46 protein-coding genes, 1 tRNA gene, 1 other RNA gene and 3 pseudogenes (1 of these 51 cut by a window edge) are annotated in these 57,671 nt (G+C 70.7%); 39 read left to right on the top strand and 12 right to left on the bottom strand.

Going from position 1 to position 57,671, the window contains the following annotated elements:
* Positions 1 to 110 precede the first annotated feature (110 nt).
* A complete protein-coding gene (locus tag ACQEWB_RS19370; protein WP_432832615.1) occupies positions 111 to 884 on the top strand; it encodes a hypothetical protein in 774 nt (257 codons plus the stop codon).
* 104 nt (positions 885 to 988) lie between these two features.
* Here the strand turns inward: ACQEWB_RS19370 and ACQEWB_RS19365 are convergent, their stop codons facing one another.
* Positions 989 to 1,180 carry a hypothetical protein gene (locus ACQEWB_RS19365; protein ID WP_432832613.1) on the bottom strand — a complete coding sequence of 64 codons (192 nt, stop codon included), beginning with the start codon at positions 1,178 to 1,180 and terminating at the stop codon, positions 989 to 991.
* A 227-nt stretch (positions 1,181 to 1,407) separates the two neighbouring features.
* On the opposite strand from ACQEWB_RS19365, the gene ftsE reads away from it, so the two are divergent.
* The 5 genes from ftsE to ssrA all read left to right on the top strand — a co-directional run bounded on the left by ftsE (position 1,408) and on the right by ssrA (position 5,410).
* Positions 1,408 to 2,097: a cell division ATP-binding protein FtsE gene (ftsE, locus tag ACQEWB_RS19360; RefSeq protein ID WP_432832611.1), complete on the top strand. Its 690-nt coding sequence runs from the start codon at positions 1,408 to 1,410 to the stop codon at positions 2,095 to 2,097.
* A gap of 55 nt (positions 2,098 to 2,152) precedes the next feature.
* Positions 2,153 to 3,070: a permease-like cell division protein FtsX gene (ftsX, locus tag ACQEWB_RS19355; RefSeq protein ID WP_432832609.1), complete on the top strand. Its 918-nt coding sequence runs from the start codon at positions 2,153 to 2,155 to the stop codon at positions 3,068 to 3,070.
* A gap of 67 nt (positions 3,071 to 3,137) precedes the next feature.
* Positions 3,138 to 4,319 (top strand): S41 family peptidase, encoded by a 1,182-nt coding sequence (locus ACQEWB_RS19350; protein ID WP_432832607.1) that lies wholly within the window; start codon positions 3,138 to 3,140, stop codon positions 4,317 to 4,319.
* A 76-nt stretch (positions 4,320 to 4,395) separates the two neighbouring features.
* Complete coding sequence (gene smpB / locus ACQEWB_RS19345; RefSeq protein WP_432843887.1) at positions 4,396 to 4,938, top strand: SsrA-binding protein SmpB; 543 nt, start codon at positions 4,396 to 4,398, stop codon at positions 4,936 to 4,938.
* A gap of 85 nt (positions 4,939 to 5,023) precedes the next feature.
* Positions 5,024 to 5,410: a transfer-messenger RNA gene (gene ssrA / locus ACQEWB_RS19340) on the top strand.
* Between the two features lie 65 nt (positions 5,411 to 5,475).
* Here ssrA and ACQEWB_RS19335 read toward each other — a convergent pair.
* The 7 genes from ACQEWB_RS19335 to ACQEWB_RS19305 all read right to left on the bottom strand — a co-directional run bounded on the left by ACQEWB_RS19335 (position 5,476) and on the right by ACQEWB_RS19305 (position 16,236).
* The gene (locus ACQEWB_RS19335) at positions 5,476 to 8,388 is read right to left on the bottom strand and encodes a glycoside hydrolase family 3 C-terminal domain-containing protein (RefSeq protein ID WP_432832605.1); all 2,913 of its coding nucleotides are present in this window, start codon (positions 8,386 to 8,388) and stop codon (positions 5,476 to 5,478) included.
* Between the two features lie 49 nt (positions 8,389 to 8,437).
* Positions 8,438 to 9,445, bottom strand: a complete 1,008-nt coding sequence (locus ACQEWB_RS19330) for a LacI family DNA-binding transcriptional regulator (RefSeq protein WP_432832603.1) — start codon at positions 9,443 to 9,445, stop codon at positions 8,438 to 8,440.
* Entirely contained in the window at positions 9,445 to 11,697 is a 2,253-nt protein-coding gene (yicI, locus tag ACQEWB_RS19325; protein ID WP_432832601.1) for an alpha-xylosidase, read from the bottom strand. Before yicI ends, ACQEWB_RS19330 begins: the two co-directional genes overlap by 1 nt.
* An 11-nt stretch (positions 11,698 to 11,708) precedes the next feature.
* Positions 11,709 to 12,533 (bottom strand): carbohydrate ABC transporter permease, encoded by an 825-nt coding sequence (locus ACQEWB_RS19320; protein ID WP_432832599.1) that lies wholly within the window; start codon positions 12,531 to 12,533, stop codon positions 11,709 to 11,711.
* On the bottom strand, positions 12,530 to 13,489 hold the full coding sequence (locus ACQEWB_RS19315; RefSeq protein WP_432832597.1) for a carbohydrate ABC transporter permease: 960 nt from the start codon (positions 13,487 to 13,489) through the stop codon (positions 12,530 to 12,532). The genes ACQEWB_RS19320 and ACQEWB_RS19315 overlap by 4 nt, the downstream gene beginning before the upstream one ends.
* On the bottom strand, positions 13,486 to 14,781 hold the full coding sequence (locus ACQEWB_RS19310) for an extracellular solute-binding protein (RefSeq protein ID WP_432832595.1): 1,296 nt from the start codon (positions 14,779 to 14,781) through the stop codon (positions 13,486 to 13,488). Before ACQEWB_RS19310 ends, ACQEWB_RS19315 begins: the two co-directional genes overlap by 4 nt.
* A gap of 138 nt (positions 14,782 to 14,919) precedes the next feature.
* Positions 14,920 to 16,236, bottom strand: coding sequence for an MFS transporter (locus ACQEWB_RS19305; protein ID WP_432832593.1), 1,317 nt, complete (start codon positions 16,234 to 16,236; stop codon positions 14,920 to 14,922).
* 97 nt (positions 16,237 to 16,333) lie between these two features.
* Here ACQEWB_RS19305 and ACQEWB_RS19300 point away from each other — a divergent pair, with 97 nt between their 5' ends.
* From ACQEWB_RS19300 to ACQEWB_RS19240, 13 genes are all read left to right on the top strand, one after another.
* On the top strand, positions 16,334 to 17,305 hold the full coding sequence (locus ACQEWB_RS19300) for a LysR family transcriptional regulator (protein WP_432832591.1): 972 nt from the start codon (positions 16,334 to 16,336) through the stop codon (positions 17,303 to 17,305).
* Positions 17,306 to 17,455: 150 nt separating this feature from the next.
* Entirely contained in the window at positions 17,456 to 18,427 is a 972-nt protein-coding gene (locus ACQEWB_RS19295; RefSeq protein ID WP_432832589.1) for a hypothetical protein, read from the top strand.
* Positions 18,427 to 20,628, top strand: coding sequence for a glycosyltransferase (locus tag ACQEWB_RS19290; RefSeq protein ID WP_432832587.1), 2,202 nt, complete (start codon positions 18,427 to 18,429; stop codon positions 20,626 to 20,628). The genes ACQEWB_RS19295 and ACQEWB_RS19290 overlap by 1 nt, the downstream gene beginning before the upstream one ends.
* Entirely contained in the window at positions 20,625 to 21,830 is a 1,206-nt protein-coding gene (locus ACQEWB_RS19285) for an acyltransferase family protein (RefSeq protein WP_432832585.1), read from the top strand. Before ACQEWB_RS19290 ends, ACQEWB_RS19285 begins: the two co-directional genes overlap by 4 nt.
* Positions 21,831 to 21,895: 65 nt before the next feature.
* Positions 21,896 to 23,032: an FG-GAP repeat domain-containing protein gene (locus tag ACQEWB_RS19280; RefSeq protein WP_432832583.1), complete on the top strand. Its 1,137-nt coding sequence runs from the start codon at positions 21,896 to 21,898 to the stop codon at positions 23,030 to 23,032.
* A gap of 167 nt (positions 23,033 to 23,199) precedes the next feature.
* Positions 23,200 to 24,552 carry a nitrate/nitrite transporter gene (locus tag ACQEWB_RS19275; protein WP_432832581.1) on the top strand — a complete coding sequence of 451 codons (1,353 nt, stop codon included), beginning with the start codon at positions 23,200 to 23,202 and terminating at the stop codon, positions 24,550 to 24,552.
* A gap of 116 nt (positions 24,553 to 24,668) precedes the next feature.
* Positions 24,669 to 25,829 (top strand): uroporphyrinogen-III synthase, encoded by a 1,161-nt coding sequence (locus ACQEWB_RS19270; RefSeq protein ID WP_432832579.1) that lies wholly within the window; start codon positions 24,669 to 24,671, stop codon positions 25,827 to 25,829.
* A gap of 405 nt (positions 25,830 to 26,234) precedes the next feature.
* A complete protein-coding gene (locus ACQEWB_RS19265; protein ID WP_432832577.1) occupies positions 26,235 to 26,852 on the top strand; it encodes a CGNR zinc finger domain-containing protein in 618 nt (205 codons plus the stop codon).
* A 329-nt stretch (positions 26,853 to 27,181) separates the two neighbouring features.
* Positions 27,182 to 27,703, top strand: coding sequence for a sigma-70 family RNA polymerase sigma factor (locus ACQEWB_RS19260; RefSeq protein ID WP_010039908.1), 522 nt, complete (start codon positions 27,182 to 27,184; stop codon positions 27,701 to 27,703).
* A 47-nt stretch (positions 27,704 to 27,750) separates the two neighbouring features.
* Positions 27,751 to 28,524, top strand: coding sequence for an anti-sigma factor family protein (locus ACQEWB_RS19255; RefSeq protein WP_432832574.1), 774 nt, complete (start codon positions 27,751 to 27,753; stop codon positions 28,522 to 28,524).
* 60 nt (positions 28,525 to 28,584) lie between these two features.
* Entirely contained in the window at positions 28,585 to 30,993 is a 2,409-nt protein-coding gene (locus ACQEWB_RS19250; RefSeq protein ID WP_432832572.1) for a HelD family protein, read from the top strand.
* A 293-nt stretch (positions 30,994 to 31,286) separates the two neighbouring features.
* Positions 31,287 to 32,699, top strand: coding sequence for an NAD-dependent malic enzyme (locus ACQEWB_RS19245; RefSeq protein WP_432832570.1), 1,413 nt, complete (start codon positions 31,287 to 31,289; stop codon positions 32,697 to 32,699).
* A 358-nt stretch (positions 32,700 to 33,057) separates the two neighbouring features.
* The gene (locus ACQEWB_RS19240) at positions 33,058 to 33,339 is read left to right on the top strand and encodes an HU family DNA-binding protein (protein ID WP_007382399.1); all 282 of its coding nucleotides are present in this window, start codon (positions 33,058 to 33,060) and stop codon (positions 33,337 to 33,339) included.
* Positions 33,340 to 33,345: 6 nt separating this feature from the next.
* Here the strand turns inward: ACQEWB_RS19240 and ACQEWB_RS19235 are convergent, their stop codons facing one another.
* Positions 33,346 to 33,558: a hypothetical protein gene (locus ACQEWB_RS19235; protein WP_432832567.1), complete on the bottom strand. Its 213-nt coding sequence runs from the start codon at positions 33,556 to 33,558 to the stop codon at positions 33,346 to 33,348.
* Between the two features lie 212 nt (positions 33,559 to 33,770).
* Complete coding sequence (gene murA / locus ACQEWB_RS19230) at positions 33,771 to 35,117, bottom strand: UDP-N-acetylglucosamine 1-carboxyvinyltransferase (protein ID WP_432832565.1); 1,347 nt, start codon at positions 35,115 to 35,117, stop codon at positions 33,771 to 33,773.
* Positions 35,118 to 35,426: 309 nt separating this feature from the next.
* On the opposite strand from murA, the gene ACQEWB_RS19225 reads away from it, so the two are divergent.
* From ACQEWB_RS19225 to ACQEWB_RS19170, 12 genes and pseudogenes are all read left to right on the top strand, one after another.
* The gene (locus ACQEWB_RS19225) at positions 35,427 to 35,999 is read left to right on the top strand and encodes a YqgE/AlgH family protein (protein WP_432832563.1); all 573 of its coding nucleotides are present in this window, start codon (positions 35,427 to 35,429) and stop codon (positions 35,997 to 35,999) included.
* 30 nt (positions 36,000 to 36,029) lie between these two features.
* Complete coding sequence (locus tag ACQEWB_RS19220; protein ID WP_432832561.1) at positions 36,030 to 36,314, top strand: DUF3039 domain-containing protein; 285 nt, start codon at positions 36,030 to 36,032, stop codon at positions 36,312 to 36,314.
* A gap of 180 nt (positions 36,315 to 36,494) precedes the next feature.
* Entirely contained in the window at positions 36,495 to 37,790 is a 1,296-nt protein-coding gene (locus ACQEWB_RS19215; RefSeq protein WP_432832559.1) for an extracellular solute-binding protein, read from the top strand.
* 4 nt (positions 37,791 to 37,794) lie between these two features.
* A complete protein-coding gene (locus ACQEWB_RS19210; RefSeq protein ID WP_432832557.1) occupies positions 37,795 to 38,682 on the top strand; it encodes a carbohydrate ABC transporter permease in 888 nt (295 codons plus the stop codon).
* Complete coding sequence (locus tag ACQEWB_RS19205; RefSeq protein WP_432832555.1) at positions 38,679 to 39,512, top strand: carbohydrate ABC transporter permease; 834 nt, start codon at positions 38,679 to 38,681, stop codon at positions 39,510 to 39,512. Before ACQEWB_RS19210 ends, ACQEWB_RS19205 begins: the two co-directional genes overlap by 4 nt.
* 10 nt (positions 39,513 to 39,522) lie before the next feature.
* Positions 39,523 to 41,154, top strand: coding sequence for a beta-N-acetylhexosaminidase (locus ACQEWB_RS19200; protein WP_432832552.1), 1,632 nt, complete (start codon positions 39,523 to 39,525; stop codon positions 41,152 to 41,154).
* Positions 41,155 to 41,415: 261 nt separating this feature from the next.
* On the top strand, positions 41,416 to 42,309 hold the full coding sequence (locus ACQEWB_RS19195) for an FAD binding domain-containing protein (protein ID WP_432832550.1): 894 nt from the start codon (positions 41,416 to 41,418) through the stop codon (positions 42,307 to 42,309).
* Positions 42,306 to 44,414, top strand: coding sequence for a 2Fe-2S iron-sulfur cluster-binding protein (locus ACQEWB_RS19190; RefSeq protein WP_432832548.1), 2,109 nt, complete (start codon positions 42,306 to 42,308; stop codon positions 44,412 to 44,414). Before ACQEWB_RS19195 ends, ACQEWB_RS19190 begins: the two co-directional genes overlap by 4 nt.
* A complete protein-coding gene (locus ACQEWB_RS19185; RefSeq protein ID WP_432832546.1) occupies positions 44,411 to 46,720 on the top strand; it encodes a xanthine dehydrogenase family protein molybdopterin-binding subunit in 2,310 nt (769 codons plus the stop codon). The genes ACQEWB_RS19190 and ACQEWB_RS19185 overlap by 4 nt, the downstream gene beginning before the upstream one ends.
* A 7-nt stretch (positions 46,721 to 46,727) precedes the next feature.
* Positions 46,728 to 47,214 (top strand): annotated as a pseudogene (locus tag ACQEWB_RS19180) (phosphotransferase).
* A gap of 148 nt (positions 47,215 to 47,362) precedes the next feature.
* Complete coding sequence (locus ACQEWB_RS19175; protein ID WP_432832544.1) at positions 47,363 to 48,529, top strand: SUKH-4 family immunity protein; 1,167 nt, start codon at positions 47,363 to 47,365, stop codon at positions 48,527 to 48,529.
* Between the two features lie 59 nt (positions 48,530 to 48,588).
* A complete protein-coding gene (locus tag ACQEWB_RS19170) occupies positions 48,589 to 49,020 on the top strand; it encodes a GNAT family N-acetyltransferase (RefSeq protein ID WP_432832542.1) in 432 nt (143 codons plus the stop codon).
* Between the two features lie 201 nt (positions 49,021 to 49,221).
* Here the strand turns inward: ACQEWB_RS19170 and ACQEWB_RS19165 are convergent.
* Positions 49,222 to 49,293: transfer RNA gene (locus ACQEWB_RS19165), tRNA-Cys, on the bottom strand.
* A gap of 118 nt (positions 49,294 to 49,411) precedes the next feature.
* Here ACQEWB_RS19165 and ACQEWB_RS19160 point away from each other — a divergent pair.
* The 7 genes and pseudogenes from ACQEWB_RS19160 to dapE form a co-directional block, all read left to right on the top strand.
* A pseudogene (locus ACQEWB_RS19160) lies at positions 49,412 to 49,705 on the top strand (MFS transporter); the annotation flags it as partial.
* Positions 49,693 to 49,890, top strand: coding sequence for a hypothetical protein (locus ACQEWB_RS19155; RefSeq protein ID WP_432832540.1), 198 nt, complete (start codon positions 49,693 to 49,695; stop codon positions 49,888 to 49,890). The pseudogene ACQEWB_RS19160 and the gene ACQEWB_RS19155, both read left to right, overlap by 13 nt.
* Positions 49,890 to 49,997 (top strand): annotated as a pseudogene (locus tag ACQEWB_RS19150) (death-on-curing protein); the annotation flags it as partial. The gene ACQEWB_RS19155 and the pseudogene ACQEWB_RS19150, both read left to right, overlap by 1 nt.
* Positions 49,998 to 50,140: 143 nt before the next feature.
* The gene (locus ACQEWB_RS19145) at positions 50,141 to 51,943 is read left to right on the top strand and encodes a DEAD/DEAH box helicase (protein WP_432832538.1); all 1,803 of its coding nucleotides are present in this window, start codon (positions 50,141 to 50,143) and stop codon (positions 51,941 to 51,943) included.
* A gap of 321 nt (positions 51,944 to 52,264) precedes the next feature.
* The gene (locus ACQEWB_RS19140; RefSeq protein ID WP_432832536.1) at positions 52,265 to 52,906 is read left to right on the top strand and encodes an IclR family transcriptional regulator; all 642 of its coding nucleotides are present in this window, start codon (positions 52,265 to 52,267) and stop codon (positions 52,904 to 52,906) included.
* 214 nt (positions 52,907 to 53,120) lie between these two features.
* Entirely contained in the window at positions 53,121 to 54,575 is a 1,455-nt protein-coding gene (locus ACQEWB_RS19135; RefSeq protein ID WP_432832534.1) for an amino acid permease, read from the top strand.
* Positions 54,572 to 55,624 carry a succinyl-diaminopimelate desuccinylase gene (gene dapE / locus ACQEWB_RS19130; protein ID WP_432832532.1) on the top strand — a complete coding sequence of 351 codons (1,053 nt, stop codon included), beginning with the start codon at positions 54,572 to 54,574 and terminating at the stop codon, positions 55,622 to 55,624. Before ACQEWB_RS19135 ends, dapE begins: the two co-directional genes overlap by 4 nt.
* Here dapE and ACQEWB_RS19125 read toward each other — a convergent pair.
* Entirely contained in the window at positions 55,605 to 57,173 is a 1,569-nt protein-coding gene (locus tag ACQEWB_RS19125; RefSeq protein WP_432832530.1) for a PucR family transcriptional regulator, read from the bottom strand. The genes dapE and ACQEWB_RS19125 overlap by 20 nt on opposite strands.
* Before the next feature lie 120 nt (positions 57,174 to 57,293).
* Between ACQEWB_RS19125 and ACQEWB_RS19120 the strand changes: the two genes are divergently transcribed.
* On the top strand, positions 57,294 to 57,671 hold the beginning of the coding sequence (locus ACQEWB_RS19120) for a chorismate synthase (protein ID WP_432832528.1). The gene runs 417 nt beyond the window's last position; the window shows 378 of its 795 coding nt (coding positions 1–378); the start codon lies at positions 57,294 to 57,296; its stop codon lies beyond the right edge, outside the window.

Below are 57,671 nucleotides of genomic sequence, written 5' to 3'. Positions count from 1 at the left end.
CTCTGGGGCGCATGTGAACCGGGGGAAGGTTCAACGCAACCGCCTCCTCCGTCGATCACGGCCCCCGAGCGCCGCCCTACTGACGATGAGCTACTGGGGGTAGCAACCAGATGACCAAGAAGACGCGGATCCGCATCGCGCGGATAGCGGCCGGTGCCGTGATCGCGGCCGGTGCCTCGCTGACCGCCGCCGGTGCCGCTTCCGCCCTCGACCTGGGCGTCGGCGTCAGCGTCGACACCGGCGACACGGACGGTGGCACGAGCGACGGCGGTACCACCGACGGCGGCGCCATCGCCGGTGTGATCGGCGGCGAGACCTCGGGCGGCGGCACCACTGACGGTGGGACCACGACCGACGGTGGTACCACCACTGACGGTGGCACGACGACCGATGGTGGGACCACGACCGACGGTGGTACCACCACTGACGGTGGGACCACGACCGACGGCGGGACCACCACTGACGGTGGTACCACCACTGACGGTGGCACGACGACCGACGGCGGGACCACGACCGACGGTGGTACCACCACTGACGGTGGCACGACGACCAGCGGCGGCAGCGCCACCGGCGGTGACAGCACCTCCGGCGGCAGCAGCACCTCGGGCGGCTCCAGCTCCACCGGCGGCTCCAGCTCCACCGGTGGCAACGAGACCGACCCCAACGGCGGCAGCAACGACAACTCCGCCCAGGAGGAGGGCTCCTCGGCCCTCACCGACACCGGTTCGGACACCTCGGCCCAGGGCAGCGGCGACCAGCTCGCCGAGACCGGTGCCGGCCAGACCGCGTTCCTGCTCGTCGGCGCGGCCACGATGATCGCGGGCGGCATCGGCTTCCGTATCCTGCCCCGCCTGGTCGGTGGCCGTGGCGGTGCGGCTGCCTGACGGTAGCCGACAGTAGGCGTACGCCTACGGAGCGTACGGATGTCGTACGACGAAGGGCCCGGAGCGTGTCACACGCTCCGGGCCCTTCTCGGTCTGCGGGTGCCCTAGGCGGTCTGGTGGGCCAGCAGCGCCACGGCCGCGATCAGCACCGCCAGCAGGGCGATGAGGGCCATGGGGTTGAACCCCGCCATGAAGTTCTCCTGCTGCAGCCGCTCGCGGTTCGCACGGCACACGGGGCACCGGCCCTCGCTCACGGGCGCCGCGCAGTTCGCGCACACCAGCCGGTCGTACGTCATGCGCCTCGCCCTCCTAGCCGACGGTGGTTCTGTGGGGAGAACGCCCAAGGGTCGGCGAACGTTCCCTCCTCTACTGTGCCAGGTTCCTCCGGAGGGTGCGCGGGGGTCGCCTCCAGGCGCCCGTACAAAAGGCACAAGCCCTACTCAACCCCGACCGGCGCCTGCGCTTGCACACCCGACTCGCGTATGGTCACGCTCATCTACCCCCGGCTACCCGTGGTGCACCCGTGATCCGATTCGACAACGTCTCCAAGGTCTACCCCAAGCAGACCCGCCCTGCACTCAGGGATGTGTCCCTGGAAGTGGAGAAGGGCGAGTTCGTCTTCCTCGTGGGGTCCTCCGGCTCCGGAAAGTCCACCTTTCTGCGGCTGATCCTCCGCGAGGAGCGGTGCAGTCACGGTCAGGTGCACGTCCTGGGCAAGGACCTCGCACGCCTCTCCAACTGGAAGGTGCCGCAGATGCGCCGCCAGCTGGGGACCGTCTTCCAGGACTTCCGGCTGCTGCCGAACAAGACGGTCGCCGAGAACGTCGCCTTCGCCCAGGAGGTGATCGGCAAGTCCAAGGGCGAGATCCGCAAGTCCGTCCCCCAGGTGCTCGACCTCGTCGGCCTGGGCGGCAAGGAGGAGCGGATGCCCGGTGAGCTCTCCGGTGGTGAGCAGCAGCGCGTGGCCATCGCGCGGGCCTTCGTGAACCGGCCCAAGCTGCTGATCGCCGACGAGCCCACCGGCAACCTCGACCCGCAGACCTCCGTCGGCATCATGAAGCTGCTGGACCGGATCAACCGGACCGGCACGACCGTCGTGATGGCCACGCACGACCAGAACATCGTGGACCAGATGCGCAAGCGCGTCATCGAGCTGGAGGGCGGCCGCCTCGTCCGTGACCAGGCCCGCGGCGTCTACGGCTACCAGCACTGACCGCCGTTCGACCGCCGTCTGATGTCCGTCCACGGAAAGGCCTGAAGAAGACGCCATGCGCGCCCAGTTCGTACTGTCAGAGATCGGTGTCGGTCTCCGCCGCAACCTGACGATGACCTTCGCCGTCGTCGTCTCCGTCGCCCTGTCGCTCGCCCTGTTCGGCGGGTCGCTCCTGATGAGCGACCAGGTCAGCACCATGAAGGGCTACTGGTACGACAAGGTCAACGTCTCGATCTTCCTCTGCAACAAGAGCGACGCCGAGTCCGACCCGAACTGCGCCAAGGGCGCGGTCACCGACGACCAGAAGAAGCAGATCAAGTCCGACCTGGACAAGATGGACGTCGTCCAGACGGTCACCTACGAGTCGCAGGACGACGCGTACAAGCACTACAAGGAGCAGTTCGGCGACTCCCCGCTGGCCAGCTCCCTCACCCCGGACCAGATGCAGGAGTCGTACCGCATCAAGCTGAAGGACCCGGAGAAGTACCAGGTCATCGCGACCGCCTTCAACGGGCGGGACGGGGTGCAGTCCGTGCAGGACCAGAAGGGCATCCTGGACAACCTCTTCGGGCTGCTCAACGGCATGAACTGGGCGGCGCGGATGGTCATGGCGCTGATGCTGGTCGTCGCGCTGATGCTGATCGTCAACACCGTGCGCGTCTCGGCGTTCAGCCGTCGGCGGGAGACCGGCATCATGCGGCTGGTCGGCGCCTCCGGGTTCTACATCCAGGCGCCGTTCATCATGGAGGCCGCGGTCGCCGGGCTGATCGGCGGCACGGTCGCCTGTGGATTCCTGGTGGTCGCGCGGTATTTCATCATCGACCACGGACTCGACCTGTCCCACAAGCTGAATCTGATCAATTTCATCGGCTGGGACGCCGTGCTCACGAAACTGCCGCTCATCCTGGCCACGAGTCTGCTGATGCCCGCGCTTGCCGCGTTCTTCGCGCTGCGCAAGTACCTGAAGGTGTGACACATGCCAAGAGGGCCGTACGGTCAAGAAGCCGTACGGCCCTTCGCGTTGTCCTAGACTCACCGGCATGTCAGGCCGAGACCTGTTCTGTCAGCCCCGCCGCATCCGCCGCGGGGCGGCCCTGACATTGCTCTTCGCGAGCGTGGTCGTCGCCGCCGCCGCGACCGGCTCCTTTCCCGAGACCGACCGGAAATCCGCGGCGGGCGAGGCCCGTTCGGCCGTCCCCGCCGGTCACCACGAGGACGTGGCGAAGGCCGCCGAGGAGGCGCTGGCCGACGGCAAGTCCCCGATGGAGGCCGCCGAGCGGGCCGTGAGCCGCAGCGGGGACCGCTGGGGGGCCGTCTACTCCCAGGGCGAGTACGAGGAGTTCGAGGAGGCCCTGGACGGCCAGTACACCGGCGTCGGGCTCTGGGCGCGGCGCGAGCGGGACGGCCGTATCGAGGTGACCAAGGTGGCCTCCGGGTCGCCGGCCGCCGCGGCCGGGCTCCGCGCGGGCGACCGGCTGCGCAGCATCGACGGTGAGCGGGTCGACGGGCAGCCGGTCACCGAGGTCGTCTCCTTACTGCGCGGCGACGCGACGGACGCGGCCGCGGGTACGGAGGTGCAGCTCGGCCTTCAGCGGGGCACGCACGCGTGGACGAAGACCCTGCGGCGGGCCTTGCTGTCCACGGACTCGGTCACCGTCCGGAAGCTCGCGGGCGGGGTGACCGTCATCAGGATCGCCGCGTTCACGAAGGGCGCCGGGGACCTCGTCCGCGACGCCGTCCGGCAGGCTCCCGTCGGCAGCGGCTTCATCCTCGACCTGCGCGGGAACTCCGGGGGTCTGGTCACCGAGGCGGTGACCGCCGCCTCGGCCTTCCTGGACGGGGGCCTGGTCGCCACGTACGACGTGAACGGTGAGCAGCAGGCGCTGCACGCCGATGCGGGCGGGGACACCACGAGACCCCTGGTCGCGCTCGTCGACGGCGGGACGATGAGTGCGGCCGAGTTGCTGACCGGGGCGCTGCAGGACCGTGGGCGCGCGGTCGTCGTGGGATCCCGCACCTTTGGCAAGGGGTCGGTGCAGATGCCCAGCCGGCTGCCGGGCGGGTCCGTCGCCGAGCTGACCGTGGGGCACTACCGGACGCCGTTGGGGCGGAGCGTGGACGGGCGGGGGATCACGCCGGACCTGCCGGTGGCGCAGGCGGACTCGCAAGCGGCTGTTCAGAGGGCCGAGACAGTGCTCAGCGGGCTGGGCGACACGGACTAGCCACAGCGGCCCCGATTAAGGGCTGGCCCCGGTACCCCTCCGTAGTGCGAAAATGGACGGCACTATGAGTAAGGGAATGTACGTACCGAAGGAGTCCCAGCCCAAGCAGGGCGGGAGTGCCGCCAAGGCCAGGGACGGCGAGAAGGGCGGCAAGCGCAAGATCGTCGCCCAGAACAAGAAGGCCCGGCACGACTACGCGATCGTCGACACCTACGAGGCCGGGCTCGTGCTGACCGGCACCGAGGTCAAGTCGCTGCGCGAAGGACGGACCTCGCTGACCGACGGCTTCGTCCAGATCGACCGGGGTGAGGCCTGGCTGCACAACGCCCACATCCCGGAGTACCACCAGGGCAGCTGGACCAACCACTCCGCGCGCCGCAAGCGCAAGCTGCTGCTGCACCGCGAGGAGATCGACAAGCTGGAGTCCAAGGCCCAGGAGACCGGTCACACGATCGTGCCCCTCGCCCTGTACTTCAAGGACGGCCGGGCCAAGGCCGAGATCGCGCTCGCGCGAGGCAAGAAGGAGTACGACAAGCGGCAGACCCTGCGTGAGCAGCAGGACCGGCGGGAGTCGGACCGGGCGATCGCGGCGGCGAAGCGGAAGCAGCGGGGCCAGTAGGAATACGGTGGCATCGGCGTCCGTCGGTCACGTACGATGGGTGTTGCACCCCACGGCGGGTGCGTGCAGTTTGAAAACACAACATGGGGATGATCGGTTTCGACAGCGGCTGTCGAAGCAGGGGAAGCGTGTCGAGGAAGCGGCAATGATCTCGTTAACCATATGTCGCAACCAATAATCGCCAATTCCAAGAGCGATTCCCGCGCCTTCGCCCTCGCTGCCTAATAAGCAGTGAGTGAAGGCCCTAACGGGTGTCAGACCGGGGATGTTCCCGACCCGGACCCTGGCATAATCTAGGGGACTAAACCATCGAGCCCGGTCACGGGGTTCGGTGGGAAATCAAACAGTGACTGGGCCCGTCGGCGACTTGTTCGCGTGATCACCGGGGCCGAGAAAATCGCAGCGAACTGCACACGGAGAAGCCCTGATTCCGCACCGTTGGACGCGGGTTCGATTCCCGCCATCTCCACTCATCCCATGTCGAAAGAGCCTCTGACCCATCCAGGTCAGAGGCTCTTTTTGTGGTCACCCGGGGACTCACCTCAGGCTGAACTCCGACAGGCGCAGCCCCTTCGACAGCACCAGGTAGACGTCCGTACGGCCCTTCGCCGCGCCCGACAGCTTCGCGGTCACCGTCGTGTAGTCGTACGGCGATGCCGTGCCCGTGAAGTTCGCGGTGCCGGCGAGGGGGCCGGTCGGGGAGCCGAGCCGGACCTCGACCGTGCCGGGTGTCGTACCGGCGACGCGGGCACTGAACTCATCGGCACCCTTGCCCAGTTGGGTGTCCGCGAACTTCAGCCACGCGCCGGCGGAGGACGACGACACCGCCGTACCACTCGCCTTGGACTCGTCGACCAGATCGATCGCCGAGTAGTCGTCGAAGTTCTCGGCGCGGGTGGTCTTCGACAGGTCGCGCGGTGGGATCGTCTCGCCCTTCACCTGCCAGGCCGCGCGGGCGCGGATGTCGGTGGACGAGGAGCCGACCAGGACGTCGTAAGTGCCGCTCTCCACCACCCACTTGGAGCGCGTGACGTCCCAGTGGGCCAGGTCCGACCTGCCGAGCTTCAGCTTGACCGTGCGGGTCTCGCCCGGCTTCAGGGACACCCGCTGGAAGGACTTCAGCTGCTTCAGCGGCTGTTTGTCCCGGGACGTGCGCTGGTGGGTGTAGAGCTGGACGACCTCTGCGCCGGTGCGGGTGCCGGTGTTGGTGACCGCGACCTCGTAGCCGTCGCCGGTGCGCTTCAGCTCGCCGTAGCGGAAGGAGGTGTACGACAGGCCGTAGCCGAAGGGGTAGAGCGCCTGGCCCTTGAAGTACTGGTAGGTGCGGTCCGACTTGATGATGTCGTAGTCGAGGATCGACGGGAGGTCGGACTCGGACTGATACCAGGTCTGGGTGAGGCGGCCCGAGGGGTTGGCGTCGCCGTAGAGGAGGTCGGCGAGGGCGTTGCCGGTCTCCTGGCCCGCGTGGGTGGTCCAGAGGAGGGCGGGGACCTCCTTCTGGAGCGAGCCGAGCGTGGTCGGGTAGCTGTTCTCGACGATCACGACCGTGTTCGGGTTGGCCTTGCGGACCGCTCTGACCAGGGATTCCTGGGCGGGGGCCAGGCCCATGTCGGTGCGGTCGTGGGCCTCGCGGCCGTTGATCGACGGGTCGGAGCCGACCACCACGACGGCGGTGTCCCTGCCCTTCACCGCGGCCACGGCCTCGTCGACGCCGCTGCGGACGACGTCCTTCGTGTAGTGCGCGGCCTGGTCCTTGGCCACCAGGCCCAGGGTGCCGTCCGTGCCGGTCGGGCCGAGGTAGACGGGGTTCGACCACCAGGACTCGGCGGTCTCGTAGCCGGCGTACCGGAGGAGGTATGTGCCGTCGGTCTGCTCCTCCAGCTTGAACTGCTGCTGGACGAACCAACCGTTCGGCTGGGCCTGGTCGTTGACGAAGTTCGACCAGTTGTAGCCCACGTACTTTCCGTTGGCGGCCGAGCGCAGGGTGACGATGCCGGAGCCCCAGTCGAAGACGTCGAACCGGGTCGCCGGGCCCGTGTCCGCCGACTCCTTCAGGGCGGCGCCCGCGTCTCCCGTGCCCGCCGTCACGTACTTGCCCGTCGCCGCGTCCTTCAGCGCGATCCGGTCCACGCCCTCGCTGCTCGCGACGGACGTGCCGAGCTTCGCCGCGATGCCCTGCGCAGGCGTGACCGCGTACGGCAAGGTCCCCGAGTACCAGTCGGTGTACAGCGTGTCGGCGAGCGGGCCGACCACGGCCACGTCCTTCGCGGACTTCTTCAGCGGCAGCGCGCCCGACTGGTTCTTCAGCAGTACGGCCGCCTCGGTCGCCGACTCGCGGGCCAGCGCGCGGTGGGCCGGGCTGTCGATGACGGACGCGTCGATGGAGCCGTACTTGCCGCCGCCCGGGTCGAACTCGCCCAGCCGGACACGGACGTTCAGGACGTCACCGGCCGCCTTGTCGATGTCCGACTCCGTCAACAGGCCTGTGGACAACGCCGACTTGATCGCGGTGGTCGTCGGGGCGGAGTCGGTGTCGTTGTCGGTGAAGCTGTCGATGCCCGCCTTCAGCGCCGCCGCGTCGGCCTCCGTCTGGGTGCCGTAGTACTTCTGGCTGCCGACCAGGTTCCCGGGCGCGAAGGCGTCCGTGACATTGAGCAGCCGCTGCGAGGTCCAGGTGCGGACGGTGTCGTCGAGGGCCGGGTTCACCGTGTTCGGGCGGCCGTTGACGAGGTTGTAGGACGACATCACGCCTGTCGCCGCGTCAGCCTCGATCGCCGGCTTGAAGGCCTGCTCGTCGTACTCCTTGAGGACGCGCGGGCGCAGTTCGGAGGAGGTGGTGTCGCGGTTGACCTCGTTGTTGTTGGCGAGGAAGTGCTTGAGGGTGGGGGCCGTCTTCAGGTGGTCGGGGTCGCCGCCGGTCAGGCCCGTGCCGTATGCCGTGGAGATCGAGCCGGTGAGGTACGGGTCCTCGGAGTAGCCCTCCTCGTTGCGGCCCCAGCGCGGGTCGCGCAGCGGGTTGACCACGGGCGCCCAGAGGTTGAGGCCCCAGCCGGCCGGGCGGGTCTGCTGGAAGCCCCTCGCCTCGTCGCCGACCGCCGAGCCGACCTGCCGGATGAGGGCGGGGTCCCAGGTGGACGCCAGCCCGACGGCCTGCGGGAAGACCGTCGCCTTGCCGAGCCAGGCCACGCCGTGCAGGGCCTCGGTGCCGGTGCGGAAGGACTGGATGCCGAGGCGTGGGATCGCGGGCTCGTACTGGTGGAGGAGGGAGATCTTCTCGTCGAGGGTGAGGCGGGACAGGAGATCGGTGACGCGGGCGTCGACGGAGAGGCTCGGATCGCGGAAGGGGTAGGCGGGGTCGTCGGCGTGGGCGGGGACGGTGGCGCCTAGCCCGGCGACGAGGGCCAGGGCCACCAGGAGAACGGTTCTCGGTCTTCTTCGCTTGCCTTTCATGTCACGGCTCCTTCAACTAGGGCCTTGCACAAAGAGATTGGGCAGGATCTCAGGCGTCGCGCGGTGCCGTGCTGGCCCGCTCGGTCATCCGGGGCGGCAGCAGGGTCGCCTCCGGCACGGCGGTGCCGCCCAGCTTCTTCATCAGCAGCTGTACGGCCCGTTCGCCCACCTCGGCCGAGGGCAGGGCGACGGACGTGACCGGGACGCGGACGGTCTCGGCGAGTTCGTCGGGGCAGATCGCGGTGACCGAGAGGTCGCCGGGGACCCGGAGTCCGAGCTGCTCGAAGGCGTCGATCAGCGGCTCCAGGATCGCCTCGTTGTGGACGACGACCCCGGTCAACGCGGGCTGCTCGCGCAGCAGTTGCTCGGCGACCAGGCGGGCGGCCCCCGGCGAGGCCTCGCACGGGTGCACGGACGAGGACAGCCCGCTGCGGTCGGCCGCGGCCGTGAACCCCTGCACCACCCGCTGGGCGAACGCCGTCCCGCGCACATAGACCTCCGGCGGCGACCCCACCAACGCCACCACCCGGTGCCCCAGCCGCGCCAGATGCTCCACGCACGCCTCGCCGGCCGCCTTGAAGTCCAGGTCGATGCAGGTCAGACCGTCCGGCTCGGCCGGGAATCCGATCATCACCGACGGGCGGTCCAGCGAGCGCAGCAACGGCAGCCGGGGATCGTGGAGTTGGACGTCCATCACGATCAGCGCGTCCACCAACGCCGTGTCCGCGACCCGGCGCAGTCCGTCCTCGCCCTCCTCCTGGGTGAGGAGCAGCACGTCATGGTCGTACCGGCGAGCCGTCGTCACGACCGACACCGCGAACTGCATGACCACCGGGACGTGGATGCCGGTCCGTAAGGGGACGACCAGCGCGAGGACGTTCGAGCGACTGCTGGCCAGGGCGCGGGCGCCCGCGTGTGGGCGGTAGCCCAGCTCCAGGATGGCGGCCTCGACCCGCTGCCGGGTCTCCTCGGAGATCGGGCGCTTGCCGCTGAGCGCGTAGGAGACGGTGCTGGGGGAGACCCCGGCGTGCCGCGCCACATCCGTGATCTTCACCATCAGCCCAGCTCCAGCGAGAGGAACCCGGTCCCGGCCGGTGCGTCGGCGGACCTGTCCCCGGCGGCCAGGCTCCACCCCGCCACCGGATCACTGCACGAGGCCCGCAGGGTGTCCCCTTCGCGTACGACGGTGAAGGTCACGTCCCCGACCGGCACCGTCACCTGCGCGCCCCGCGCGAGCTCGTAGGCGCGCAGGGTCACGCCGTCGGCATGGTCGTAGTCGGGCCGGTCCGCCACCGCGCCGACCGGGATCACCGCGCCCGGCCGCACCAGCAGCGGCACGCTCAGGAAGCCGTGCCGCTCGCGCACCCAGCGCGGTCCGGTCACCGTCCGTCCGCTGAGGAAGTGGGTCCAAGTCCCCTCGGGGACGTAGTAGTCGACGTCCCCCTCGTCGCTGAAGACCGGCGCCACCAGCAGGTCCGACCCGAGCATGTACTGCCGTTCCAGATGCGCGCACCCGGGGTCGTCCGGGAACTCCAGGACCATCGCCCGCATCATCGGCACGCCCTCGGCGTGGGCGGTGCGGGCAGCCTCGTAGAGGTAGGGCATGAGGCTCAGCTTCAGCCGGGTGAACTGCCGCAGCACGTCCACCGATTCCTCGTCGAAGAGCCACGGGACGCGGTACGAGGAGCTGCCGTGCAGCCGGCTGTGGGAGGACAGCAGGCCGAAGGCCAGCCACCGTTTGAACAGCGCCGGTGTCGGGGTGCCCTCGAAGCCGCCGATGTCGTGGCTCCAGTAGCCGAAGCCGGACAGGCCGAGGGACAGGCCGCCGCGCAGCGACTCGGCCATCGACTCGTAGGTCGCCTCGCAGTCCCCGCCCCAGTGCACCGGGAACTTCTGGCTGCCCACCGTCGCCGACCGCCCGAAGACCACCGCCTCGCCCTCGCCGCGGTGCTTGCGCAGCACGTCGAAGACGGTCCGGTTGTAGAGATACGTGTAGTAGTTGTGCATCCGCTCCGGGTCGGAGCCGTCGGACCAGGCCACGTCGACCGGGACGCGCTCGCCGAAGTCGGTCTTGAAGCAGTCGACGCCCTGGGCGAGGAGCGCCTCCAGCTTGGCCGCGTACCAGTCGCGGGCGGCCGGGCTGGTGAAGTCGACCAGGGCCATGCCGGGTTGCCACATGTCCCACTGCCAGACGCTGCCGTCCGGTCGCCTGAGCAGATGGCCGAGCGCCTTGCCCTCCGCGAACAGCGGGGAGCGCTGGGCGATGTACGGATTGATCCACACGCAGACATGCAGGCCGCGCGCCTTCAGCCGGGACAGCATGCCCTCCGGGTCGGGGAAGACTCTCGGGTCCCACTGGAAGTCGCACCAGTTGAACTCGCGCATCCAGAAGCAGTCGAAGTGGAAGACGGAGAGCGGGAGTTCACGCTCCCGCATGCCCTCGATGAAGGAGGTCACCGTCTCCTCGTCGTAGGAGGTGGTGAAGGAGGTCGAGAGCCACAGACCGAAGGACCAGGCGGGCGGGAGGGCCGGGCGGCCGGTGAGCGCCGTGTACTTGCGGAGGATGTCCTTGGGCGTCGGGCCGTAGATGACGTAGTACGTCAACTCCTGCGTCTCGGCGCTGAATTGCACCCGCGAGACCGCCTCGGAGGCGACCTCGAAGCTCACCTTGCCCGGGTGGTCGACGAAGACGCCGTAGCCGGCGTCCGTCAGATAGAACGGGACGTTCTTGTAGGCCTGTTCGGTGGCCGTGCCGCCGTCGGCGTTCCAGATGTCGACGACCTGGCCGTTCTTGACCAGCGGGCCGAAGCGCTCGCCGAGGCCGTAGACGGAGGTGCCGACGCCGAGGTTGAGCTGTTCGCGCAGGTAGTGGGCGCCGGTCGCGGTCTCCCGCATGATGCCCATGCCCTTGGGGCCGCTGGAGGTGAGCGTGCGGCCGTGCGCGAGGAAGTCCACGTGCCAGGTGCCGGTGCGGGCGACCCGGGCCGAGAGCGCGCCGGAGGTGAGGGTCGCGTGCTCCTCGTCGTACTCGGTATGGGCCGCGAACTCCTCTCCCTGGACCTCGAATTCGGGTCCGCGCGGCTGCTCGCCCTCGAAGTGGGTGAAGGTGAGGCCGATGACGTCCGGCATCGGGGTGTGGGCGCTGATCGTCACGACCGGTCCCTTCAGCAGGTCGCCGCGGTGGCGGATGGGCTGCGTCGGCGCGTGGATCTCCAGCGAGGCTTCCGTGGCGGTGACGTCGAGCACCTCGACGGGGTGGGCCGCGGTGACGCCCTCGCGCAGCAGCCAGTAACCATCGGTGAACTTCACGTGGGGGGTCCTTACTTGACGGCACCCACGGCGATGCCGCGGGTGAGGGTCCGCTGGAAGACGAGGAAGAACACGATCGCCGGGAGCACGCCGAGCAGGGCGGCCGCGTTCGTCATCGTGGCGTCCATCAGGCGCTGGCCCTGGAGGACGCCGAGGGCCACCGACACCGTCTGGTTGTCGTTGGAGATCAGCATGACCAGGGGGAGCAGGAACTCGTTCCAGGTCCAGATGAAGAAGAAGACGAGCAGCACGCCGATGGTCGGGCGGCTGACCGGGACGACGATCCGCCAGAGCACCTGCCACTTGTTGGCGCCGTCGATCCTCGCCGCCTCGATGATCTCGCGCGGGAACTGGCCGAGCACCGACGAGAGCAGATACGTGCCGAAGGCCGCCTGGATCACCGTGAAGACGATGATCACGCTCAACCTCGTGTCGTACAGGCCGACTTGCTTGCTCAGGTAGTAGATCGGGTAGACCAGCGCCTCCTGCGGCAGCATGTTGGCGAGCACGAAGAAGGCCAGCACCCAGGTGCGGCCCCTGATCCGCCCGATGCCGATCGCGTACGCGTTGAGCACCGAGAGCACGGCGGCCAAGGCTGCCACCGAGCCGCTGATCAGCGCCGAGTTGAAGAGCTTCTGGCCGAAGTCGACCCGCTGCCAGAAGTCCTTGAGGCCGTCCAGGTAGAGGCCCTGGGGGAGGCTCAGCGGGCCGTGCTCGGAGTACTCCGCCGGGGACTTGACCGCGTTCACGGCGACGATCAGGAACGGGACGACCATGAAGAGGGCCGCGATGCACAGGGCGATCAGCACCGGGTAGCGGCGCAGGGCGGTGGTCATGCGCGGGCCCCTTCCTCGTCGCGGGTCTGGAGTTTCAGCAGGACCAGGGAGAGCGCCAGGATGATCACGGTGAGGATCGTGGAGATCGCGGCGCCGTAGCCGACCTGCGTCTTCTCGAAGAAGGTGGAGAAGGAGAAGTAGGAGGGCACGTCGGTCGCGCCGCCCGGGCCGCCCTTGGTCAGCACGTACACCGCGCCGAACACCTTGAGCGCGGCGATCGTGCACCAGGTCAGGACGACGTAGATCTCCGGGCGGATCTGCGGCAGCGTGATGTGCCAGAAGCGGCGCCACCAGCCGGCCCCGTCCAACTCGGCCGCCTCGTACAACTGCGGGTCCACCCGCTGGAGTCCGGCCATGAAGACGACCAGCGGGAAGCCGATCTGCACCCAGACCATCACGCCCATGACGCTGTAGAGGGCGATGTCCGGGTCACCGAGCCAGTCCTGCTGCCAGGAGCCCAACCCCACTGCTTTCAACAGCTCGTTGAGGGAGCCGTTGTCCGGCGCGAGGATCCAGCTCCAGACGATGCCGGCCACCGCGATCGGCAGCACCTGGGGGAGGTAGAAGCAGGCGCGGAGCACCGTGGCCCACTTCGACCCGAAGTGCTTGCCGATGTAGTCGAACAGGGCGGCCGCCAGCACCAGACCGATCACCGTCGGTACGGCGGCCATCGCGACCACCATGAACAGGCTGTGCCGGAAGGATGCCCAGAACTCCGAATCGTCCAGCAGCTCACGGTAGTTGGCGAGGCCGGTCCACTTCGGGCTGCCGATGCCCTGCCACTCGGTGAAGCTCACGCCCGTGTTCATCAGGAACGGGACGACGATGATCGCCGTGAAGGCGAGGATGCCGGGCAGCAGGAACAGGGCGTACGAGTCGCGGGTACGGGGGCGGCGCGGGCCGGCGTGCGGATGCCTGCCGACGGCCCGCGCGTCCCGTTCGACGGTGACCGTCATTGGCTCGGGGCGCCCTTGTCGTACGCCTGCTGGAGATTGGACAGATAGGCGTCCGGTTTCTCACTGCCCGTGATCAGCTTCTGGGTCTCGGAGACCAGGACGTCGTAGAAGCCGGTGACCGGCCAGTCCGGGTAGAAGGCGAGGCCGTCGCGCCCGCTCACCGTGTTGAAGTTGGCGATCAGCTCCTTGGACTTCGGGTCCGTGATGGCGCTGGTGTCGGCCGCGACCGGGATGCCTCCCTTGTTGCCGAGCAGGTTCTGGATCTTCTTCGACATGGTGATGTCGATGAAGTCGTACGCCAGATCCTTGTTCTTGGCGTTTTTCGGGACCACCCAGAGGTTGCCGCCGGAGCCCGGGGTCAGGTTCGAGCCGGGCCACAGGGTGGTGTCCCAGTCGAACTTGGCCTCCGACTGGAAGCGGCCGTACCACCAGCTGCCGGAGAACAGGATCGGCGCCTTGCCCTGGATCCAGGAGACGCCCGCGTCCTCGGCCTTGGTGCTGGTCGACTTCTTGCTGATGTAGCCCTTCTTCACCCAGTCGGCGAAGGTGGTCGCGCCGTACGTCCAGGCCGCGTCGTGGAAGTCCGTCTTGCCCTTGTACAGCTCGTACTTGTCGACCCAGGAACGGTCGGCCTTGGAGAGGGCGAGCTGATAGAGGTACTGCTGGGCCATGTACTCGGCGCCGGCGTTGGCGAGCGGGGTGACGCCCTTCGCGACGAACTTGTCCATGGCGGCGGTGAGTTCGTCGAAGGTCTTCGGCTCGGCGATCCCGTACTTCTTGAAGAGGTCCTTGTTGTAGTAGACCATCGTGTACTCGGCGTAGTTGGGCACGCCGTACCACTTGCCGGAGCCCATCACGCCGTTGGTGTCGTACATGCTGGTCGTGGCCACGCCCGCGCTGAGCTTCTTGTCCCAGCCGCGCTTGGTGGCCTCGGCGGTCAGATCGGTCAGCAGGCCCTGTTTGGAGAGGGTGCCCGCGGTCGCGTTGCCCTTGTTGTACTCCATGATGTCGGGCGCGTCCGAGGAGTTGAGGATCATGGGCGCCGTCTTCTGGATCTGCTCGAAGCCCTTCTCCTCGAACTTCACCTTGACGCCCGGGTGCTTCGCCTCGAACTCCTTGATCGCCTCGGTCCAGGCCACGCCCATCGCGCTGTCGGGGCCCTCGTAGTACCAGAGCTTGAGCGTCTTGGCGTCGGAGGACCCGCTGTCCGAGCCGCCGCACGCGGTCAGCAGCAGCGATCCGCCCAGGAGCGCCGCCATGACCGTCGTCACACGCCTTCGTGCCGTCAACATCCCTGCCTCCAGGAGAGCCGGGTGGGGAGCCGGGTGGGTATCGGAGCGTCACGCGCCGGTGATCGATTCATCGAATCGATTCGATGCGTGGCGTCGAAGCGCTTCGACGGAGGAAGGTATGGGCGGGCTGTGGACCCGTCAATGCATCGGACGGGAATTGCTGTTCGGATCCATTGCCGCCTGCTGGGCCAGGGAGATCATCAGCGCCACGGCCGCGGCCGTCACCGGCACCCCGAATCCGGCGGTCGGCGACAGGTGGTCCACCATCCAGCCGCCGGTCGCCGAACCGGCCGCGATGCCGCCGAGCAGGCCGGTCACCGCGAGGGTCATGCCCTCGTTGAGGCGGGCCTCGGGGGTGCGCTGCTGCACCAGCGTCATGGTGGTGACCATGGTCGGGGCGGTCGCCATACCGGCGACGAGCAGCGCGAGCGCCAGGAAAGCGAGCGAGCCGGTGCGGGCGGCGGCGAGCAGGGGCAGGGTCAGCAGGGCCGTCATCGCCGCGACGCACCAGGGGAGCCGGGCGGCGGCGGAGCCGGTGGGCCGGAACACCCCGAACAGCAGTCCCGCCGCGCACGAACCGGCCGCCTGGAGCGCCAGCACGACCCCCGCCGCCGCGCGGTGGCCGTGCGCGTCCGCGAAGGCGATGGTCACGACCTCCATCGCCCCGAACACCGCGCCCATCGCCAGACAGACGGCGAGCAGGGACGGTATCCCGGGCGCCCGGAAAGGCGACCCGGCGGCGGTACGCGCGTACGGCGGGGGCTCGGTCGACCGCTGGGCGGCGAACAGCAGCATGCCGGTCAGCAGCAGCACCGCCCCGACCAGCGTGCCCGCCTCCGGGAAGAAGGTCCCGCACAGGAAGGCCGCGAACACCGGGCCCAGCATGAAACACAGCTCGTCGGCGGCCTGTTCGAAGGAGTTGGCGGTGTGCAGCGCACGGTCGTCGCCCTTGAGCAGGTGGTTCCAGCGGGCGCGGGACATGCCGCCGATGTTGGGGGTCGTGGCGGTGGCGGCGTAGGCGGCGAAGAGGGTCCAGGCCGGGGCGTCGTAGTGCACGCAGAGGAGAAGGGCGAGGGCGCCGAGCGCGGCGATCGCGGTGGCCGGTACGGCGATCCGGGCCTGCCCGTGCCGGTCCACGAGCCGTGCGGTCCAGGGGGCGACCAGGGCGGTCGCCGCGAGGCCGGTCGCGCAGACGGCGCCGGCCAGGGCGTACGAGCCGCGCGCCCCGGCGATCATCACCACCGCGCTCACGCCGAACATGCCCATGGGCAGCCGGGCGAGGAGGTTGCCGAGGGTGAAGGCGCGGGCGCCGGGGACGGTGAAGAGGCGGCGGTAGGGGCCGGGTGGGCGGTTGCCCGAACGGCGGTTTCCGGTACGGGAGTTGAAGTCGGCGATCACGAGGGTGTCGGCGGTGACCGTGAGCAACAGGGGCTTCCTGGAGGGCGGTTGCGGCATGGGCACCACGGTCGCCGGTCGGCGATCAAGCGGTCCAACACCTTCTCCGTACCGATTCACACATCCGTGTTGTCAATGCCCGGTGTACGTTCGCCGGATGCCCGCACCCCGTGACCTCGACCCCCGTCTCCTGCGCGCCTTCGTCACCGTCGCCGAGGAGCTGCACTTCACCCGTGCCGCGGCCCGGCTCTACGTCGCCCAGCAGGCGCTGAGCCGTGATGTGCGGCGCCTGGAGCGGGAGTTGGGGGCCGACCTGTTCGTACGGTCCACCCGGCAGGTGGCCCTCACGGCCGACGGTGCGCGGCTGCTGCCGTACGCCCGCCGGGTGCTCGCGGCGCAGGACGAGCTGCTCGGCGCCTTCGGGCAGGCCCGCCCACTGCTGGTCGACCTCAACTACCGGGACGCGGTCACCGCCCGCCGCGTGCTGCTCCGGGCCCGTGAACTCGCCCCCGAACACGAGCTGATGGCCCGCTACGAGAGCGGCCTGACCGGTGCGGCGGAGGAACTCCTCGCCGGGCGCCTCGACGCGTCGTTCGGCCGGTTCGCGGGCCTGGACCCGGTGCTGCGCGGCCGCCTCGACCACCAGCCCGTGCGCTACGAGCCGATGGCCGTCGTACTGCCCGAGGACCATCGACTGGCGTCCCTGGCGGCGGTGCCGCTGGCCGAGCTGGCCGGCGAGACGGTGTACGCGGGCGCCGGAAACCCCCGTACGCCCGAGTGGACGGACCTCGCCCGCAGCCTGTTCGACGGGCGGGGCATAGGGATCGCGCCGCCCGCGCCGCTCGCCGTCGGGGACGAGGAGTTCGAGCGGATCATGGCCAAGATGCGGAGCCCGATCCTCGCCGTGGTGGACTTTCCGGCCATGGCCGGGCGGGTGCTGCGGCCGCTGATCGATCCCGTGCCTTTGTCTCCGGTGTCACTTGTGTGGCGGAAGGGGCTGGTGCACCCCGGATTCGACGCGCTTCGACGGGCCGCGCGCGAGCTCTCGGCCGCGGAGGGCTGGCTGCGGGCGCCCGCTGAAGGATGGGTTCCGGCCATCGATCGAGAGCTCGTTCGACCGCGCAACTGACACATGTCGAACACGGGACCTCCTCGTGCGCTACATTCGTGGCCCGAGCACGCTGTGGTAGTGGGGGCGCTGGAGCCTGGTGGGGGCCGGGTTCAGCGACGGTGCTCGGAGTCGTGTGCGCACCCGGAACAGTCCCGTGGGGGGATGTAGGTGCGCGCGAAAAAGTGGCGGGAAGACGCCCAACCGGAATGGCCCGACGAGGCATCCGGCACCCAGGCCGTTCCGGCGGCGGAGGACCCGTACGGGCAGGCCGTCCGGATGGATGCCGACCGCTCGGATCCGGTCACCGGGTGGCGTGCGTTCGGGGAAAGCGGAACCTCCCGGAGCGGTGTCCCGCCGACCGGCGGCCGCCCGGGCGATACCTTTCGCCAGGCTCCCCGCGACCCCTGGGAGTCGTCGGCCGATCCGGCGCACACCCATGACCCGCACGAGGTGACCGTCCAGCTCGACGCGGTCGCCCTCCAGCAGGATCTGCGGCTGCGCAAGGCCGAGGGCGATGGCGCCGAGGGCGGCGACGGGCCGGTGTTCGTCGACGAGTCCGGCCGCCGCAGCCGCCGCTTCCGTCGGCTGGGCATCGCCGTCGCCATGGCCTGCGCGGTCTACGCGGTCGTCATCGTCGTAACCCTGCTGTCCGGCAGCTCCGACGCGCCCTGGCTGCCGGTGCCGGGGCAGCAGGACGAGCAGCCGGCCGGACAGGTCGAGCCCTCCACGGTGCCCACGGAGTCGGCGCCGCCCTCGGACAGCGCCGGTGTGTCGCCCGGTGCCACGCCGAGCGCCGGCGGCGGTACGACGCCGTCGGCGGACGCGAGCGGCAGCGCGCCCGGCGCGACGGCCGGCTCGCGCGGGACGGACGCGTCCAGTGCTCCCGAGCCGACGGCGACGAGGACCACGGCCAAGCCCGGCACCGGCGCGGGCGACCCCGACCCGTCGACCTCCGCCGATCCGACGTCCGCCGCTCCCGACCCCAGCCCCAGCGAGAGCCCGGTCACCCCGACCGAGTCCGCCGTAGGGCCCGGCACCGCCACGGTCGCCGACGGCCCGAGCATGCCCCGTCCGCTCGCCGAGGACCGGGCCGCTCCCGGCACCTCGCGCGCCTCCCCGTCCCCGGAGAACCTCCTCTGATGGCATCCCGCACCCGCCGCCACGGGCCCCCGAGCGGAGCCCGTGACGGCTCTCCGCGTCGCCGAGTGCCCATGCGCCTGCTGCTGCCCAGCCTCGTCCTCGTCGCCTTGATGGCGATGCTGATGCTCCGCGGCTACGTGCACAGCGAGATCCTCGCCGACCACCGCATCCGCCCCGAGGCCGCCACCGACAAGGTGCCGGAGCGGATCCTGGACGGCGGCCCGGTCATCGACACCCGCAGCGGCAGGACGACCAGCATGCGGGTGCCGGACCACCGTCTGGTCCTCACCTTCGACGACGGCCCGGACCCGGTCTGGACCCCGAAGGTCCTGGACGTGCTGAAGAAGCACCACGCCCACGCGGTCTTCTTCGTCACCGGCACCATGACCTCCCGCCACCCGGAGCTGGTCCGGCGGATGGTGGCCGAGGGCCACGAGGTGGGGCTGCACACCTTCAACCACCCCGACCTCTCCTACCAGTCCGAGAAGCGCATCGACTGGGAGCTGTCCCAGAACCAGCTGGCGCTCGCGGGCGCGGCCGGCATCCGCAGCTCGATCTTCCGGCCGCCGTACTCCTCCTTCGCGGACGCCATGGACGACAAGTCCTGGCCGGTGACGAAGTACATCGGCACCAAGGGCTATCTCACCGTCGTCAACAACACCGACAGCGAGGACTGGCGCAAGCCGGGCGTCGACCAGATCATCCGCAACGCCACCCCGCATGGCGGCAAGGGCGCCATCGTCCTCATGCACGACTCCGGCGGCGACCGCCACCAGACCGTGCGGGCGCTCGACCGGCTTCTGCCCGAACTCCAGCGCCAGGGCTACGAGTTCGACAACCTCACCGAGGCCCTGAACGCCCCCAGCGCCCTGACCCCGGTCTCCGGCCCCGACCTGTGGAAGGGCAAGGCCTGGGTCTTCCTGGTCGGCGCCTCCGACGGCGTCACCAGCGTGATGGCGGTCGGCCTCGCGGTGATCGGCGCCCTGGTGATCGCCCGCTTCGTGCTCATGCTCCTGCTGTCCGGCGTCCATGCCCGCCGCGTGCGGCGCCGGGGCTTCAGCTGGGGCCCGCCGGTGACGGAACCGGTGTCGGTGCTGGTCCCCGCGTACAACGAGGCCAAGTGCATCGAGAACACGGTCCGTTCACTCATGGCGAGCGAGCACCCCGTCGAGGTGATCGTCATCGACGACGGTTCCAGCGACGGCACGGCGAGGATCGTCGAGTCGATGGGCCTGCCGAACGTCCGGGTGGTCCGCCAGCTGAACGCGGGCAAGCCTGCGGCCCTCAACCGGGGCCTGGCGAACGCCCGTCACGACATCGTCGTGATGATGGACGGCGACACCGTCTTCGAACCGTCCACGGTCCGCGAACTCGTCCAGCCCTTCGGCGACCCGCAGGTGGGCGCCGTCGCCGGCAACGCGAAGGTCGGCAACCGCGACTCCCTGATCGGCGCCTGGCAGCACATCGAGTACGTGATGGGCTTCAACCTCGACCGCCGTATGTACGACATCCTGCGCTGCATGCCGACGATCCCCGGGGCCGTCGGAGCCTTCCGCCGCTCGGCGCTGGAACGGGTCGGCGGCATGAGCGACGACACCCTCGCCGAGGACACCGACATCACGATGGCGATGCACCGGGACGGCTGGCGGGTGGTCTACGCCGAGAAGGCCCGCGCCTGGACGGAGGCCCCGGAGTCGGTCCAGCAGCTCTGGTCCCAGCGCTACCGCTGGTCGTACGGCACGATGCAGGCGATCTGGAAGCACCGCGGGGCACTGGTGGAGCGGGGCCCCTCGGGCCGCTTCGGCCGGGTGGGCCTGCCGCTGGTGTCGCTGTTCATGGTCGTGGCCCCGCTACTGGCTCCGCTGATCGACGTGTTCCTCCTGTACGGCGTCGTGTTCGGCCCGACGCAGAAGACGATCGTGGCCTGGCTGGGCGTACTGGCGATCCAGGCGACCTGCGCCGCGTACGCCTTCCGCCTCGACCGCGAGCGCATGACCCACCTCGTCTCCCTCCCGCTCCAGCAGATCCTCTACCGCCAACTCATGTATGTCGTGCTGCTCCAGTCCTGGATCACGGCACTCACCGGCGGCCGCCTGCGCTGGCAGAAGCTGCGCCGCACGGGTGTCGTCGAGGCGCCCGGCAGCGCGGTGCCGCGCCGGCGGACGCGCAACAGCAGCAGTGATCGGAGGCCCGTGGCATGACCCACGGATACACGACCGGGATCCCGTACCAGCGTGGGCCGGAACCGCAACCGGCGCCGGCGCCTGCCGCCGGGGCGAGGAGGCCGGGCGGCCGGGACCGCTACCTGGACCTCCTCCGCTCCATGGCCCTGGTCCGCGTGGTCGTCTACCACCTCTTCGGCTGGGCCTGGCTGACGGTCCTGTTCCCCTCCATGGGCGTGATGTTCGCACTGGCGGGCTCGCTGATGGCACGGTCCCTGAAGCGCCCGGCCCTGGGCGTGATCCGCGGCCGGGTCCGGCGACTGCTGCCTCCCCTCTGGGCGTTCAGCGCGGTGGCGCTGGCGCTGATGTTCGCGGGCGGCTGGAACCCGGTGAAGGACCCCGACCATGGCGGCACCTGGGGCGTCGTGGACCTGATCAACTACGTCATCCCGATCGGCGCCCCGCCCTTCCCCTGGCACATCGGCTCCAAGTCGGGCCTCCTGGAGGACACTTGGGCGGTCCAGGCGTGCGGACCCCTCTGGTACCTCCGTGCGTACCTCTGGTTCGTCGTGGCGTCCCCGCTGCTGCTGTGGGCGTTCCGCCGGGTGCCGTGGGCCACGCTCCTCGCCCCCCTGGCGCTGACGGCGATCGTCGGCACGGGCCTGGTGTCCATCCCCGGCGAGACGGGCAACGCGGTCACCGACTTCGCGGTGTACGGCGGCTGCTGGGTGCTGGGCTTCGCCCACCACGAGGGCGTGCTGCAACGCATCCCGCGCTATGCGGCCGTCTCCTGCTCGGCACTGCTGATGGCGTTCGGCCTGTGGTGGGCGTCGGGCCACCTGGGCCCCGACGGCTGGGACCTGAACGACATCCCACTGGCCCAGGCGACCTGGTCCTTCGGCTTCGTGGTGATCCTGCTCCAGTACTCGCCCTCCTGGCAGGAGCTGCCGGGCCGCCTGGCGAAGTGGGACAAGCTCGTCACCCTGTCCAACAACCGCGCCGTCACGATCTACCTCTGGCACAACATGCTGATCATGGCCACGGTCCCGATCATCGACCAGGCCTACGACCTCCCGTTCATGCAGAGCGACCGGGCGGTGGCGGCACTGGACTCGTCGTACATGCTGTGGATGTTCCTGCTGGTGTGGCCGCTGATCGGGCTGGTGATCCTGGGGTTCGGGTGGATCGAGGACATCGCGGCGAAGCGGGGGGCGCGGTTGTGGCCCAACGGGGGCCAGTAGCTTGTGACCCGCCCACAGTCCCCTGACACGCCCACCACAGCCCCGCTCGCTACCTTCCGGCGTCCATGACGGGAAACCAACGCACATCAGCAATGGTCGCCGCCCTCGCCCTGGCCGCCGGCTCCAGCCTCGCCCTGGTCGCCCCCGCCCAAGCCGCCGCGTCCTCCTGCGCCACCCCCACCTTCACCCGGTCCACCACCGCCACCACCGGCACCAACCCCCGCCACGTCCTCACCGCCGACCTCGACGGGGACGGGGACCAGGACGTCGTAGCCGCCGATCTCGAGGGGAACTCGATCACCGTCCTGCTCGGCAACGGGGACGGGACCTTCGCCGACGGCGTCGCCTACACCGTCGGCACGCACCCGTACCAGACCGTTGCCGCCGACTTCGACGGGGACGGTGATCTCGACCTCGCCACCGCCGACTTCGGGGGTGCGACCGTCAGCGTGCTCAGTAACAAGGGGGATGGCGGCTTCGGTGATGCCACCTCCATCGGAGTCAGTGCGTCCCCACGCGCCCTCGCCACCGCCGACCTCGACGGGGACGGGAATCCCGATCTTCTCGTCGCCGAGCAGAGCACCAGCTCCGTACGAGTGCTGCTCGGTAAGGGTGACGGCGGTTTCGAGGACGAAGGGGAGACCGCCACCGGGGCTCAACCCCACGGCATCGTCGTCGGGGACTTCGACGGGGACGGGAGCGTGGATGTGGCGACCGCCAGTGTCGGCAGCGCGGGGATCAGCGTGCTACTCGGGGACGGGGAGGGCGGGCTCGGGAGTGCCGTGAGCTACTCCGCCACCTCTCGGCTCTACTCCCTTGCCGCCGGGGACTTCGATGGGGACGGCAGCCTCGACCTCGCCGCCGTGAGCAATGGATCCGACGCTCTTGATGTGCTTCCGGGGGACGGCGACGGGACGTTCCAGGCGGCTACGACCTACACCACCGGCTCCCTCCCCGTCGCCGTCGGCTCCGGTGACGTCAACGGGGACGGTGTCGACGACGTGCTCGTCTCTTCGCTCCAGGGGGACTCCGTCGCCGTGTATGCGGGAGGGAGCGACGGGCTCGCCGAGCTCGCGGCACTGAGTGCGGACGGTGCTTACGACGCCGCAGTCGCCGACTTCGACGGGGACGGGGACGCCGATGTCGTGGTCGCCGCCAGCGCGGCCTCTCAGGTCGAAGTCTTCCAGGGGAGCTGTTCGTAACGTACCGACGCACTACCTCTCATCCCGCCCCCGGGCGGGGTGAGAGCAAAGTTCCCTTCCGGTCACCCGGTGCCACAGGGCGGAAACGCCGCCTCCCTACCTTCGGGACTCATCACCGCTCATCTGCCCCCGAGCACGACCGAGCCCCGGAGCACCGTGGAGGCGTCATGACAGCCGCTGGCAAGTGGATCCAGCAGTGGGATCCCGAGGACGAGACCTTCTGGAACGAGACCGGCGAGAAGATCGCCAAGCGCAATCTGTTCTTCTCCGTTCTCTCCGAGCACATCGGGTTCTCGATCTGGACCATGTGGTCCGTGCTGGTGCTCTTCATGGGCCCGGAGTACGGGCTCACCCCGGCCGACAAGTTCCTGCTGACGTCCATGGTGACGCTGGTCGGCGCCGTGGTCCGGGTGCCGTACACCTTCGCCGTCGCCATCTTCGGCGGGCGGAACTGGACGATCATCTCGGCCGGTCTGCTGCTCGTCCCGACCGTCGCCGCGTTCGCGGTGGTCAAGCCGGGGACGTCCTTCGACACCCTGCTGTGGATCGGTCTGCTGGCCGGCGTCGGCGGCGGCAACTTCGCCTCCTCCATGACCAACATCAACGCCTTCTTCCCGCTCAGGAAGAAGGGGTGGGCGCTGGGCCTGAACGCCGGTGGCGGCAACATCGGCGTGCCGGTCATCCAGCTGGTGGCCCTCGCGGTCATCGGGGCGAGCGGCGGGCCGAGGGTCCTGCTCGGGATCTACATCCCGCTCATCGTCGTCGCCGCCGTCCTCGCCGCGCTCTACATGGACAACCTCGCGACCGTGAAGAACGACACCGGGGCCGCCAAGGACGCCGTGAAGGACGCGCACACCTGGATCATGTCCTTCCTCTACATCGGGACCTTCGGCTCGTTCATCGGGTACGCCTTCGCCTTCGGGCAGGTGCTGCAGGTCCAGTTCGGCCGTACGCCGCTGCAGGCCGCCTACCTCACCTTCATCGGCCCGCTGCTCGGCTCGCTGATCCGGCCGGTCGGCGGCTGGCTCGCCGACAAGTACGGCGGCGCGAAGATCTCCCTCTACAACTACGTAGGCATGGCCGCCGCGACCGCGGTCCTGGTCGTGGCCAGCATGCAGAAGTCGCTGCCGCTGTTCGTCAGCGTCTTCGTGGTGCTGTTCATGCTGAGCGGGCTCGGCAACGGGTCCACCTTCAAGATGATCCCGGGCATCTTCCAGGCCAAGGCCCTCGCCAGGGGACTGGAAGGGGAAGAGGCCGCGGCCTACGGGCGCCGGCTCTCCGGGGCCTCCATGGGGCTCATCGGCGCGGTCGGCGCGCTCGGCGGTGTCGGCATCAACATGGCCTTCCGCCAGTCCTTCCTCTCCAACGGCTCCGGCACCGGCGCCTTCGTGGTCTTCCTCGCCTTCTACGCCCTCTGCTTCGGAGTGACCTGGGCCGTATACCTTCGTCGTCCGGTGGGCGAGGCCGAGGCCGAGGCCGCCGCAGAGGCGAAGCCGCAGCTCAGCTACGCCGAGGTGTGACGTAACACCGGCGACATCAAGCCGAACCGAGCCTGTCACGGACCGTTGACAGGCTCGATCGGCATGCAGGCAGTACCGCCGTACTGCAGGTACGACGACTCTTCGGGACGAGAGCCATGTACGACGAACAGCAGCAACCCGACACCGCCCGGCACGGGCCGCTGGCCGGCTTCACGGTCGGCGTGACGGCCGCGCGCCGGGCCGACGAGCTGGGCGCACTGCTGCAGCGACGGGGAGCCGCCGTCCTGCACGCACCCGCCCTGCGCATCGTGCCGCTCGCCGACGACAGCGAGCTGCTGGCGGCGACGAAGGACCTCATCGACCAGGCGCCGGATGTCGTCGTGGCCACCACCGCCATCGGTTTCCGGGGGTGGGTCGAGGCCGCCGAGGGATGGGGCCTGGGGGAGTCGCTGCTCGACCGGCTGCGCGGGGTCGAGCTGCTCGCCCGCGGGCCCAAGGTCAAGGGCGCCATCCGGGCCGCCGGGCTGACCGAGGAGTGGTCGCCGTCCAGCGAGTCCATGGCCGAGGTGCTGGACCGGCTCCTGGAGGAAGGGGTCGACGGGCGCCGGATCGCCGTACAGCTGCACGGTGAACCGCTGCCGGGCTTCGTGGAGTCGCTGCGGGTGGCCGGGGGTGAGGTCGTCGGGGTGCCGGTGTACCGGTGGATGCCGCCGGAGGAGATCGGGCCGCTGGACCGGCTCCTCGACGCCACGGTGTCGCGGGGGCTGGACGCGCTGACCTTCACCAGTGCGCCGGCCGCGGCGTCGCTGCTGAACCGGGCCGAGGAACGGGGGCTGCTGCCCGAGTTCCTGGCCGCGCTCCACCATGACGTGCTGCCGGCCTGTGTCGGGCCGGTCACCGCGCTGCCCTTGCAGGCGCGCGGGGTCGACACGGTGTCGCCGGAGCGGTTCCGGTTGGGGCCGCTGGTGCAGTTGTTGTGCCAGGAGCTGCCGGGGCGGGCGCGGACGCTGCCCATCGCCGGGCACCGGGTGGAGATCCGGGGGCATGCGGTGCTGGTGGACGGGGACCTGAAGCCGGTGCCGCCGGCCGGGATGTCGCTGCTGCGGGCGCTGTCGCGGCGGCCGGGGTGGGTGGTGGCCCGGGCCGAGCTGTTGCGGGCGTTGCCGGGTGCGGGGCGGGACGAGCATGCGGTGGAGACCGCGATGGCTCGGCTGCGGACGGCTCTTGGGGCGCCGAAGTTGATTCAGACGGTGGTGAAGCGGGGGTATCGGCTGGCGCTCGACCCTGCCGCCGATTCCAAGTACGCGGACGTGTAGGGATGCTGGGGGCTGCCGCCCCCAGGCCCCGCACCACGTTCCACGCCACCCACGGATCCTCGAAGTGCTCCCGTGCCGCCGTCGGGTCCGTCGCGTACGCCAGCGTTCCGCATGACCTCGACGTAGACCCGGTCGTCGCGGCGGGCCAGCGCCGGCATGATCGCGCAGGCGAAGATGTAGAAGACCCCGCCGAGACGCGCGCCCGCATAAGCCGTCGTCCAGCCGTCGCGGCGGGTACGAGGGGTTCCGGCCGCGAGAACGGGCAGGCACTGTATGAGGGAACGGTTCTCTGAGCCCCACTCCCGCGTATCTCCCCAGCCCCACTCCCTCGTATCTCCCCCAGCCCCCTCTCACGCATCTCACCGGCCCCGCGCCCCGGGGCAACCCCTAGGCGGTGACAGGCACATGGCACTGGGTACGGCCACGGCCCCCTACGAGCTGCGGTTCGACGCCGGGCGGATCAGCCTGGATCTCCTCGCGACCACACACCCCGAGGAACGGTTCGACTCCCTCGACGTGCTGAGCGCCTGGATCGCGGGCGCGGGCCTGGTCCCGCCGGGCACGTCGCTCGCCCACGCGGACGCCTCGTGGCTGGTCGGCTTCCGCGAACTGCGGGGCCAGGTCGGGCAGTTGGTGCGGGGCGGACTGGCGGTGGGCAGGCCGTCGTACGAGCTCGCGCTCCGGACGTCGTACGACATCGCGCTCGCCCGGGTGAACGAGCTCGCCCGGGTCGCCCCGCCCGCCCCGCGGGCCGTGCGCGGCGAGGACGGGGCGCTGGTGCGGGAGTTGATCGGTCCGCCGGGGTGCGAGGAGTTGCTCGGGGCCATCGCGCGGGATGCCGTGGAGCTGCTCACCGACCCCGTCGCGAGAGCGAGTCTGCGTCAGTGCGAGGGCGACAACTGCCCGATCGTTTACGTGGATTCGTCCCGGGGGCGCAGGAGGCGCTGGTGCTCCAGTGAGGTCTGTGGGAACCGCGAAAGGGTGGCCCGGCACCGTCGGCGGGCGGCACTCGCCCGCGTCTAGTTGTCCGCTATGCCGCTTGTGTGAGGTGTGAGGCGTAGTGTTGTCGAAGTGATTTCGACAACACCGCGTTTGCCGGTGGCATACCGCTGACGGCCGGCCCGATCTTGCCGATGTGGCGGAAATGTAAAGATCGCGCGGTGGGAATGTGCTCTCATGTCCCTCTCATCACGTCACTCCGCAGAAAACTGTCGTACCGCTTTGAACATGATGCGGACCACATCCGTACCCGTGGACGAGCGACCGACTGGGGGAACCCCCGGACATCGGAGGTGGGCGTGCGCAAGGATTCCGTCGTGGCCAATGAACGTGGATCGAGGGCCCGACATCGCATGTCCCAGCCCTCGGAACCAGATGAGGAGCTGATGCGTGCCCTTTACCGGGAGCACGCCGGACCCCTCCTTGCTTATGTACTGCGCCTGGTCGCCGGAGACCGGCAGCGCGCCGAGGACGTGGTCCAGGAGACGCTCATCCGTGCCTGGAAGAACGCCGGCCAGCTCAATCGAGCGACCGGATCGGTACGCCCCTGGCTGGTGACGGTCGCTCGGCGCATCGTCATCGACGGCCACCGCAGCCGGCAGGCCCGGCCGCAGGAGGTCGATCCGTCGCCGCTGGAGGTCATCCCCGCGGAGGACGAGATCGACAAGGCGCTGTGGTTGATGACGCTGTCGGACGCGCTGGACGACCTGACCCCGGCCCACCGGGAGGTGCTCGTCGAGACGTATTTCAAGGGGCGTACCGTCAACGAGGCCGCCGAGACGCTGGGCATTCCCAGTGGCACGGTGCGGTCCCGGGTGTTCTATGCCCTGCGGTCGATGAAGCTGGCACTGGAGGAGCGGGGGGTGACGGCGTGATGAGTGTTTACGGGGGAAACCAGGGATTCGGCACAGGTGGGTCGGGTATGTCTGGACCCATGATGGGATCACCGGGGCCGAGCGAGCACGAGACGGTCGGTGCCTACGCTCTCGGCATCCTGGACGACGCCGAGGCGACCGCCTTCGAGGCACACCTCGCCACCTGCGAGTGGTGCGCCCAGCAGCTCGACGAGCTGGCCGGGATGGAGCCGATGCTGGCCGCCCTCGCGGATCTGCCGGGCTCCGGCACCCCCGCGATCGGCGAGTCGCTGTCCGCCAAGCCAAGCCCACGGCTGGCGGAGAAGCTGGTCGACGAGGTCGCCGAGAAGCGGAAGGTCCGCAGCCGGCGCAACTTCTTCGCGCTCGCGGCGTCCGTCGCGCTCATCGCCGGCGGTCCGCTCGCGGTCTGGGCGGCGACCAGCGGTGACGACGGCGGCACCGGGAACAACATGGCGATGGGGCCCGCCCAGGCGGCCTTCCAGGTCATGACCGACAAGAAGTCGGCCACGGACACGTCGACGCACGTCAGCGCGACCGTCGCCGTCGAGAAGAAGGACTGGGGCACGCACGCCGTCCTCCAGCTGAAGAACGTCAAGGGCCCGCTCAAGTGCTCCCTGATCGCCGTGGGCAAGAACGGCGAGCGCGAGACGGTGACCTCCTGGGCGGTCCCCAACTGGGGTTACGGCATCCCGAACGGCAAGACGGAAGAGGCCAGGAACCCTCTCTACGTCCACGGCGGCGCGGCCTTCACCCCGAACGAGATCGACCACTTCGAGGTCATGACGTTCAACGGCAAGAAGCTGGTACAGGTCGCCGCGTAGCTTCCACCGGCCCCCTTCGCGTACGGTTGACGGCTGCCCAGCACGTCAGAAGGGGGCCCGGTGGCCGCTCAGGCTCAGCAGGAAACCGCGGTCGGCTCGGATCACGACTCAGTGCGTGAACGGGAGATCAGCGTCGAGCAGGAACATCTGGACCGGGTGTACCGGCGCCTCGAGGAGAAGATCCACGAGGCGGAGTTCCTGATGAACGACGCGGCCAAGCGCGGCCAGGTCGGTACGCCCGGCGCCCTCGCCGAGCGGGACGCCCAGGTCTTCCGGGCCGGCGTCCACCTCAACCGCCTCAACAACGAGTTCGAGGACTTCCTCTTCGGCCGTATCGACCTGCTCCTCGGCAGGGACGGCAAGAAGGGGCCCGACGGCGCCTACACCGCCGTGGAACCGGCCGACGGAGCCGTCCGGGAGGACGGCACGGCCGACATCGCCGAGACCCTCCACATCGGGCGGATCGGCGTCCTGGACGCCGAGTACGCGCCCCTCGTCATCGACTGGCGGGCCCCGGCCGCGGCCCCCTTCTACAGGTCCACTCCGGTGGATCCCGGGCGTGTCGTACGACGCCGTGTCATCCGATCCAAGGGGCGGCGGGTCCTCGGGGTCGAGGACGACCTGATGCGCCCCGAGCTCAAGGCCTTCCTCGGCGGCGAGGAGCTGGCCGTGATCGGCGACGGCGCCCTGATGGCCGCGCTCGGCCAGGCCCGCAGCCACTCCATGCGGGACATCGTCGCCTCCATCCAGGCCGAACAGGACCTTGTCATCCGCGCTCCCGCGGCCTCCGTGACGTATGTCGAGGGCGGCCCCGGCACCGGCAAGACCGCCGTCGCCCTGCACCGCGCCGCGTATCTGCTGTACCAGGACCGGCGCCGGTACGCGGGCGGCATCCTCATCGTCTCCCCGACCCCGCTCCTGGTCGCCTACACCGAGGGCGTGCTGCCCTCGCTGGGCGAGGAGGGCCAGGTCGCGATCCGCGCGATCGGCTCGCTCGTCGACGGCGCCGAGGCGACGCTGTACGACTCCCCGTCCACCGCCCGGGCCAAGGGCTCGTACCGGATGCTGCGGGTCCTGCGGAAGGCGGCGCGGGGAGCCCTGGAGCTGGGGCCGGGAGGCGGCACGGGCTCCTCGGGTGCGGGTCCGCGCCCCGCGGGCGGTGCCAATGGCTCCGGCCAGCTCGCCTTCGGTGAGGACGACGACTCCGTTACGACGCCTGCGGCCCCGCCCACCCGGCTCCGCGTCGTCGCCTTCGGCCGCCGGCTGGAGCTGGGGGCCGCCGAGCTGGACCGCGTCCGCCACAACGCCCTCGGCGGCACCGCGCCCGTCAACCTGCTGCGCCCGCGCGCCCGCAAGCTGCTCCTCGACGCCCTGTGGGCGCAGTCCGGGGCCGCCACCCGGCACACCGACCCGGAACTCGCCGCCGAACTGCGGTCCTCCTTCGACGAGGACGTCGCCTCCGAGGACTCCTTCATCGCCTTCCTCGACGCCTGGTGGCCCGAGCTGACCCCGAGGGCCGTGCTCGCCGCCATGGCCGACGAGCGCCGCCTGGGCCGCTGGGCCCGCCGGATCCTCAACCCCGGCGAGGTCCGCCGGGTCGCCCGCTCGCTGCGCCGCGAGGGCCTCTCCGTGCACGACATCGCCATGCTCGACGAGCTCCAGTCGGTCCTCGGCACCCCGGCCCGCCCGAAGAAGCGGCGCGAGCTGGACCCGCTCGACCAGCTCACCGGCCTCGAGGAACTGATGCCGACCCGCGAGGAGTCGCAGCGCGAGCGCGCCGAGCGGCTCGCCCAGGAGCGCACCGAGTACGCCCACGTCATCGTCGACGAGGCCCAGGACCTCACGCCGATGCAGTGGCGCATGGTCGGCCGCCGCGGCCGGCACGCCACCTGGACGGTCGTCGGCGACCCGGCCCAGTCCTCCTGGTCCGACCCCGACGAGGCGGCCGAGGCCCGTGACGAGGCCCTCGGCACCCGCCCCCGCCGCCGCTTCGAACTCACCGTCAACTACCGCAACCCGGCCGAGATCGCCGAACTCGCCGCCAAGGTCCTGGCGCTCGCCATGCCCGGCGCCAAGTCCCCGTCGGCGGTGCGCTCCACCGGCGTACAGCCCCGCTTCACCGTCGTACAGAAGTCCCTCGGCGAATCCGTCCGAGCCGAGGCCGCCCGCCTCCTCGACCTCGTCGACGGCACCGTCGGCGTCGTCGTCGCCATGCAGCGCCGAGAGGAGGCCGCGCGCTGGCTCGCCGGGCTCGGCGACCGGGTGGTGGCGCTCGGCAGCCTGGAGGCGAAGGGCCTGGAGTACGACGCGACGGTCGTCGTGTCGCCCGCGGAGATCGCGGACGAGTCGCCGGCCGGACTGCGGGTGCTGTACGTCGCCCTGACCCGGGCCACGCAGCAGCTGACGGTCGTGTCGGCGGACCGGGACCAGCCGGACGCGGCGGGCGTGCCGGACCTGCTCAGGGATTAGAACCGGATGAACTCTCGGTGCGGGAATGGCCTTACGGGATCTGTTTGTTAGCCTTGACGTGACACCGGCCCGATCCAAGCCCCCGGGCCCAACCTTCGTCGCTACGAGCGACCACTTGCCGCGAGGCGAGCATGGCGGGTCGGTGTCGTTCTTCTTCTTCCGGTGCTTCCCGTACGGGCCTCTTCCGCCGTGAACAAAACGTTCGCAATCCAGTCCGACTAACGCCTACCCGTCAGTAGGTGACACGATCGGACGGCATACAGCGTCACAGGTGAAAGCAGAGGAAGTCGGCCATGGCAACGGCGCCCAGCGTCTCCTACTCGATGACGGTCCGGCTGGAGGTGCCCGCGAGCGGAACCGCCGTCTCGCAGCTCACCACCGCCGTGGAGTCCTCCGGAGGCTCGGTGACCGGCCTCGACGTCACCGCGTCCGGCCACGAGAAGCTCCGGATCGACGTCACCATCGCGGCCACCTCCACCGCGCACGCGGACGAGATCGTCGAGAAGCTGCGCGGCATCGAGGGCGTCACCCTCGGCAAGGTCTCCGACCGTACGTTCCTGATGCACCTCGGCGGCAAGATCGAGATGCAGTCCAAGCACCCCATCCGCAACCGTGACGACCTCTCCATGGTCTACACGCCGGGTGTGGCCCGGGTCTGCATGGCGATCGCCGAGAACCCCGAGGACGCCCGCCGCCTCACCATCAAGCGCAACTCCGTTGCGGTCGTGACGGACGGCTCGGCCGTGCTGGGCCTCGGCAACATCGGTCCCAAGGCCGCCCTTCCGGTCATGGAGGGCAAGGCGGCCCTCTTCAAGCGGTTCGCCGGCATCGACGCCTGGCCGCTGTGCCTGGACACCCAGGACACCGACGCCATCGTCGAGATCGTCAAGGCGATCGCCCCCGGCTTCGCGGGCATCAACCTGGAGGACATCTCCGCGCCCCGCTGCTTCGAGATCGAGGCGCGGCTGCGTGAGGCCCTCGACATCCCCGTCTTCCACGACGACCAGCACGGCACCGCGATCGTCGTCCTCGCCGCCCTGAAGAACGCACTTCGGGTCACCGGCAAGGCGATCGAGAACATTCGCGTCGTCATGTCCGGTGCGGGCGCGGCCGGTACGGCCATCCTCAAGCTGCTGCTCGCCGCCGGCGTCAAGAACGCCGTCGTCGCCGACATCCACGGTGTCGTGCACGCGGGGCGCGAGGACCTGGTGGACGCCGCGGCCGACTCGCCGCTGCGCTGGATCGCCGACAACACCAACCCCGAGGGCCTGACCGGCACGCTGAAGGAAGCCGTTCGCGGAGCGGACGTCTTCATCGGCGTCTCCGCCCCGAACGTCCTCGACGGCACGGACGTGGCCGCCATGGCCGACGGCGCCATCGTGTTCGCGCTCGCGAACCCGGACCCCGAGGTGGACCCGGCGGTCGCCCGCCAGACGGCCGCCGTCGTGGCCACCGGCCGCTCCGACTTCCCGAACCAGATCAACAACGTGCTGGTCTTCCCGGGTGTCTTCCGCGGTCTGCTGGACGCCCAGTCCCGCACGGTCAACACGGAGATGATGCTGGCCGCCGCGAACGCCCTGTCGGACGTGGTGACCGCGGACGAGCTCAACCCGAACTACATCATCCCGAGCGTCTTCAACGACAAGGTCGCCGGCGCGGTTGCGGGTGCGGTGCGCGAGGCGGCGAAGGCCGCGGCCACTTCGTAGCGACGGAGCCCCGGCCGCTTCGTAGGGATATATGCGTAGGCTGTGAGGATCGCCACGGCAAGGCCTTGCACCGGCGCGTCGTGGAACCTGGGCCTCCTGGTCGGCGTTTATCGTGTCGGCCAGGCTCAGGCCTCTTTTCGTGTGACTCCCAAGGGTGTTCTCACGATTCCTACGGGTGCCGGATTGGCTTTCGCGCCGCAGGTAGGGGCAGGATGCGTCCCTGGGCGCGAGGGTCTGACGTCGGACCCGGGTCCGGGGGCCCACCGAGGACCCTGGCAGCATCGGCTTTCGTTGTGCCCAATATGCGGCTCCGCCGCGTGGCACGCCTCAACAGCAAGAAGAACACGGGAGTAACAACATGAACCGCAGTGAGCTGGTGGCCGCTCTGGCCGACCGTGCCGAGGTGACCCGCAAGGACGCCGACGCCGTTCTGGCCGCGTTCGCCGAGACCGTCGGTGAGATCGTCGCCAAGGGCGACGAGAAGGTCACCATCCCCGGCTTCCTGACCTTCGAGCGCACCCACCGTGCCGCTCGCACCGCGCGCAACCCGCAGACCGGCGACCCGATCCAGATCCCGGCCGGCTACAGCGTGAAGGTCTCCGCGGGCTCGAAGCTCAAGGAAGCCGCCAAGGGCAAGTAAGCCGCATCAGCGCCGCTTCGGCTCGGCGCCGTGGGCGACTGCGGGCCGGCTGTGGCTGGTCGCGCAGTTCCCCGCGCCCCTTGGGGCGCTGCAGTCAACGCCGATGGGGCGGTCACCCGAGTCCGGGTGACCGCCCCATCGGCGTACGCAGGGACTGGGCCGGCCGAGCGCCTTGCCCGGCAACTCGACCTTCGCGCCCAGCTCCACCAGCTTCTCCATGCTGTGCTTACCCGGGGACAACCCCGGGACCCCCGGCCGGGGGCGTTGCCTGTGGCCGGGGTGATGGAGGCGGCGGTCAGCCGAGTGCTTTGCCCGGGAGCTCCACCTTGGCGCCCAACTCCACCAGCTTCTCCATGCTGTGCTTACCCGGGGGACAACCCCCGGACCCCGGCCGGGGGCGTTGCCTGTGGCCGGGGTGATGGAGGTGGCGGTCAGCCGAGTGCTTTGCCTGGGAGTTCCACCTTGGCGCCCAGCTCCACCAGCTTCTCCATGAAGTTCTCGTAGCCGCGGTTGATGAGGTCGATGCCGTGGACGCGGGAGGTGCCCTGGGCGGCCAGCGCGGCGATCAGGTACGAGAAGCCGCCGCGGAGGTCGGGGATGACCAGGTCGGCGCCCTGGAGCTTGGTCGGGCCCGAGACGACCGCCGAGTGGAGGAAGTTGCGCTGGCCGAAGCGGCAGTCCGAACCGCCCAGGCACTCGCGGTACAGCTGGATGTGAGCACCCATCTGGTTCAGCGCGGAGGTGAACCCGAGCCGGGACTCGTACACCGTCTCGTGGATGATGGACAGGCCGGTGGCCTGGGTGAGGGCGACGACGAGCGGCTGCTGCCAGTCCGTCTGGAAGCCCGGGTGTACGTCCGTCTCGAGCGCGATCGACTTCAACTGGCCGCCGGGGTGCCAGAACCGGATGCCCTGGTCGTCGATCTCGAAGGCCCCGCCCACCTTCCGGTAGGTGTTCAGGAACGTCATCATCGACCGCTGCTGGGCGCCGTGGACGTAGATGTTCCCCTCGGTCGCCAGCGCCGCCGACGCCCACGAGGCGGCCTCCAGGCGGTCCGGCAGGGCGCGGTGGTTGTAGCCGCCGAGCTTGTCCACACCGGTGACGCGGATGGTGCGGTCGGTGTCCATCGCGATGATGGCGCCCATCTTCTGCAGGACGCAGATCAGGTCCTCGATCTCCGGCTCCACGGCCGCGTTCGAGAGCTCCGTGACGCCCTCCGCGAGGACGGCCGTCAGCAGCACCTGCTCGGTCGCGCCCACGGACGGGTACGGCAGCCGGATCTTCGTGCCGCGCAGCCGCCGGGGAGCCTCCAGGAACTGACCGTCCGCGCGCTTCTCGATCGTCGCGCCGAACTGCCGCAGTACCTCGAAGTGGAAGTCGATGGGCCGGCCGCCGATGTCGCAGCCGCCGAGGCCCGGGATGAAGGCGTGCCCGAGGCGGTGCAGCAGCGGACCGCACAGCAGGATCGGGATACGGCTGGAACCCGCGTGGGCATCGATGTCGGCGACGTTCGCGCTCTCGACGTGGGTCGGGTCCATCACCAGCTCGCCCGGCTCCTCGCCCGGACGGACCGTCACCCCGTGCAGCTGAAGCAGTCCGCGTACGACACGCACGTCACGGATGTCCGGAACGTTGCGCAGTCGACTCGGCGAGCTGCCCAGCAGGGCGGCGACCATGGCTTTCGGTACGAGGTTCTTCGCACCGCGGACCCGGATCTCGCCCTCGAGCGGGGTTCCGCCGTGGACAAGCAGTACATCGTCAGAGCCGTTGACGGTCATGTATCTCGCGTTCCGATGAGTCGGGCAGGGGCCAGAAGGGAAAGGGTAATCGCCGCCCACCCCCCTTCTGTAAGCCCAGGGACGGCCCAGCTACGTCATAGCTGTGTCACAACACGAACCGTTGACTGTCGGGCACATGGGGTCACCGGTGGGTCGGCGTGCGCCGGGGATGCTTCCTTCCGCCCACCCGTCACCCGCCACCGCCCTGATCGGGGCCTTAGCAGGCCACTCCCTCGATTCAAGCTGCAATCACCCTTCTTACCCCCATTGCCTCCCCGCGCCACGGCCGGATGCGGGATCATGTCTGGCATGACCGAGGTGTCCTCGCTCACAGGGCGGTTGCTCGTGGCAACGCCCGCCCTGGCGGACCCGAACTTCGACCGTGCGGTCGTGCTCCTTCTCGACCACGACGAGGAGGGCTCGCTCGGTGTCGTCCTCAACCGGCCCACCCCGGTGGACGTCGGCGACATCCTGGAGGGCTGGGCGGACCTCGCGGGCGAGCCCGGCGTCGTCTTCCAGGGCGGCCCGGTCTCCCTGGACTCGGCACTCGGAGTCGCCGTCATCCCCGGCGGCTCCGCCGCCGACGGGGCACCGCTCGGCTGGCGCCGGGTGCACGGCGCGATCGGACTGGTCGACCTGGAGGCCCCACCGGAACTCCTCGCCTCGGCCCTCGGCTCCCTGCGGATCTTCGCCGGATACGCCGGCTGGGGCCCCGGCCAGCTGGAGGACGAGCTGACCGAGGGCGCCTGGTACGTCGTCGAGTCCGAACCCGGCGACGTCTCCTCCCCGTCCCCGGAACGCCTGTGGCGCGAGGTGCTGCGCCGCCAGCGCAACGAACTCGCGATGGTGGCCACGTACCCGGACGACCCTTCGCTCAACTGATGCGTGTGAGCTTCAGTACCCTTGGCACTTATGAGCACTCTTGAGCCCGAGCGCGGGACTGGTACGGGGACCCTCGTAGAGCCGACGCCGCAGGTGTCCCACGGCGACGGCGACCACGAGCGCTTCGCCCACTACGTCCAGAAGGACAAGATCATGGCGAGCGCCCTCGACGGGACCCCCGTCGTGGCGCTCTGCGGCAAGGTGTGGGTGCCGGGCCGTGATCCGAAGAAGTACCCCGTGTGTCCCATGTGCAAGGAGATCTACGACTCCATGGGTGCCGGTGGCGACGACAAGGGCAAGGGCGGCGACAAGTAGCCCGTAAGGCCTGAGGTTCGTGAAGCCCTCCGGGTGCGCTGAGGCGCGCCCGGAGGGCTTTTGCATGTCACGAAGTGGTTGAGACCTCTTGTGGGCATGTTCATGTAGTCCCTAGCCTCCGTTGTGCAGAGCGAAACCATCATTGCATATGTTGCAACGCATGCTCGGAGGCCCCACGCCATGAAGCTCCCCTCCCGACTGGCCGCGCTCCTCGCCGTGGCCGCGGTCGTCACCGCCTGCGCCCCCCAGACCTCCACCAACTCCTCCTCCGAGAAGGACGACAAGAGCGGCACCCTGCGGGTGTGGCTCTTCCAGGAGGTCGGCAACGATCCCAAGGCGAAGGTCGTCGACTCCGTGGTCACCGCCTTCGAGAAGGCCCACAAGGGCACCAAGGTCGACGTCGAGTACATCCCGATCGACACCCGCGCCCAGCGCGTCAAGGCCGCCTTCAACGACCCGAAGTCCGCGCCCGACGTCATGGAGTTCGGCAACACCGACACGGCCGGCTATGTGAAGGACGGCGGACTCCTCGACGTCACCAAGGAGTTCGGCGCCTGGAGCGAGTCCAAGGACACCGACCCCACGGCGAAGACGTCCGTCACCGTCGACGGCAAGCTGTACGGCTCCCCGTTCTACGTCGGCGTCCGCGCCCTCTACTACCGCACCGACGTCTTCAAGGACCTCGGCCTCCAACCCCCGAAGACCATGGCCGAGTTGGCGACCACCGCCCGCAAGATCCGCGCGGCCAGGCCCGACCTGTACGGCCTGGTCGTCGGCGGCGCCTACACGTACGGCGCGATGCCCTTCGTCTGGGCGAACGGCGGCGAACTCGCCACCGGCAAGGGCGGCTCGTACGCCTCCGCGATCAGCAGTGCGGCCGCCCAGAAGGGCATCAAGGCCTACACCTCCCTCTTCACCGACGACAACTGTCCCGCCGCCAAGTGCGCGGGCATGGGCGGCAACGACACGATCACCGCGTTCGCCGCGGGCAAGGCCGGAATGGCGATCGGCGGCGACTTCAGCCACACGGCCGTGGAGGCCGGGAAGGTGAAGGGCGAGTACGCCGTCGTACCGCTGCCGGGTGTCACGTCCGGCTCGATAGCGCCGGCCTTCGCGGGCGGCAACAACATCGGCGTCCTCAAGAGCACCTCGCACCGCACGCTGGCAGTGGACCTGATGGAGCAACTGACGTCGAAGAAGACGCAGTCGGCGATGTTCGACGCGATGGGCTTCCTGCCGACCTTCGCGGACGTACGGCAGCAGGCGGCCGCGAAGAACCCGTATGTGAAGCCCTTCGCCCAGACCCTGTCGGCCGGCACCAAGTTCGTCCCCGCCTCGCCCGCCTGGTCGCAGATCGACTCCCAGCTGGTGCTGCCGACGATGCTGCAGGAGGTCATCGCCGGGAAGAAGAACGTGGCGGCGGCTTCGGAAGAGGCCGCGAAGAAGATGAACGACGCGTTCGGCTCCGTGGGTTGAGCCGGTGAACCTCCGTACCGACCCCCGCTGGACCCCCTGGCTCTATCTCGCCCCGGCCCTGGTCGTCCTCGGCGGCCTGCTCCTCTACCCCATCTACCAGCTCGGCCTGATCTCCTTCTTCCACTACACCCAGGCCCAGGTCAGCGGCGGCGAACCCACCAGCTTCGAGGGGTTCGGGAACTACTCGGCCCTCTTCTCCGACGGCGAGTTCTGGTCGGTGCTGCTGGCCACCGTGCTCTTCGCGGCGGCCTGCGTGGTGTCGACCCTCGCCGTCGGCTGCGCGCTCGCCGTGCTGCTCACACGGGTGCGTGCCGTGCCGCGGCTGGCGCTGATGCTGGCCGCGCTCGGCGCCTGGGCCACCCCGGCCGTCACCGGCTCGACCGTCTGGCTCTTCCTCTTCGACCCCGACTTCGGCCCGGTGAACCGGATCCTCGGCCTCGGCGACCACTCCTGGACGTACGGCCGCGTCAGCGCCTTCTTCCTGGTCCTCCTCGAAGTGGTGTGGTGCTCCTTCCCGTTCGTGATGGTCACGGTCTACGCCGGGATCCGCGCCGTACCGGCCGAGGTACTGGAGGCCGCCGCGCTGGACGGCGCCTCGCAGTGGCGGATCTGGCGCTCGGTGCTCGCGCCGATGCTGCGCCCGATCCTGACCGTCGTCACCATCCAGTCGGTGATCTGGGACTTCAAGGTCTTCACGCAGATCTACGTCATGACGAACGGCGGAGGCATCGCGGGCCAGAACCTCGTCCTGAACGTCTACGCCTACCAACAGGCGTTCGCGTCCTCGCAGTACAGCCTCGGCTCGGCGATCGGCATCGTGATGCTGCTGATCCTGCTGGCCGTGACGCTGGTGTATCTGCGGCTGCTGCACCGGCAGGGGGAGGAGCTGTGAATCTTCTACGGCGTCCATGGCGCACGGCCGCCGAGGCCTCGGCGTTGCTCATCGCGGTCGTCGTCGCCTTCCCCCTCTACTGGATGGTGCTGAGCGCCTTCAAACCGGCCGGGGAGATCGAGTCGAGCGAGCCGCGGCCGTGGACGACCGCGCCTTCTCTGGATTCCTTCCGGCGCGTGTTCGGGCAGCAGGATTTCGGTCGGTATTTCGTCAACAGCGTGGTGGTGGCGGGCAGTGTCGTGATCGTCTCGGCGCTCGTCGCGTTTCTCGCCGCGACCGCCGTGACGCGATTCCGGTTCCGCTTCCGGACCACCCTGCTGATCATGTTTCTGGTGGCCCAGATGGTGCCCGTGGAGGCGCTCACGATCCCCTTGTTCTTCCAGATGCGCGACTTCGGTCTGCTGAACACGCTGGGCTCGCTGATCCTGCCGCACATCGCCTTCTCGCTGCCGTTCGCGATCTGGATGCTGCAGGGGTTCGTGAAAGCGGTCCCTCAGGCCCTGGAGGAGGCCGCGTACATCGACGGCGCGAGCCGTGCGCGATTCCTGTGGCAGATCCTTTTCCCCCTTGTGTTTCCGGGCCTTGTGGCCACGAGCGTGTTCTCCTTCATCTCGGCCTGGAACGACTTCCTGTTCGCCAAGTCCTTCATCATCAGCGACACCTCGCAGTCGACCCTGCCGATGGCGTTGCTGGTGTTCTTCAAGCCGGACGACCCCGACTGGGGCGGGGTCATGGCCGCGTCGACGGTGATGACGATTCCGGTGCTGGTGTTCTTCGTACTCGTACAGCGACGTCTGGTCTCCGGGCTGGGCGGAGCGGTAAAGGACTGAGGTGATGGACATGACTTCGGATACGGGACTGATTCCGGCACCCCGCGCCGTCGAGGGCCCGATGCGCTGCGGTGTCGAATGGGACGCCGGCACCACACTGTGGGCCGCGCCGGGGACGGAGGGCACGGAACGCTGGCTGCGCTCCACCCTCGGCGCCGCGCTGGGCCTGCCGCTCGCGACCGGGCCGGAGGACGCCCGCAACTCCGTACGGCTGTACCTGGACGACGCCCTGGAGCCCGAGGCCTACCGGCTGAGCGCGGTGACCAACTGGGGTGTCGAGATCCGCGGTGGCGGTCCCGCCGGAGTGTTCTGGGGAGCCCAGACCCTCCGTCAACTCCTCGGCCCCGACGCGTTCCGCCGCGCCCCACTGCGATCGGGCGCGACCCATGTGATCCCGCACCAGATCATCGAGGACGCCCCCCGATTCCGCTGGCGCGGCCTCATGCTCGACGTGGCCCGGCACTTCATGCCGAAGGAAGGCGTGCTGCGCTACCTCGACCTGATGGCGGCGCACAAACTCAACGTCTTCCACTTCCACTTGACGGACGACCAGGGCTGGCGCGTCGAGATCAAGCGGCACCCCCGCCTCACCGAGGTCGGCTCATGGCGGGCCCGTACGAAATTCGGCCACCGGGCCTCGCCGCTGTGGGAGGAGAAGCCGCACGGTGGCTTCTACACCCAGGACGACATCCGGGAGATCGTCGCCTACGCCGCCGAGCGGCATATCACCGTCGTCCCCGAAATCGACGTACCCGGCCACTCGCAGGCCGCCATCACCGCGTACCCGGAACTCGGCAACACCGACGTCATCGACACGACCTCCCTCACGGTCTGGGACAGCTGGGGCATCTCCGCAAACGTACTCGCCCCCACTGACAACACCCTGCGGTTCTACGAGGGGGTCCTCGAGGAACTCCTGGAGCTGTTCCCGTCGGAGTTCATTCACGTGGGCGGTGACGAATGCCCCAAGGACCAGTGGCGGCAGTCGGCCACCGCGCAGGCCCGCATCAAGGAACTCGGGCTCGCGGACGAGGACGGCCTTCAGTCGTGGTTCATCGGACACTTCGACAAGTGGCTGATCGCGCGCGGGCGTCGGCTCATCGGCTGGGACGAAATCCTGGAGGGCGGCCTCGCGGACGGCGCAGCCGTCTCCTCGTGGCGGGGTTACGCGGGCGGGGTCGCCGCCGCCCGGGCCGGCCACGACGTCGTCATGTGCCCGGAGCAGTACGTGTACTTGGACCACCGGCAGCACGGAGGCGCGGACGAGCCGGTCCCCATCGGCTACGTCCGCACCCTGGAGGACGTCTACCGCTTCGAGCCCGTTCCGACGGAGTTGACCGAGCAGGAGGCGCGGCACGTCCTCGGCACGCAGGCCAACGTGTGGACCGAGGTGATGGAGGACCACGCGCGCGTGGACTACCAGGCCTTCCCGCGGCTCGCGGCCTTCGCCGAGGTGGCGTGGAGTTCCCTGCCGGCCCCGGGGGAGCGGGATTTCGCCGACTTCGAGCGGCGGATGACCGCGCACTACGGGCGACTTGACGCCCTCGGTGTCGGCTACCGCCCGCCGGCCGGTCCCCTGCCGTGGCAGCGGCGCCCCGGTGTCCTGGGCCGTCCGATCGAGGGCGCGCCTCCGCGCAGGTAGGCCCCGAACGGGCGGCCGGGCCCCCGAACAGGGAGTGGGAAAACCTCGCAAGCATCACCGAAGAGTGCCAATTCGCGCGCTTCGGTGATGCTGTGCCAAATCGGGTCATCTCCCAGGTGGCGGGGGCGAATGCCGCCTAGCGGACCCCTGTCTTCGGGTGTTGCGAAGATGTGCCAGAGTTGCCACGTCCGCCCTGTCAGCACGTACCGTACGGCAGCAACAGGGCAGGACCAGGTGGGGCAGCGGGAAGGGGCAGCCGGTTTGACCACGCACGCACCGCAGGCGGCGCAGTCCGTCACGCTGCCCACGACGCTGGACGAGGCCGTGGCGGCGCTCGCCGCCGTGCCCACCGCCGTGCCCGTGGCCGGCGGGACCGACCTCATGGCCGCCGTGAACTCCGGACAGCTCAGGCCCGCCGCGCTGGTCGGCCTCGGCCGGATCAGCGAGATCCGCGGCTGGCAGTACCAGGACGGCCACGCGCTGCTCGGCGCCGGTCTCACGCACGCGCGCATGGGCCGCCCCGACTTCGCCGCCCTGATCCCGGCGCTCGCCGCCGCGGCCCGCGCCGCCGGCCCGCCGCAGATCCGCAACGCGGGCACCCTGGGCGGCAACATCGCCTCGGCGGCACCCACCGGGGACGCGCTCCCCGTGCTCGCCGCCCTGGAGGCGACCCTGATCATCGCGGGCCAGGGCGGAGCCCGCCGGGAGATCCCGGTCTCGCACCTGCTGGCCGGCGTGGAGATGCTGCGCGGCGGCGAACTCATCGGGTACGTGCGCGTGCCGCTGCTGCACGCCCCGCAGGTCTTCCTGAAGGCGACCGGCCGGACCGGCCCCGGGCGCGCCGTCGCCTCCGTCGCGGTCGTCCTGGACCCCGCCCGGCGCGGAGTGCGGTGCGCCGTCGGTGCCATAGCGCCGATGCCGCTGCGCCCCCTGGACGCCGAGCAGTGGGTGGCCCGGCTCATCGACTGGGACAACAACCGCACGATCGTGCCGGAGGCGCTCGCCGCCTTCGGGGAGTACGTCGCCGCGGCCTGCATCCCCGACCCCGTACCCGAGGCGGACGGCACCGTCCAACCGCTCCCGCCCGCCGTACTGCACCTGCGGCGCACCGTCGCCGCGCTGGCCCGACGAGCACTGGGGAGGGCGCTGTCGTGACCGACGACCAGCACGGAGAGGGCACGCCCCGCAGCGGGGGCCGCTGGGATCCGCTGCCCCAGGGCGACTACGACGACGGTGCGACCGCCTTCGTGAAGCTCCCCGAGGGCGGCATCGACGCGCTCCTGGCCTCCGCCGACAGTCCGCTCGCCGCGCCGGGACACGGGTACGTGCCGCCGCAGATAACGGCCGCACCGGGGACGGACGCCGACCCGTCCGCCACCGGGAACTGGGCCGTGCCCACCGACGGCGCGCAGTGGCCCGACCCCAACGCCGTGCCCCAGGAGACCGGCGGCGACCGGTTCACGTACAACCCCGCCTCTACACAGCAGTGGAACTTCGGCGAGACGGCGGCCACGGACGCCGCCCCCGCGGCGGGCCACGACGTGACCGGCCAGTGGTCGATCCCGGTGGCCGGCGGCGACCTTCCGGACGAATCGGGCGAGTTCACGACGTCGTCCCTGGTCCAGCAGTGGGGCGGCACCCCTCCGGCGACCCTCCCGGGCGGCGCGGCCGCCCCCTGGGCGACGGAGGCGACGGGTCAGCCCTGGGGGCAGGAGCCCGGGGCGGGTGACGAGAACGCCGGTCAGATCCACGAGTCGTCGGCGGGGACGGGGATCGCCCCCGGCCCAGCACGGGACGCGTCGACCGGTCACGCGCACGAGTCGGACGAGTCGGGGCACGCGCGCGGGGCGGTCGATCCCGGGTACGCGCAGGGTTCGCCCGCGGGGCGGCACCCCGGATCCACGGTTCCGGGCCCGGGGGCGCACGACCCCGAGAGCGCCCGCGCGTACGCCGCCGATCCCTCGGACCCGCCCGCCGCCGACTTCGGCCGCACGCACGCCGGTGACGGGGTCACCGACCCGCACGCGGCCCGGCGAGCCGCCGGGGCCTACGCGGACGCGCCCGCCGAACCCGCCGTAGACCCTTCGCGGCCCACCCACGGGAACGGTGGGCCCGGCGGGTCGGCCCACGCGCCCGTGGACGCCACGCAGCCCATCCGCAGTGTCGGCGGACCGGCCGGCTCCGCCGCCCACACGTCCGCGGACGCCGCACGGCCCGGTGGACCCGTCGGCTCCGCCTCGCACGCTTCCGTGGACCCCGACCGGACCGAGTACGAGCCCGAGGCCGCACGAGGGCACGCCGGCGAGCAGCCCTCCGCCACGGACGCCGCACGGGCCGCTCAGGGGGCCGGTGAGGGCGCTGGGGCGTCCGAGGGTGCCCGCGGGGCCGCAACGGCCGCCGTGGGGGCCGTAGAGCCGCTCGTGGAGCCCTCCGAGGCCGGACCGGACGATGCCGGGCGGCCCGCACGCCCGTCGGACGGACCGGCCGCCTCCAACGCGCCCGATTCCCCGGCCACTTCGGCCCGCACGGATTCCACCGGCGCCCCGGCCCCTGACACCGAGGCCGCCCCCGAGCCCACCGCCGAGGACGACTCCGCCCCCCCGCCCCCCGACGAAGAACACCCCCTCGCCTCCTACGTCCTGCGCGTCAACGGTGTCGAACGGCCCGTCTCCGACGCCTGGATCGGCGAGTCGCTGCTGTACGTGCTGCGGGAGCGGCTCGGGCTGGCCGGGGCCAAGGACGGGTGCTCGCAGGGGGAGTGCGGGGCCTGCAACGTGCAGGTCGACGGGCGGCTCGTCGCCTCCTGCCTGGTGCCCGCCGTGACCGCGGCCGGCAGCGAGGTGCGGACCGTGGAGGGTCTCGCCGAGGACGGGCAGCCGTCGGACGTGCAGCGCGCGCTCGCGCGGTGCGGCGCGGTGCAGTGCGGCTTCTGCGTGCCCGGCATGGCGATGACCGTGCACGACCTCCTGGAGGGCAACCCGGCGCCCACCGAGATGGAGACCCGCCAGGCCCTGTGCGGCAACCTGTGCCGCTGCTCCGGCTACCGGGGCGTCGTGGACGCCGTCAAGGAGGTCGTCGCCGAACGCGAGGCGCACGCCGAGGGCGACGCCTCCGAACAGGACGGCGACGAGGCACGTATCCCTCACCAGGCGGGCCCGGGCGGCGGCGGTGTCAACCCGTCGGCGTTCGACTCACCCGGGTTCCCCGCGACGCAGGGGCCGCATGACCAGGCGTACGGACAGGACGGAGGCCAGGCGTGAGCAACGAAGCCGCCACCGCGACCACCACCGCGGAGGCAGCCCCCGCCTCCGAGCAGCTGCCGCACGGCCTCGGCGTCTCCCTGCCGGCCGCCGACGCCCGCGCCAAGACCGAGGGCACGTTCCCGTACGCGGCCGACCTGTGGGCCGAGGGCCTGCTGTGGGCGGCCGTCCTGCGCTCCCCGCACCCGCACGCGCGCATCGTGGACATCGACACGTCCCACGCGCGGGAGATGCCCGGCGTACGGGCCGTCGTCACGCACGAGGACGTGCCGGGCGCCGCGCACCACGGCCGCGGCAAGGCCGACCGCCCGGTCTTCGCCTCCGAGGTGGTGCGCCACCACGGCGAGCCCATCGCCGCCGTCGCCGCCGACCACCCCGACACCGCGCGGATGGCCGCCGCGGCCATCATGGTCGAGTACGAGGTCCTGGACCCCGTCACCGACCCCGAGCAGGCCTTCGAGGCCGAGCCGCTGCACCCCGACGGCAACCTGATCCGGCACATCCCGCTGCGCCACGGCGACCCGGACGCGGCCGGCGAGATCGTCGTCGAGGGCCTCTACCGCATCGGCCGCCAGGACCCCGCCCCGATCGGCGCCGAGGCCGGCCTGGCCGTCCCGCGGCCCGACGGCGGCGTCGAGCTCTACCTGGCCTCAACCGACCCGCACAACGACCGCGACACGGCCGCCGCCTGCTACGGCCTGGAACCCGAGCGCGTCAAGATCGTCGTCACCGGCGTCCCCGGCGCCACCGCCGACCGCGAGGACCAGGGCTTCCAACTCCCGCTCGGCCTGCTCGCGTTGAAGACCCAGTGCCCGGTCAAACTCACCGCCACGCGCGAGGAGTCCTTCCTGGGCCACGCGCACCGGCATCCCACCCTCCTGCGCTACCGCCACCACGCGGACGCCGAGGGCAAGCTGGTCAAGGTCGAGGCGCAGATCCTGCTGGACGCGGGCGCGTACGCCGACACCTCCGCCGAGGCCCTGGCCGCCGCGGTCGGCTTCGCCTGCGGCCCCTACGTCGTCCCCCATGCCTTCATCGAGGGCTGGGCCGTACGCACCAACAACCCGCCCTCCGGCCATGTGCGCGGCGAGGGCGCCATGCAGGTGTGCGCCGCCTATGAGGCGCAGATGGACAAGCTCGCCAAGAAGCTGGGCGTCGACCCGGCCGAACTGCGCCTGCGCAACGCGATGGCCACCGGGGACGTACTCCCGACCGGCCAGACCGTGACGTGCCCCGCACCCGTGGCGGAGCTCTTGCAGGCCGTACGGGACTTCCCGCTCCCCGCGCTGCCCAAGGACACCCCCGAGGACGAGTGGCTGCTGCCCGGCGGCCCCGAGGGCGCGGGCGAACCCGGTGCGGTGCGCCGGGGCGTGGGCTATGCGCTCGGCATGGTGCACATGCTCGGCGCGGAGGGCGCGGACGAGGTCTCCACGGCCACCGTGAAGGTCCAGGACGGAGTGGCGACGGTCCTGTGCGCGGCGGTCGAGACGGGCCAGGGTTTCACCACCCTCGCCCGGCAGATCGTCCAGGAGACGCTCGGCATCGACGAGGTGCACGTGGCGCCCGTCGACACCGACCAGCCCCCGGCCGGCGCGGGCAACCGCAGCCGCCACACCTGGGTCTCCGGCGGCGCGGTGGAACGGGCCGCCAAGATGGTCCGCACCCAGCTCCTGCAACCCCTGGCACACAAGTTCGGCATGTCCACCGAACTGCTCCAGATCACCGACGGCAAGATCACCTCGTACGACGGAGTTCTGTCGACCACCGTCACCGAGGCGATGGACGGCAAGGAGCTGTGGGCGACCGCCCAGTGCCGCCCGCACCCCACCGAACCGCTCGGCGAACACGGCCAGGGCGACGCTTTCGTCGGCATGGCCTTCTGCGCGATCCGCGCGGTCGTCGACGTCGACATCGAACTCGGTTCGGTACGGGTGGTGGAGCTGGCGCTCGCCCAGGACGTCGGCCGCGTGCTCAACCCGGCGCAGCTGGCCGCCCGGATCGAGGCGGGCGCGACCCAGGGCGTCGGCATAGCGCTGACGGAAAACCTGCGCACCGCGCGCGGGTTGATCCGCCACCCCGACCTGACGGGCTACGCGCTGCCCACCGCCCTGGACGCGCCGGACATCCGGATCGTCAAGCTCGTCGAGGAGCGCGACGTGGTCGCGCCCTTCGGCGCGAAGGCGGTCAGCGCGGTGCCGGTGGTGACGACCCCGGCGGCCATCGCCTCCGCGGTACGCGCCGCCACGGGCCGCCCCGTGAACCGCCTCCCGATCCGCCCGCAGGCGGCGGTGGTGACGGACCGCTGAGTCCCCTGTGAGGGGCGTGGTGGTCATCACGGGCGATGGGGGTACCTCCCACGCCCTTCAGGCAGTGGGGGAGGCGGCCGGGAAGTCGACGGTCGCCCAGGCGCTGGCGGAGCGGCTGCCGCGCGCTGCACACGTGCGTGGAGACGTTTTCCGGCGGATGGTGGTGTCCGGACGCGAGGAGTACGTCCCCGGAGGCCGGGTTCACGGCGGTGGTGCAGGACGTGCTGCTGGGGGAGGAACTGGCCGCGTACGTCGGCCTGATCCGCACCCGGCCCCTGTACGTCGTCGTACTCGCCCCGAGCGCCGAGGCCGTCGCCGCGCGGGAGGCCGGGCGGGCGAAGACCGGGTACGGGGCCTGGACGGTGGCGGAGCTGGACGGCGAGCTGCGGGCGCGGACGCCGCGGCTCGGGCTGTGGCTGGACAGTTCGGAGCTGACGGTGGAGGAGACGGTGGGAGCGATTCTCGCGGGGCGGGAACGCGCGAGGGTGCGCTGAGCGTCATATGTGCAGAGCGTCACGTGAGCCGAGCGGCATGTGATGCAGGGCCGTTGTCAGTGGCGGGGCGTAGTGTTCTGGGCAGTGGGGAACAGCTGCCGGGTTCGTACGTGAGGCGGCTGCGCGCGCAGGAACATCCGGGGGAGCAATGAGCACGACCGACACCGCCTTCACGGCGATCAGATTCACCGAGGAACAGCTCGATCCGTACGTCGCCCATGTCCCGACACGCCACTGGCTGACCGGCACCGGACTGCCCGGCGCGGAGGGCCTGTTGACCTTCACCGCCCTGCACACGCGCGGTCTGCGCAGGCTGGCGGAGTACACGGACGCGGGCATGGACGCCGGCCTGGCCGACGAACTGCGCGACCGGCTGGTGCTGGGGGAGCTGCTCGCCCCGGCGGGCATGGCGGCGGAGTCCATACTCCTCGACGGCGGCACCGGCGAGATCAGCACCGCGTACCTGTTCGAGCTGCTGGAGGACCGCCCGCTCGCGCCCTCGCTCGAAGCGCTGGTGCGGTTCGCGGCGGTCACCGAGGAACTGGCGGACGTACGGGGCCAGTTCGCCTCCTTCGCCGGCCGGTACGGCACGAAGGCGGCGACCGAGGCCTCGCGGCAGCTCCTGGCGCTCTTCGAGGAGAGCACCGACGGCGAGGTTCCGCCGTACTGGAAGGCGGCCGCCCTGATCCGCCCCCTCTCCCTCGCCACCGGCCCCGGCACGGCCGGCGGCCTCACCCTGGACGTGCCGGCCCGCCTCCTGGACGAGGAGTTCGGACTCGGCCGCGTGGTCCGCTTCGAGGACGTCGACTTCCCGGCGACCCTCACACACGAGCCGACGCGGCGCTTCCTGCGGGAGACGGGCCTGCCGGAGGACACGGTCCTCTTCCAGCTCGACACGGAAGTACCCCTCCAGAGCCTCTCCGAATACGCGGCGGACGACCGCCCCGGCACGGCCTCCCCCTTCGAACTCCCCGCCAGGGCGGACCACTTGATCCGCCTCGGTCACCTGGTGGAGGACAACAGCCTGGTGGTGGACGGCGCGACGGGCGAGGTCCTCAACTGGAGCGAGCCGGAGGCGAAGCTCTTCCCTCTCAACACCGACGTCTCCACCCTGGCCTTCACCCTCTGGCTGCACCACCGAGAGCGCACGATCGACGAGGCCCTCTCCCACGAACTCTCCACCCGCGCCTACGACCAGCTGGCCGCAACCATGCTCCACGTCCTCGCCTCGGTCGACCCGACGGCCACGACGACGGACGCGGACTGGCACTACTGGACGCAGGCGTTCCAGGACGAGGCGGGTGGAGTCCTCTGACCGGGCACACGCAGGAGGCCATCACCGTCCGCCAGGCCGAACCGGCGGACCTGCCGGCAGTGGCCGAACTCCGCTACCGCTGGCTGTCGGAGACGTCCGACGAGCCCTTGACGGTCGAACGAGCCGAATTCGTAAGCCACTTCATCAACTGGGCGCGCGAAAACACATCCACGCACCGCTGCCTGGTCCTGACCCGGACCGCCACCGCCACCGCCACCGTCATCGGCATGGCCTGGCTGGCGGTCCTCCCCCGGGTCCCGTCCCCCAGAGCACTGCACCGCACGTCCGGCGACCTGCAGTGCGTCTACGTCATCCCCGAGGAACGAAACACCGGCCTGGGCGGCCACCTGATAGACGCGATCCTGTCCACGGCCCAGACCCTCGGCCTGGAACGCGTCACGGTCCACTCGTCCCCCCGGGCCATCCCCGCCTACGCCCGCCACGGCTTCGAACCGTCACCCCGTCTCCTGCACAGCCACCTGGCGCCTTGACAGCGTTGCTGATCCACGCCCGCGCCGACATGGAACGCGCACGCTCCGGAAGACCGCAACCGCAACCGCAACCGCAACCACTGCCGGAACTGGGCCCAACTCCTGACGACGAGCAGACGGACGGAAACTGACCCGGACGCAGGAATGGGCGGCACCCCGCTTGAGGTGCCGCCCATTCGTTCGACCTGGTCAGACAACCAGAGGCCGTGGCGGGAATTGAACCCACGTACCTCGCTTTGCAGGCGAGTCCCTAAGCCACTCGGGCACACGGCCGGGTCGGGGTGGAGCGTCGGGCTCCGTTCCGAACTCGGTGAGATGACCGTATGGCGGGGGTGCGGAGTGGCTCAAGGGGATCGCGGGGGCTGCAACGGGACTGCCATACGCCGTTCATGAAACGCGAGGGAGCAGGTCGGCGCGGCTGGAGCAACGGCTTCTGTCCAACGTGCTCCTGCGGCGGCCGGCGGCGCGGCCTTCGCGGCGCTCGGGGGCGGCGCCGTGACGCACACGTCGGCGCACACCGACGGCTCCCGTCCGGCCGCCTTCGCCGCGGTGTTCCTGCCGATGGCCGGGGTGGGCGTTGGTGGGGGCGTGGGTGACCACGCGGCTGCGGGCGGAGCGGGAACGCGATGGCACCAGGTGGCACCAGGTGGCACCGCGTAGTACCGCCGAGTCATGGCCGGATTGAACCTGCGTTTTACGGCCGAAGAGCTCGACGCCCTGCGGGAGCGCGCGGCGGCCGAGGGGCGGAGCATGCAGGCCTTCGCCCACGATGCCGTGATCGCAGCCATGAACGGGCACTCCCGGCTGTTCGACGAAGCGGCCGACCATGTGCTGAAGGCCGGCGCCGAGCTCAACCGGAGGCTCGCCTGATGCACTACCTCACGTTCCCCGAGCTGCTGAATCCCGCACAACGCCTCGGGGCGGACGAGGTGCGCGACTACGGGCTGCTGGACTCGGCGCTCGCCCGCCCCCGGTCCCTGCCGCGCTTCGCGCGCTGACTGTGACGTCGATCCCACCCACGAGTGACCCGGCCTCGTCCGCGCGTTGACAGCGTCGGGCCGCCGGTAGGGTGGCCCGGTTGTCATACGTAGCCGAGCCGCCCTACCACCCCACGGAGATCGTGACTACCACCGCCGCCAGCTCTGCCTCGCACTCCCACCATCTCTCTCCCGCCTTCCCCGGCCGCGCCCCCTGGGGCACCGCCGGCAAGCTGCGTGCCTGGCAGCAGGGGGCGATGGAGAGGTATGTCCAGGAGCAGCCGCGTGACTTCCTCGCCGTCGCCACACCCGGCGCCGGCAAGACGACCTTCGCGTTGACGCTCGCCTCCTGGCTGCTGCACCACCATGTCGTGCAGCAGGTGACCGTGGTCGCGCCGACCGAGCATCTGAAGAAGCAGTGGGCGGAGGCCGCGGCCCGGATAGGGATCAAGCTGGACCCCGAGTACAGCGCCGGGCCGCTCGGCAAGGACTACCACGGCGTCGCCGTGACGTACGCGGGTGTCGGTGTGCGGCCCATGCTGCACCGGAACAGGGTCGAGCAGCGCAAGACCCTCGTCATCCTCGACGAGATCCACCACGCCGGTGACTCCAAGTCCTGGGGCGAGGCCTGTCTCGAAGCCTTCGAGCCGGCCACGCGACGGCTCGCGCTCACCGGTACGCCGTTCCGCTCCGACACCAACCCCATCCCCTTCGTGACGTACGAAGAGGACAACGCCGGTATCCGGCGGTCCGCCGCCGACTACACCTACGGGTACGGCAGCGCGCTGTCGGACGGGGTCGTGCGGCCCGTCATCTTCCTGTCCTACAGCGGGCAGATGCGGTGGCGGACCAAGGCCGGTGACGAGATCGCCGCCCGGCTCGGCGAGCCCATGACCAAGGACGCGATCAGCCAGGCCTGGCGTACGGCGCTCGACCCCCGCGGCGAGTGGATGCCGAGCGTGCTGCGCGCCGCCGACCAGCGGCTGACCGAGGTCAGGAAGGGCATCCCCGACGCCGGCGCCCTCGTCATCGCCTCCGACCAGGACTCGGCACGCGCCTACGCCAAGCTCATCCGCGAGATCACCGGCAGCAAGGCGACCGTCGTGCTGTCCGACGACACCGGCGCCTCCAAGCGCATCGACGACTTCAGCGAGAGCAACGACCGCTGGATGGTCGCCGTGCGGATGGTGTCGGAGGGCGTCGACGTCCCGCGGCTCGCGGTCGGGGTGTACGCCACCACCATCTCCACCCCCCTCTTCTTCGCCCAGGCCGTCGGCCGCTTCGTGCGATCGCGGCGCCGCGGCGAGACCGCCTCCGTCTTCCTCCCCACCGTCCCCGACCTGCTCACCTTCGCCAACGAGATGGAGGTCGAGCGCGACCACGCCCTCGACAAGCCGAAGAAGGACGGCGAGGAGGACCCGTACGCCGAATCCGAGCAGGAGATGGAGGAGGCGAACAAGGAGCAGGACGAGGACACCGGCGAGCAGGAGCAGTTCGCCTTCGAGGCGCTGGAGTCCGACGCGGTCTTCGACCGGGTGCTGTACGACGGCGCCGAGTTCGGCATGCAGGCGCACCCCGGGAGCGAGGAGGAGCAGGACTACCTCGGTATTCCGGGGCTTCTCGAACCCGACCAGGTGCAGCTCCTGCTGCAGAAACGGCAGGCGCGGCAGATCGCGCACAGCCGCAAGAAGCCGGACTCCGAGGCCGACCTCCTTGAGATGCCCGCCGAGCGCCGGCCCGTCGTCTCGCACAAGGAGATGATCGAGCTGAGGAAGCAGCTCAACACGATGGTCAGTGCGTACGTCCATCAGAGCGGCAAGCCGCACGGTGTCATCCACACCGAACTGCGGCGCACCTGCGGCGGCCCGCCGAGCGCAGAGGCCACGGCCGGGCAGCTGAAGCAGCGGATCGCCAAGGTGCAGGAGTGGGCCACGCGGATGCGGTGACCGGCCGGCCCGCCAGGCCCGGAACCCGGTCGCACAGGGTTCCCGTATCAGGACAAACGGAGGCACTCCCTCCCCGGCCCCTCCCCGCCGGTGCCCGGATTCTGGACGGAGACTTCCGCTCAGCGAACCCCCTTCGCTACTGTCCCGCTACGCACACGCCCCGTGGCAGCGCCGCCGCGGAGCGCAGCCGTGAAGCGACGCGGTCCGGCACCGGCCGGACCGCCGGCCGATCGGCGGCCTCTGTTGCGCGTCACTGACGGGACTCGGTGACGCATCGCCGCGCGGAGGTCGTCGACCTCACCACTTGGAGGAGTGGGCGTCGTGACCGCGGAGACCTCTCAGACGCTCGACCGAGGACTGCGGGTCCTCAAGCTGCTGGCCGATACGGACCATGGGCTGACCGTCACCGAGCTATCCAACCGACTGGGCGTGAACCGGACCGTGGTGTACCGGTTGCTCGCCACGCTTGAACAACACGCGCTCGTACGCCGGGACCTGGGCGGTCGCGCCCGGGTCGGGCTGGGGGTGCTGCGCCTGGGACGTCAGGTGCATCCGCTGGTGCGGGAGGCCGCGTTGCCGGCGCTCCGGTCGCTGGCCGAGGACATAGGGGCGACCGCCCACCTGACGCTGGTGGACGGGGCGGACGCGCTGGCCGTGGCCGTCGTGGAGCCCACCTGGACGGACTATCACGTGGCCTACCGGGCCGGCTTCCGGCATCCGCTGGACCGGGGAGCGGCCGGCAAGGCGATCCTCGCCGCACGCGCCAAGCCGGTGGTGGGGCCCGGATACACCCTGACCCACGGGGAGTTGGAGGCGGGGGCCAGTGGGGCCGCGGCTCCTCTGATCGGGGTCACGGGGGTCGAGGGCAGCGTCGGGGTGGTGATGCTGGCCGATGCCGTGCCCGAGCGGGTCGGACCGCGGGTGGTGGATGCGGCCAGGGAGGTCGCGGAAGCCCTGCGCTGAGCCTGCTGGGCCCTCTGAGCCTGCTAGGCCCTCTGGGCCTGCTGGGCCTGCTGGGCCTGCTGGGCCTGCTGGGCCTTCATTTCCGGCCACCCCTTGGCTTTGGCCGACCCGCCAAATCGAACCCCACACCTCTGTCCGATCGTCACACCGACATCCGCCGTCCCCTCCGCATCATCAAGGGCCATAACCAGCCCGATGGCGGAGGGAACGGCAGATGGACACGGTCCGTACGCGGCCTCAAGCACAGCAATCCCCAAGAGCCGCAAGCCGGTTCACCCGGCGGCAGGCCGTAGGCGCGCTCGTCGGGGAAGCCGCCGGCAGTCCGCTCAAGCGGACCATGGGGGTCGCCCAGCTCACCCTGCTGAGCGTGGGCGCCACCCTCGGTACCGGAATCTTCGTCGTGCTCGGCCAGGCCGTGCCGGAGGCCGGGCCCGCGATCGTCGTGTCCTTCGTGCTCGCCGGCGTGACCGCGCTGTTCTCCGCGCTTTCCTACGCCGAGCTGGCCGGCATGATCCCCGGCTCCGGCTCCTCGTACAGCTACGCCTACGCCACCCTCGGCGAGCTCGTCGCCTGGGTCTGCGGCTGGTGTCTGATTCTCGAGTACGGCGTGTCCGTCGCCGCCGTCGCGGTCGGCTGGGGGCAGTACGTCAACGAACTCCTCGACCTCACCCTCGGCGTGACCCTCCCCGAGTCGCTCAGCGCGCCGCCCGGCCTCGGCGGCACCCTCAACATCCCGGCCGCCCTCATCGTCGTACTCGCCATGGTCGTACTGCTGCGCGGCGCCAAGGAGAGCGCCGTCGCCAACGTCGTCATGGTCGGCGTGAAGATCGCCGCGCTCGTCCTCTTCTGCGCCGTCGCCTTCACCGCCTTCCACGCCGGGAACTTCCAGCCGCTGTTCCCGCTCGGCGCCGCCGGCATGAGCGCGGGCGCGGCCTCGCTCTTCTTCTCGTACATCGGCTTCGACGCGGCCTCCACGGCCGGCGAGGAGGCCAGGAACCCCCAGCGCGACCTGCCCCGCGCGATCATCCTCTCCCTCGTCCTCGTCACCGTCCTCTACGTCCTCGTCGCCGTCGCCGCGCTCGGCGCCATGAAGTGGACGAAGTTCGAGGGGACCGAGGCCACGCTCAGCCAGGTGCTCGTGCAGAGCGTGGGCGGCGGGAACCTGTGGCCGATCCTGCTCTCCGTCGGTGCCGTCGTCGCCACCACGAGTGTCGTGCTCACCGTGCAGTACGGGCAGATCCGCATCCTCTTCGCCATGGCCCGGGACGGGCTGGTGCCGCCGCTGTTCGCCAAGGTCAGCCCGCGTACCGGGGTGCCCCGGGCCAACACCGTCATCGTGTCGTCCTTCATCGCCGTGCTGGCCGCGCTCGTCCCGCTCGGCAGCCTCGCCGACGCCACCAGCATCGGCACCCTCTTCGCGTTCATGCTGGTCAACCTGGCCGTGGTGCTGCTGCGCCGGCGCAACCCCGAGGCGCCCCGCACCTTCCGCGTCCCGTTCTCGCCGGTGACCCCGGTCCTCGGCGTCGGCTTCTGCGTGTACATGCTGTTCAGCCTGGGCGCCGACACCTGGATCGCGTTCGGCGCGTGGATGGCGGTCGGGCTCGTGATCTACGGCTGTTACGGCGTCCGGCACTCCAAGCTCGACAACCGCGAGGAGACCGCCGTATGAACGCCCTGGATCTCACGGCGGACGTCGTCACCCTCACCCGCGCCCTCGTCGACCTCCCCTCCGAGAGCGGCCACGAGGCCCCGATCGCGGACGCCGTCGAGGCCGCCCTGCGCGCCCTGCCCCACCTCACCGTCGAGCGCCTCGGCAACTCCGTCGTCGCCCGCACCGACCTCGGCCGCCCCCAACGTGCGCTGATCGCAGGCCACTTGGACACCGTCCCGGCCGCCGGAAACCTGCCGTCCCGACTGGCGGACGGCCGCGTGCACGGCCTCGGCGCCTGCGACATGAAGGGCGGCGTCGCCGTCGCCCTCCTCCTTGCCGCCACCGTCCCCGCCCCCTCCCGCGACCTCACCTACGTCTTCTACGAGTGCGAGGAGGTCGAGGGCGACCGCAACGGGCTGCACCGCATCGCCGCCGACCGCCCCGGACTCCTCGCCGCCGACCTGGCGATCCTCATGGAACCCTCCGAGGCCGGCGTCGAGGCCGGCTGCCAGGGCATCCTCACCGCCGACGTCGTCGTACGAGGCACCCGCGCCCACACCGCCCGCGCGTGGACCGGGGTCAACGCCGCCCACCTCGCGGCCCCCGTCCTCCAGCGCCTCGCCGACCACACGCCCGAGCGGGTGGTCATCGACGGCCTGGAGTACCGGGAGGGGCTCAGTGCGGTGGCGCTGCGGGCCGGGGTCGCCGGGAACGTCGTACCGGACGAGTGCGTGATCACCGTCAACTCCCGGTTCGCGCCCAGCCGTTCGGCCGAGGAGGCGGAGGCGTACGTACGGAAGCTCTTCCCGGAGTACGAGGTGAACGTCACCGAAGTCGTGCCGGGCGCGCTGCCCCGGCTGGACCGGATCGCCGGCGTCACGGCGGCCCTGGGCGCGGCTCCCCGCCCCAAGCTCGGCTGGACGGACGTGGCCCGGTTCGCCGCGCTGGGTGTCCCCGCCCTCAACTACGGTCCGGGCGACCCGTCGTTGGCCCACACCGCGGGGGAGTACGTCCCGGTGGAGCAGCTGCACGCCTGCGCGGAGAAGCTCAGGCAGTGGCTCCGCTGAGCCCTGCCAGCGTCCTCAACTGGAGCCACAGCACCAGCCGTTCGTCGGGATCGTCGAGGTCGATCCCGACGTGCTGCTGGGCCTGGCGCAGCCGGTAGCGGCAGGTGTTCGGGTGGACGGCGAGCAGCTTCGCCGCCCCCGCCATGTCGCAGCCCGCGTCGAGCCAACTCACCAGCGTGCGCGCGTAGTCGGTGCCGTTGGCCGAGTCGTACGCCAGCACCCGCCGCCACGCCCCCGCGCCCAACTCGCGCTGCCCGCCCAGCACTTCGGCCAGCCGCAGCAGGGTGACCCGGGCGCGTACCTCGTCCACGGTGGCCACCGGCAGCTCCGGCCCCAGCACCCGCAGCACGAGGTCCGCGTCCGCCCGGGAGGCCACGGCCTCCGCCGCCCCGGCCACCACCTCGCCCAGCGCCGCCCGCACCGGCACCCGCAGCGCCTGCCCGGCCCGCGCCACGATGTCCTCCGCCAGCCGCTTGTGGCTCCCTCTGCGGGGCGCGTCGGACCGGGTCCCCGGCGCGGGCAGCAGCGCGTACACCACCCCGTCGACCAGCACACACGCGTGCCGCCCGTAACGCGCCTCGCACTGGAGTCGTACGACGTCCAGCAGCCGTAGCGCGGTCTGCTCGGTGTCCGGGAGGCTCGCGGCGTCCAGGACGAAGGCGGCCACCCGCACGGCACCCTCAAGTCCCAGGCGCCGCACGGCCGTCGGGGCGTCCGCCGTCCCGTCCAGGAGGCGGCGCAGCAGGTCGCCGCTCTGGTGGCGGGCGAGTTCCTGGGCGGCGCGGGCCCGCAGCAGGAGCAGGGCGGCCGTGGACGCGCCCTGCACGAGGGCCTGTTCGGCGTCGGGGGCGAGCGTGCCGTCGTCGACCACCCAGACCGAGCCGAGCGTCTCGCCGCCGGCCCGTACGGCGACCGCGAGCCGGGGCAGGTCGCCCTCGTGCAGCGCGGGCAGCCGGACCGGACCGTCGGCCGCGAACAGCACCCGGTACTGCTCGGTGTTGCGTGAACTGGCCGGCACCCGGAGGCCGAGGATGCCCTCGCGCCGGTCCTCGTCGACCGGCTGGCCGGAGACGGTCGAATAGGCGAGGATCCGCTGGCGCGGGTCCTCCACGGCCGTTGCCCCGCCGGTCGCCGTGGCCACCGCGTCCGCGAGCGCGAACAGGTCCCCGTGCCCGCCGGCCGCGGCGGCGGGCCGGGCGCCGATGGCCGAGCTCAGCAGCAGGTGCACCTGGTGCCAGGCCGCGTCCTCGCCGACCGACAGCAGCGCGAGCCCGCACGCCTGTGCCTCACCCACCGGCCCGTCCGCACCGCGCACCACCACCCCGGCCATCCCGGCCTCCGCCGCCGTCCGCACCAACGGCCCCGCGGCCGCCGCCCGCACCCCCACCGCCAGCAGCAACGCCCCCGGCGTCCGGGTGAGCGGGACATGGGCGTCGTACAACACCGTCTCCGTGACGGGCGTGGTGAGCCCCGTGGCGGGTGCGGTGTGCAGGCGTACGGCGGTGCCACCGACGACGTCGAGGAGGTCGCCGAGGGTGCAGGCGTCCATGGGGCTCCTTCAGCAGGCGGTCGGCCGATCAGACGGTTGGCCGATCCGGAAACGAACCTACGCATCCCTTGTCCGTCCGCACAATGTGAAGGCGCCCACCCGCTGGCCAGACTGCCTTCCATGACCCTCGACCGTCCGCCAGGAGTGAGCATCCGCACCGTCCACGACGTCGCCGGCCTCGCCGCCGTCACCGACTACTTCAGCGACGTCTGGCAGACCCCGCGCACCGCCCCGCCCTACCCGGCCGAGGTGCTGCACAGCCTGGTCCACGCGGGCGGCGCCGTGCACGCCGCGTACGACGGGGCGCGTCTCGCCGGGGCCTCGGTCGCCGTGTTCGGGCCGGGCGGCGACACGTACTCGCTGGTCGCCGCCGCCGACCAGGGGCTCGGGACGGCGGTGAAGCAGGCCCAGCGGGACTGGGCCCTCGGCCTCGGCGCCCGCGTCATGCGCTGGACCTTCGACCCGCTGGTCGGCCGCAACGCCCGCTTCAACCTGACC

The sequence above is a fragment of the Streptomyces sp. CA-249302 genome, from assembly GCF_050936785.1.
Lineage (GTDB): Bacteria > Actinomycetota > Actinomycetes > Streptomycetales > Streptomycetaceae > Streptomyces.
The sequence above is the reverse complement of the archived record's forward strand: the minus strand, read 5'-3'. Positions and strand labels throughout refer to the sequence as shown.

Coding starts and splice junctions, on each gene's coding strand:
- ACQEWB_RS19370 (WP_432832615.1), top strand. CDS start 111: ATGACCAAGAAGACGCGGATCCGCATCGCGCGGATAGCGGCCGGTGCC.
- ACQEWB_RS19365 (WP_432832613.1), bottom strand. CDS start 1,180: ATGACGTACGACCGGCTGGTGTGCGCGAACTGCGCGGCGCCCGTGAGC.
- ftsX (WP_432832609.1), top strand. CDS start 2,153: ATGCGCGCCCAGTTCGTACTGTCAGAGATCGGTGTCGGTCTCCGCCGC.
- ACQEWB_RS19350 (WP_432832607.1), top strand. CDS start 3,138: ATGTCAGGCCGAGACCTGTTCTGTCAGCCCCGCCGCATCCGCCGCGGG.
- smpB (WP_432843887.1), top strand. CDS start 4,396: ATGTACGTACCGAAGGAGTCCCAGCCCAAGCAGGGCGGGAGTGCCGCC.
- ACQEWB_RS19335 (WP_432832605.1), bottom strand. CDS start 8,388: ATGAAAGGCAAGCGAAGAAGACCGAGAACCGTTCTCCTGGTGGCCCTG.
- ACQEWB_RS19330 (WP_432832603.1), bottom strand. CDS start 9,445: ATGGTGAAGATCACGGATGTGGCGCGGCACGCCGGGGTCTCCCCCAGC.
- ACQEWB_RS19320 (WP_432832599.1), bottom strand. CDS start 12,533: ATGACCACCGCCCTGCGCCGCTACCCGGTGCTGATCGCCCTGTGCATC.
- ACQEWB_RS19315 (WP_432832597.1), bottom strand. CDS start 13,489: ATGACGGTCACCGTCGAACGGGACGCGCGGGCCGTCGGCAGGCATCCG.
- ACQEWB_RS19310 (WP_432832595.1), bottom strand. CDS start 14,781: ATGTTGACGGCACGAAGGCGTGTGACGACGGTCATGGCGGCGCTCCTG.
- ACQEWB_RS19305 (WP_432832593.1), bottom strand. CDS start 16,236: ATGCCGCAACCGCCCTCCAGGAAGCCCCTGTTGCTCACGGTCACCGCC.
- ACQEWB_RS19300 (WP_432832591.1), top strand. CDS start 16,334: ATGCCCGCACCCCGTGACCTCGACCCCCGTCTCCTGCGCGCCTTCGTC.
- ACQEWB_RS19290 (WP_432832587.1), top strand. CDS start 18,427: ATGGCATCCCGCACCCGCCGCCACGGGCCCCCGAGCGGAGCCCGTGAC.
- ACQEWB_RS19285 (WP_432832585.1), top strand. CDS start 20,625: ATGACCCACGGATACACGACCGGGATCCCGTACCAGCGTGGGCCGGAA.
- ACQEWB_RS19280 (WP_432832583.1), top strand. CDS start 21,896: ATGACGGGAAACCAACGCACATCAGCAATGGTCGCCGCCCTCGCCCTG.
- ACQEWB_RS19275 (WP_432832581.1), top strand. CDS start 23,200: ATGACAGCCGCTGGCAAGTGGATCCAGCAGTGGGATCCCGAGGACGAG.
- ACQEWB_RS19270 (WP_432832579.1), top strand. CDS start 24,669: ATGTACGACGAACAGCAGCAACCCGACACCGCCCGGCACGGGCCGCTG.
- ACQEWB_RS19265 (WP_432832577.1), top strand. CDS start 26,235: ATGGCACTGGGTACGGCCACGGCCCCCTACGAGCTGCGGTTCGACGCC.
- ACQEWB_RS19260 (WP_010039908.1), top strand. CDS start 27,182: ATGTCCCAGCCCTCGGAACCAGATGAGGAGCTGATGCGTGCCCTTTAC.
- ACQEWB_RS19255 (WP_432832574.1), top strand. CDS start 27,751: ATGTCTGGACCCATGATGGGATCACCGGGGCCGAGCGAGCACGAGACG.
- ACQEWB_RS19245 (WP_432832570.1), top strand. CDS start 31,287: ATGGCAACGGCGCCCAGCGTCTCCTACTCGATGACGGTCCGGCTGGAG.
- ACQEWB_RS19240 (WP_007382399.1), top strand. CDS start 33,058: ATGAACCGCAGTGAGCTGGTGGCCGCTCTGGCCGACCGTGCCGAGGTG.
- ACQEWB_RS19235 (WP_432832567.1), bottom strand. CDS start 33,558: ATGGAGAAGCTGGTGGAGCTGGGCGCGAAGGTCGAGTTGCCGGGCAAG.
- murA (WP_432832565.1), bottom strand. CDS start 35,117: ATGACCGTCAACGGCTCTGACGATGTACTGCTTGTCCACGGCGGAACC.
- ACQEWB_RS19225 (WP_432832563.1), top strand. CDS start 35,427: ATGACCGAGGTGTCCTCGCTCACAGGGCGGTTGCTCGTGGCAACGCCC.
- ACQEWB_RS19220 (WP_432832561.1), top strand. CDS start 36,030: ATGAGCACTCTTGAGCCCGAGCGCGGGACTGGTACGGGGACCCTCGTA.
- ACQEWB_RS19215 (WP_432832559.1), top strand. CDS start 36,495: ATGAAGCTCCCCTCCCGACTGGCCGCGCTCCTCGCCGTGGCCGCGGTC.
- ACQEWB_RS19200 (WP_432832552.1), top strand. CDS start 39,523: ATGACTTCGGATACGGGACTGATTCCGGCACCCCGCGCCGTCGAGGGC.
- ACQEWB_RS19175 (WP_432832544.1), top strand. CDS start 47,363: ATGAGCACGACCGACACCGCCTTCACGGCGATCAGATTCACCGAGGAA.
- ACQEWB_RS19155 (WP_432832540.1), top strand. CDS start 49,693: ATGGCCGGATTGAACCTGCGTTTTACGGCCGAAGAGCTCGACGCCCTG.
- ACQEWB_RS19135 (WP_432832534.1), top strand. CDS start 53,121: ATGGACACGGTCCGTACGCGGCCTCAAGCACAGCAATCCCCAAGAGCC.
- dapE (WP_432832532.1), top strand. CDS start 54,572: ATGAACGCCCTGGATCTCACGGCGGACGTCGTCACCCTCACCCGCGCC.
- ACQEWB_RS19125 (WP_432832530.1), bottom strand. CDS start 57,173: ATGGACGCCTGCACCCTCGGCGACCTCCTCGACGTCGTCGGTGGCACC.